Origin of the sequence: Paenibacillus mellifer (assembly GCF_023195895.1) — a bacterium.
GTDB classification, from domain to species: domain Bacteria; phylum Bacillota; class Bacilli; order Paenibacillales; family Paenibacillaceae; genus Fontibacillus; species Fontibacillus mellifer.
In genome coordinates this window covers 1-57671 of the sequence record NZ_JALPRK010000026.1, presented here as the reverse complement: position 1 = coordinate 57671, position 57671 = coordinate 1, and the positions used below count along the sequence as shown (strand labels likewise).

45 protein-coding genes, 1 tRNA gene, 1 pseudogene and 1 riboswitch (1 of these 48 running past the window's edge) are annotated in these 57671 nt (G+C 55.1%); of the genes and pseudogenes, 18 read left to right on the top strand and 29 right to left on the bottom strand.

Going from position 1 to position 57671, the window contains the following annotated elements:
* The 4 genes from M0651_RS20740 to M0651_RS20725 all read left to right on the top strand — a co-directional run.
* Window positions 1-1622, top strand: partial view of an FAD-dependent oxidoreductase gene (locus tag M0651_RS20740; protein WP_248553629.1) — the 3' portion only. It extends 256 nt beyond the left edge of the window; the window shows 1622 of its 1878 coding nt (coding positions 257-1878); the start codon falls outside the window, past its left edge; the stop codon is at window positions 1620-1622.
* 131 nt (window positions 1623-1753) lie between these two features.
* The gene (locus M0651_RS20735; protein WP_248553628.1) at window positions 1754-2206 is read left to right on the top strand and encodes a hypothetical protein; all 453 of its coding nucleotides are present in this window, start codon (window positions 1754-1756) and stop codon (window positions 2204-2206) included.
* A gap of 35 nt (window positions 2207-2241) precedes the next feature.
* Window positions 2242-3222 carry a polyprenyl synthetase family protein gene (locus tag M0651_RS20730; protein WP_248553627.1) on the top strand — a complete coding sequence of 327 codons (981 nt, stop codon included), beginning with the start codon at window positions 2242-2244 and terminating at the stop codon, window positions 3220-3222.
* A 127-nt stretch (window positions 3223-3349) separates the two neighbouring features.
* On the top strand, window positions 3350-4114 hold the full coding sequence (locus tag M0651_RS20725; RefSeq protein ID WP_248553626.1) for a hypothetical protein: 765 nt from the start codon (window positions 3350-3352) through the stop codon (window positions 4112-4114).
* Between the two features lie 47 nt (window positions 4115-4161).
* Here M0651_RS20725 and M0651_RS20720 read toward each other — a convergent pair whose 3' ends face one another.
* From M0651_RS20720 to M0651_RS20685, 8 genes are all read right to left on the bottom strand, one after another.
* Window positions 4162-5037 carry a UbiA-like polyprenyltransferase gene (locus M0651_RS20720; protein WP_248553625.1) on the bottom strand — a complete coding sequence of 292 codons (876 nt, stop codon included), beginning with the start codon at window positions 5035-5037 and terminating at the stop codon, window positions 4162-4164.
* Between the two features lie 296 nt (window positions 5038-5333).
* Window positions 5334-6617: an aspartate aminotransferase family protein gene (locus M0651_RS20715; protein ID WP_248553624.1), complete on the bottom strand. Its 1284-nt coding sequence runs from the start codon at window positions 6615-6617 to the stop codon at window positions 5334-5336.
* A gap of 24 nt (window positions 6618-6641) precedes the next feature.
* Window positions 6642-8696, bottom strand: coding sequence for a peptidase U32 family protein (locus M0651_RS20710; protein WP_248553623.1), 2055 nt, complete (start codon window positions 8694-8696; stop codon window positions 6642-6644).
* Window positions 8697-9176: 480 nt separating this feature from the next.
* Window positions 9177-9977 (bottom strand): energy-coupling factor transporter transmembrane component T family protein, encoded by an 801-nt coding sequence (locus tag M0651_RS20705; RefSeq protein WP_248553622.1) that lies wholly within the window; start codon window positions 9975-9977, stop codon window positions 9177-9179.
* Window positions 9967-10899 (bottom strand): energy-coupling factor transporter ATPase, encoded by a 933-nt coding sequence (locus M0651_RS20700; RefSeq protein ID WP_248553621.1) that lies wholly within the window; start codon window positions 10897-10899, stop codon window positions 9967-9969. Before M0651_RS20700 ends, M0651_RS20705 begins: the two co-directional genes overlap by 11 nt.
* A complete protein-coding gene (locus tag M0651_RS20695; protein ID WP_248553620.1) occupies window positions 10899-11720 on the bottom strand; it encodes an ATP-binding cassette domain-containing protein in 822 nt (273 codons plus the stop codon). Before M0651_RS20695 ends, M0651_RS20700 begins: the two co-directional genes overlap by 1 nt.
* 45 nt (window positions 11721-11765) lie before the next feature.
* Window positions 11766-12320 carry a Gx transporter family protein gene (locus M0651_RS20690; RefSeq protein ID WP_193416659.1) on the bottom strand — a complete coding sequence of 185 codons (555 nt, stop codon included), beginning with the start codon at window positions 12318-12320 and terminating at the stop codon, window positions 11766-11768.
* On the bottom strand, window positions 12304-12693 hold the full coding sequence (locus M0651_RS20685; RefSeq protein ID WP_248553619.1) for a NusG domain II-containing protein: 390 nt from the start codon (window positions 12691-12693) through the stop codon (window positions 12304-12306). Before M0651_RS20685 ends, M0651_RS20690 begins: the two co-directional genes overlap by 17 nt.
* A gap of 534 nt (window positions 12694-13227) precedes the next feature.
* Between M0651_RS20685 and M0651_RS20680 the strand changes: the two genes are divergently transcribed.
* The 4 genes from M0651_RS20680 to M0651_RS20665 all read left to right on the top strand — a co-directional run bounded on the left by M0651_RS20680 (window position 13228) and on the right by M0651_RS20665 (window position 17022).
* Window positions 13228-13386: an asparagine synthase gene (locus M0651_RS20680; protein ID WP_068782850.1), complete on the top strand. Its 159-nt coding sequence runs from the start codon at window positions 13228-13230 to the stop codon at window positions 13384-13386.
* A gap of 132 nt (window positions 13387-13518) precedes the next feature.
* On the top strand, window positions 13519-14865 hold the full coding sequence (locus M0651_RS20675; RefSeq protein WP_248553618.1) for a spore germination protein: 1347 nt from the start codon (window positions 13519-13521) through the stop codon (window positions 14863-14865).
* Window positions 14855-15937: a GerAB/ArcD/ProY family transporter gene (locus M0651_RS20670; protein WP_248553617.1), complete on the top strand. Its 1083-nt coding sequence runs from the start codon at window positions 14855-14857 to the stop codon at window positions 15935-15937. Before M0651_RS20675 ends, M0651_RS20670 begins: the two co-directional genes overlap by 11 nt.
* Window positions 15934-17022: a Ger(x)C family spore germination protein gene (locus M0651_RS20665; protein ID WP_248553616.1), complete on the top strand. Its 1089-nt coding sequence runs from the start codon at window positions 15934-15936 to the stop codon at window positions 17020-17022. Before M0651_RS20670 ends, M0651_RS20665 begins: the two co-directional genes overlap by 4 nt.
* Window positions 17023-17095: 73 nt before the next feature.
* Here M0651_RS20665 and M0651_RS20660 read toward each other — a convergent pair whose 3' ends face one another.
* Complete coding sequence (locus M0651_RS20660; protein WP_248553615.1) at window positions 17096-17515, bottom strand: hypothetical protein; 420 nt, start codon at window positions 17513-17515, stop codon at window positions 17096-17098.
* 107 nt (window positions 17516-17622) lie between these two features.
* Here M0651_RS20660 and M0651_RS20655 point away from each other — a divergent pair.
* Window positions 17623-17736, top strand: a pseudogene (locus tag M0651_RS20655) (cupin domain-containing protein); the annotation flags it as partial.
* A gap of 676 nt (window positions 17737-18412) precedes the next feature.
* Here the strand turns inward: M0651_RS20655 and M0651_RS20650 are convergent.
* Both M0651_RS20650 and M0651_RS20645 read right to left on the bottom strand, forming a co-directional pair.
* A tRNA-Thr gene (locus M0651_RS20650) sits at window positions 18413-18485 on the bottom strand.
* A 71-nt stretch (window positions 18486-18556) separates the two neighbouring features.
* The gene (locus M0651_RS20645; RefSeq protein ID WP_248553614.1) at window positions 18557-18856 is read right to left on the bottom strand and encodes an MTH1187 family thiamine-binding protein; all 300 of its coding nucleotides are present in this window, start codon (window positions 18854-18856) and stop codon (window positions 18557-18559) included.
* 520 nt (window positions 18857-19376) lie between these two features.
* A riboswitch (cobalamin riboswitch) is annotated at window positions 19377-19628 on the top strand.
* Window positions 19629-19807: 179 nt separating this feature from the next.
* Here M0651_RS20645 and M0651_RS20640 point away from each other — a divergent pair.
* From M0651_RS20640 to M0651_RS20620, 5 genes are all read left to right on the top strand, one after another.
* The gene (locus M0651_RS20640; RefSeq protein WP_248553613.1) at window positions 19808-21784 is read left to right on the top strand and encodes an anaerobic ribonucleoside triphosphate reductase; all 1977 of its coding nucleotides are present in this window, start codon (window positions 19808-19810) and stop codon (window positions 21782-21784) included.
* Complete coding sequence (gene nrdG, locus M0651_RS20635; RefSeq protein ID WP_248553612.1) at window positions 21781-22299, top strand: anaerobic ribonucleoside-triphosphate reductase activating protein; 519 nt, start codon at window positions 21781-21783, stop codon at window positions 22297-22299. Before M0651_RS20640 ends, nrdG begins: the two co-directional genes overlap by 4 nt.
* A 224-nt stretch (window positions 22300-22523) precedes the next feature.
* Window positions 22524-24857, top strand: coding sequence for a ribonucleoside-diphosphate reductase subunit alpha (locus M0651_RS20630; protein WP_248553611.1), 2334 nt, complete (start codon window positions 22524-22526; stop codon window positions 24855-24857).
* A 715-nt stretch (window positions 24858-25572) separates the two neighbouring features.
* The gene (locus M0651_RS20625; protein WP_248553610.1) at window positions 25573-26604 is read left to right on the top strand and encodes a ribonucleotide-diphosphate reductase subunit beta; all 1032 of its coding nucleotides are present in this window, start codon (window positions 25573-25575) and stop codon (window positions 26602-26604) included.
* A 164-nt stretch (window positions 26605-26768) separates the two neighbouring features.
* A complete protein-coding gene (locus M0651_RS20620) occupies window positions 26769-28787 on the top strand; it encodes a Na+/H+ antiporter (RefSeq protein WP_248553609.1) in 2019 nt (672 codons plus the stop codon).
* Window positions 28788-29001: 214 nt separating this feature from the next.
* Here the strand turns inward: M0651_RS20620 and M0651_RS20615 are convergent, their stop codons facing one another.
* The 9 genes from M0651_RS20615 to M0651_RS20575 form a co-directional block, all read right to left on the bottom strand.
* A complete protein-coding gene (locus M0651_RS20615) occupies window positions 29002-31638 on the bottom strand; it encodes a beta-mannosidase (protein ID WP_248553608.1) in 2637 nt (878 codons plus the stop codon).
* 42 nt (window positions 31639-31680) lie between these two features.
* The gene (locus M0651_RS20610; RefSeq protein ID WP_248553607.1) at window positions 31681-33273 is read right to left on the bottom strand and encodes a response regulator transcription factor; all 1593 of its coding nucleotides are present in this window, start codon (window positions 33271-33273) and stop codon (window positions 31681-31683) included.
* On the bottom strand, window positions 33270-35153 hold the full coding sequence (locus tag M0651_RS20605; protein WP_248553606.1) for a cache domain-containing sensor histidine kinase: 1884 nt from the start codon (window positions 35151-35153) through the stop codon (window positions 33270-33272). The genes M0651_RS20610 and M0651_RS20605 overlap by 4 nt, the downstream gene beginning before the upstream one ends.
* Before the next feature lie 40 nt (window positions 35154-35193).
* Window positions 35194-36087 carry a carbohydrate ABC transporter permease gene (locus M0651_RS20600; RefSeq protein ID WP_248553605.1) on the bottom strand — a complete coding sequence of 298 codons (894 nt, stop codon included), beginning with the start codon at window positions 36085-36087 and terminating at the stop codon, window positions 35194-35196.
* Window positions 36088-36111: 24 nt separating this feature from the next.
* Entirely contained in the window at window positions 36112-36990 is an 879-nt protein-coding gene (locus tag M0651_RS20595) for a carbohydrate ABC transporter permease (protein ID WP_248553604.1), read from the bottom strand.
* Between the two features lie 65 nt (window positions 36991-37055).
* Window positions 37056-38375 carry an extracellular solute-binding protein gene (locus tag M0651_RS20590; protein ID WP_248553603.1) on the bottom strand — a complete coding sequence of 440 codons (1320 nt, stop codon included), beginning with the start codon at window positions 38373-38375 and terminating at the stop codon, window positions 37056-37058.
* Window positions 38376-38483: 108 nt separating this feature from the next.
* A complete protein-coding gene (locus M0651_RS20585) occupies window positions 38484-38864 on the bottom strand; it encodes a VOC family protein (RefSeq protein ID WP_248553602.1) in 381 nt (126 codons plus the stop codon).
* 2 nt (window positions 38865-38866) lie between these two features.
* Window positions 38867-39628: a class I SAM-dependent methyltransferase gene (locus tag M0651_RS20580; protein ID WP_248553601.1), complete on the bottom strand. Its 762-nt coding sequence runs from the start codon at window positions 39626-39628 to the stop codon at window positions 38867-38869.
* A gap of 20 nt (window positions 39629-39648) precedes the next feature.
* Window positions 39649-40536: a TIGR01777 family oxidoreductase gene (locus M0651_RS20575; protein WP_248553600.1), complete on the bottom strand. Its 888-nt coding sequence runs from the start codon at window positions 40534-40536 to the stop codon at window positions 39649-39651.
* A 158-nt stretch (window positions 40537-40694) separates the two neighbouring features.
* On the opposite strand from M0651_RS20575, the gene M0651_RS20570 reads away from it, so the two are divergent.
* Complete coding sequence (locus tag M0651_RS20570) at window positions 40695-41006, top strand: putative quinol monooxygenase (protein ID WP_282578027.1); 312 nt, start codon at window positions 40695-40697, stop codon at window positions 41004-41006.
* A 531-nt stretch (window positions 41007-41537) separates the two neighbouring features.
* Here M0651_RS20570 and M0651_RS20565 read toward each other — a convergent pair.
* The 9 genes from M0651_RS20565 to M0651_RS20525 all read right to left on the bottom strand — a co-directional run bounded on the left by M0651_RS20565 (window position 41538) and on the right by M0651_RS20525 (window position 52870).
* The gene (locus M0651_RS20565; protein ID WP_248553599.1) at window positions 41538-42404 is read right to left on the bottom strand and encodes an SDR family oxidoreductase; all 867 of its coding nucleotides are present in this window, start codon (window positions 42402-42404) and stop codon (window positions 41538-41540) included.
* Between the two features lie 108 nt (window positions 42405-42512).
* Window positions 42513-43277 (bottom strand): AAA family ATPase, encoded by a 765-nt coding sequence (locus M0651_RS20560; protein WP_248553598.1) that lies wholly within the window; start codon window positions 43275-43277, stop codon window positions 42513-42515.
* Window positions 43277-45208: an ABC transporter ATP-binding protein gene (locus M0651_RS20555; protein WP_248553597.1), complete on the bottom strand. Its 1932-nt coding sequence runs from the start codon at window positions 45206-45208 to the stop codon at window positions 43277-43279. Before M0651_RS20555 ends, M0651_RS20560 begins: the two co-directional genes overlap by 1 nt.
* Window positions 45186-46994 carry an ABC transporter ATP-binding protein gene (locus M0651_RS20550; protein WP_248553596.1) on the bottom strand — a complete coding sequence of 603 codons (1809 nt, stop codon included), beginning with the start codon at window positions 46992-46994 and terminating at the stop codon, window positions 45186-45188. Before M0651_RS20550 ends, M0651_RS20555 begins: the two co-directional genes overlap by 23 nt.
* 88 nt (window positions 46995-47082) lie before the next feature.
* Window positions 47083-48150, bottom strand: a complete 1068-nt coding sequence (locus M0651_RS20545; protein WP_248553595.1) for an ABC transporter substrate-binding protein — start codon at window positions 48148-48150, stop codon at window positions 47083-47085.
* 131 nt (window positions 48151-48281) lie between these two features.
* Window positions 48282-49244, bottom strand: a complete 963-nt coding sequence (gene yjfF / locus M0651_RS20540; RefSeq protein WP_248553594.1) for a galactofuranose ABC transporter, permease protein YjfF — start codon at window positions 49242-49244, stop codon at window positions 48282-48284.
* Window positions 49237-50268, bottom strand: a complete 1032-nt coding sequence (locus tag M0651_RS20535) for an ABC transporter permease (RefSeq protein WP_248553593.1) — start codon at window positions 50266-50268, stop codon at window positions 49237-49239. Before M0651_RS20535 ends, yjfF begins: the two co-directional genes overlap by 8 nt.
* A complete protein-coding gene (locus M0651_RS20530) occupies window positions 50265-51776 on the bottom strand; it encodes a sugar ABC transporter ATP-binding protein (RefSeq protein WP_308195561.1) in 1512 nt (503 codons plus the stop codon). The genes M0651_RS20535 and M0651_RS20530 overlap by 4 nt, the downstream gene beginning before the upstream one ends.
* 23 nt (window positions 51777-51799) lie before the next feature.
* A complete protein-coding gene (locus M0651_RS20525) occupies window positions 51800-52870 on the bottom strand; it encodes an ABC transporter substrate-binding protein (RefSeq protein ID WP_248553591.1) in 1071 nt (356 codons plus the stop codon).
* Window positions 52871-53077: 207 nt separating this feature from the next.
* On the opposite strand from M0651_RS20525, the gene M0651_RS20520 reads away from it, so the two are divergent.
* The 3 genes from M0651_RS20520 to M0651_RS20510 are packed head-to-tail and all read left to right on the top strand — an operon-like array spanning window position 53078 to window position 57644.
* Window positions 53078-54916, top strand: a complete 1839-nt coding sequence (locus M0651_RS20520) for a cache domain-containing sensor histidine kinase (RefSeq protein ID WP_248553590.1) — start codon at window positions 53078-53080, stop codon at window positions 54914-54916.
* Between the two features lie 3 nt (window positions 54917-54919).
* Entirely contained in the window at window positions 54920-56593 is a 1674-nt protein-coding gene (locus M0651_RS20515; protein WP_248553589.1) for a response regulator transcription factor, read from the top strand.
* Window positions 56562-57644, top strand: a complete 1083-nt coding sequence (locus M0651_RS20510) for a substrate-binding domain-containing protein (protein ID WP_248553588.1) — start codon at window positions 56562-56564, stop codon at window positions 57642-57644. Before M0651_RS20515 ends, M0651_RS20510 begins: the two co-directional genes overlap by 32 nt.
* Window positions 57645-57671: the final 27 nt, after the last annotated feature.

Here is a 57671-nt window from a genome sequence, read left to right as displayed (position 1 = left end):
ACGCCAAAGAACTTCGTTCCGAGCAAACGACTTATAAATACGATTACCTCGTTATCGGTACCGGTTGTAAACCAACCTTCTTCGGGATCCCGGGCGCTGAGGAGCATGCGCTGACCCTGTGGTCCTATGAAGACGCCGTACGCCTGAAGGAGCAAGTACGCAACAAGTTTAGTGAAGCAGCCAAGGTTCGCAATGCAGCCAAACGCCGCAAGATGTTGTCCTTCGTTGTCGTAGGCGCGGGCTTCACCGGCGTGGAATTGGTTGGTGAATTAGCCGAGTTCCGCGACGAGCTATGCAAAGAGTTCTTTATCGATCCGAGCGAGGTTCGTCTGGTCGTAGCCGATATGGCTCCGAAAATCCTGCCGATTTTGCCGGACAAATTGATCGAAAAAGCCGCGAAACGGCTGCACAAGATGAACGTAGAAATTATTACGAGCGCCAAGATCACCGGCGTAACGCCTACCAGCGTACAGCTGGGCGAAGGCAAAGAGCTGGAAGCCGATACCATCGTTTGGACGGCCGGGGTCGAAGGCTCCGAGCTCGTTGGCAAGCTTGATGTGAAGCAGGAAGGCCGCAAACGGATCGTGACCAACGATAAGCTGCAAAGCATCGATCACGAGAACGTGTATATCGTCGGCGACAACATCTTCTTCATTCCGGAAGGCGAGACTCGTCCGGTACCGCAGATGGTTGAGAACGCCGAACAAGCCGGTCCGCTCATCGCACACAACATTTATGCAGACGTTCACGGCAAACCGAAGAAGTCCTATAAGCCGGGCTTCCACGGAACGATGGTATGTATCGGCAGCCGCTACGGCGTTGCGAATGTCGGTCTGCCGAATAAAATGTTTATGCTTAGCGGCTTCATGGCCATGTTCAGCAAGCACTTGATCAATATGTACTACCTGTTCACCGTAGCTGGCTTTGCCAAAGTATGGACTTATATGATGCATGAATTCTTCCACGTGAACAATCGCAGAAGCTTCGTTGGCGGTCATTTCGCGAAGCGTTCGCCTAACTTCTGGCTCCTGCCGTTGCGAGTATTCGTAGGCTGGAAATGGCTGGAAGAAGGCATCGACAAGCTTCCAAAAGTGTGGAAGGATCCTTCGAACATCTTCTTGATTCCGGCTTCTCCGCATGCTGACGTCGTATCAGCAGCAAGTGAAGCAGCTGGAGCCGTAACAGAGACCGTGGATGCACAAACCGCAGCTTCGGCGGTAGAGAGCGCCTCGACGGCTGTTACCGCCTTGCCAGTGCCTGGATTTATCAAATCGATCGTCGGCTGGTTTATGGATGTGTTCTTCTACACTTCAGACGGCGGTTACACCGCTCTGGCTACCGTATTCCAATTCTTCATGGTCTTTGCGGAGATCGCGCTTGGCGTCATGATCATCGTGGGTCTCTTCACGGCAATCGCTTCGGCGGCTACGGTCGCACTGGGCGTCATGATCTGGTCCTCCAGCATGGCTTCGACGGAAATGCTGTGGTACATGACCGCAGGCGTCGCTCTGATCGGTGGATCGGGCAGCGCGTTTGGTTTGGACTACTACGTATTGCCTTGGCTCAAGAAACAATGGAAACGAATCCCACTTGTGCGAAGATGGTATCTCTACACGGAGTAATAACCGCTCTTTATGAAACCTTGAACCGGAGTAATGTGCGCCTGGCGCACATTACTCTCCTTTTTCTCTTTTGCCGAAATCGGTGTCAGGGTCCCTGCAAGCCTACCTGCTTTTAAGGAGTGTGAGACTACATGTTTGACGTGCTCATCCAAGACGCTTATCGCTTATTGCAGGGCGAAATCTCGCCCGAGGCCGGCATTAAGTTAGATTTATCTCAAGAAGAAGCAACACCCCTAGCTGTTCTGCTGGAGCAATACGACATGACGCCGGTACGCCAGTGTCATCTGTTATCCATTTACATCGCAATCAAGCTCGCTCTTCAACGCCACAGTGAATGCAGCTCCCTCGCCCCTGGCGAAGCGTTGACCCGCAAGGTGTTGGACGGCGACTACCTATACAGTTTCTACGTTGAGCTTTGCCTGAAATGGGAAGAATACGATCTGCTGTCGCATCTAGCTCCGATTATCAAGCAGCTGCAAATCAAACGCGTCGAGGGACGCCCCGAGGATGAACGTTTACTCAAAGCTTGGGAACTGTTCCTGCAGCTAGAGAACAACCGTAGTACCGCCACCAAGGCAATGTAAGTACGAGCTGCTACCACCAACCAGGAGGGATCGCCATGAAGCTTGAGGAATCGCTGAACATCTCTTTGAAGGCAGTCGATCGGGAAATCGAGAACATGGTGAAATATGACCGTGATCTCCCCCGTTCCTCTCAGCTTGCCAAGAGCATTGTGGAATTGGTTCGTTCGGGCGGCAAGCGGGTTCGCCCTCTGATGGTCATCGTCGGCAGCCGTTTCGGGCCCGATCCTGATCAGAAGAAGGTTTGGCGGCTGGCGGCCGCTGCAGAATTCATTCACGCCGCTTCCCTGATCCACGACGACATCATTGACGATTCGACGATGCGACGCGGCCAGAAAGCGATGCATATCAAGCTGGGCGTCAGCGGCGCGCTGCATGTCGGCAACTATATGTCCGCCCGAGTGATCGAGCTGATCTCCGTCTATTCCGCGGAGCGGGAGAAATTCGTATACGACCTCTCTTCCCTGGCTACGACGAAGTTATGTTTAGGCGAATACCAGCAGCTGTCCCATCTGTATGATTACGACGTGACGATTCCGGAATACTTGGAGAAATCCAAGAACAAAACCGCCCAGCTTATGGCAACCTGCCTGCAGATCGGCGCGAAAGCTGGCGGCGCGGACGCAGAGACCGCTCAGTTGCTGTACTCTTTCGGTGAGAAGTTGGGGATGTCGTTTCAAATTCGCGATGATGTGCTCGACTTCACCCAATCTTCCGAGAAGCTTGGCAAGCCCGCCGGCAGCGACCTGCGCAGCGGCCAGGTAACGCTCCCCGTCTTGTACGCTCTTCAGGACGAGGCGCTGGCGCCATCGATCCGGGCGGTTACTGCGGACATTCCGGCTGCGGAGGTCGACGCCGTTGTAGCAGCGATCCAGGCGAGCGGCGCGCTGGAGCAAACCGAGGAGCTAAGCCGCCGGTACCTCCGCGAAGCGCAGGACATCATTAACCGGCTGAGCCAGTATCCTGCACACCGGGATCTGCAAGCGCTGCTGGTTTACTTTGGCGGACGGGAGAAGTAATCCCTACACAGAAACGCGAACCCCAAGGACAGAGTTCCTTGACGTTCGCGTTTTTTTGCGTTATAAACAATTTCCATGATTTTCCGATATATGAGTTAGAGCTAATTCGGATAGGGGTTATGTTCATATGCAAATAACACCTAGGAGTCAAAACCAGAAGAATTCCCATACCCTGCATCAAGTCGTTTCCATGCTGAATCAACGGGTGCAGCAGAACGATCGCGGAATCGAACAAGAGCTGCTCACCAAGAAACTGGCATGGGCCGAGACGGCGAAAAGCGATCAGCAGCAAAGCAACCCGACAGGGGTAACGGTAAGTGTCGGTGCCTCGAATTTAACCCGGGCGATATCCACCTACGATAACTTATTGGACGGGCTGGAGCCGGTGGAGAAATATATCGCTGTACTGGATAAGCGAGAACAGGCCTTACAAGATGCTCGGAACAACCCGCAAATGAGCGCGGAAGAACTGGAGACGCTGGAGCAAGGTGTAAATCTGGTTAAATCCCGCATCCAGGATCAGGTTAACCTGATGACCGATTTTTATGGCAAATTCTATATTGGCGTAAGTCGGCTAAATCAACAGGCTCCCCTGCTGCCGCCGGGACATGACTCCCTATCGGCCCAAGATTTGGGATGGAGTAATGTAACGGAGAAAAGCGCTGCCGAGATCGGAGATCTGTACCGCCGCACCGTGACGGAACTGTCCGACTATCAAGCGCAGCTCGAACAGAAGGCCGGGATCGTGTCCAACCCCCGCGAGAACGCTGTGGATCGCAACTCGCAAGAATGGCAGGATGAAGTCGAGGAACTGGACCGTTCCCTCCGCCCTTTTAAAATCATCGATAAGATGGAAGTTGACTACTCCCAGCATCTTGATATCCGCTTATAAGTGAACCCCCCGCGCCTGTCGCTAGGCGCGGGGGGTTTTGGGTTTGGCTATTTCAACAGAAAGTAATCGCCAAGCGTAAAGAACAGAATTACCATGCTGATCACCTGGTTCAAATTGTAAGAGGCCACGTTCATTCGTTTTCGATTCGACGGCTTGATGATTTTATGCTCTGTCATCAGCAGCAGGATCGCCAAGATAATTCCTGTGATATACAGCCAACTGAGGTGCCGGATCGGGATTAAGGCGATCAACAGCACGACCATGATGAAATGCAGGCCTGCCGCGATGCGCAGGCCGTTCTTCAGACCAAACGCGCTGGGAATCGACCAAAGGCCTTGACTGCGGTCAAAGTCGATGTCCTGCGAGCCGTAAATGATGTCAAACCCGGCGATCCACAGCATGACGATCGTGCCGAGAATAAACGGCGTAAACGCAAACTGGCCGGTGACCGCGAACCAGGCGCCGATCGGAGCCGAAGCGATCGTAAAGCCCAGGTACAAGTGACTCAGATACGTAAACCGCTTCGTATAGGAGTAAGACGAGATGAGGAAGATGGCGATCGGCGACAGGATCAGACACAACGGGTTCAACATTCCCGCAGCAAAAATAAAGATCGCATAGTTGATCACCACAAATACCAGCACCTCCTTCGACTCCAGCAGCTTCCGCGGCAGGTGGCGATGCGCGGTGCGCGGGTTCTGCGCGTCAAAGACGCGGTCGACCACGCGGTTAAAGGCGTTTGCCCCGTTTCGAGCCCCGATTAGGGCGATCAGCCCCCACAACATCACGCGCCAGGACGGGAACCCCTCCGCTGCCCAAATCATTGAGATGATCGCGAAGGGCAGTGAAAACAATGTATGCGAAAACATCACCAATTCGCTGTACAACCGGATTTTACTCCCGATTTTACGGGCTACTTCCATGGGATGGTCACTCTCCTTCAAAAGCATTCTTCTTCATGAAATTCCAGCAGCCAGTGCCGACGTCCGCCAAAATAGAGGTAAAATATACCGTTATATTTGGATGAACCGCTGGTTTGGTTAAAATAGCGGTATTTTCTACCCTTATTTCGTGCCCGACAGCCGGTTATCCCGGCATCGGAGGCAAATAAGGGTACTTTTTACCGCTAATTAGGCGACCGAAGCTCGGAAGCGGCGAAATAACGGTATTATTTACCGTTATTTCGCCGGCCTGGGCGGGGCAGCGGCTGGGCGGGTGATTACGCCAACTCCGCCAGCACGGCCTCGAGCGCGTCCAGCATGCCGCGCACGTCGTCCTCGGCGATGACCAGCGGCGGCTGGAAGGCTAGAACGTTGCGGTTCACGCCGTTCTTGCCGATGATATAGCCGCGGTCGAGCATCGCCTCCAGCACGTCGTCGACGAGCTTCGCGCCGCGCTCGGGCTCCTCGGCGCAGAGCTCTGCGCCGAGCATCAGCCCCGCGCCGCGCACCTCGGAGACGTGCTGCGGGAACCGCGCAGCGAGGCGCGTCAGGCCGCCGCGCAGCAGATCGCCGAGGCGCTCGGCTCGCTCGGGCAGGCGATGCGCCTCGATGTAGTCCAGGACCGCGAGCGCGGTCACGGACGAGACGGGGTTGCCGCCGAACGTGGAGGCGGATGGCCGGTTCAGGCTGGCTGCGATCTCGTCGGTGGTGGCGAAGCCTGCCACCGGGATGCCGCTGCCGAGCGCTTTGGCCATCGTCAGGATGTCCGGCGTGACGCCGTACCGGTCCATGGCGAACATCCGGCCCGTCCGGCCAAACCCGGTCTGAATTTCATCGGCGATCAGCAGCACGCCGTGCTGCTCCAGCAGCCGCTTCACTTCAGCGAAATACCAATCCGCCGGCGCGACGATGCCGGCGTTGCCCTGGATCGGCTCGGCGATCATTGCGGCGATCGTATCGCCTTTCTCCGCCAGCGCCGCCTCCAGCGCCGCGATGGAGCGGCGTGCCGCCTCATCGGCGCTAAGCCCCCGCTCGTACGGCCGGGGAATAAACGTGACGTCCGTGTCCTGGGCCAGCTGTGGATCGGTCCGCCACATCTGGAGACCGGTCACGCTCATCGTCAGGTACGTCCGGCCGTGCAGCCCCTGCTCCAGCGCTAGGAATCCTCGCCGCCCCGTATGCATGCGGGCCAGCAGCAGGGCGCCTTCATTCGCCTCCGAGCCGCTGTTGACGAAGAACGTCCGGCGCAGCCCGCCCGGCAGCACGCCGGCCAGCCGCTCCGCCAAATCCACGTTGGGCTGCGTCAAATAGATCGTGCACGTATGCTGCAGCGTACGCAGCTGCTCGGCCGTCCGCTCGGCGATTTCCGGGTTGCAGTGGCCGCTGGCCACCACCGACACGCCGGCAAAAAAGTCGGTGTACCGCTTGCCGTCATGCCCGAACAAATACTGCATTTCCCCCTTCACCAGCTGCGGCGGATTCCGATAAAAGTGGCTGGTGCAAGGATAGAAATATTGCTCTCGCTTCTTCAACACTTGTTCCGGTCCGATATAGCTCTGCATAACCCTTCGCTTCCTTTCCCCCGTTTAGGCTCGGCTTGCTGCTACTTCCGCTTGTACGCCGGCAGCGGCATCCACAGCCGCCTCGTTCGCCGAAGCCTCTTCTCCGGCCCCTGCCGCCCCACTGGCACTGCCGCCGTCAAACTGCAGCGCGCCCAGCGTGTACCCGGCATAAACCGGCGTCATACGGTCAAATTGCTCCCTAGCCGCGTCCGGATTGGCCAGCGCCGCCTTGTAAGTGCGGACGACCTCGGCCAACTGCTCCGGCTTATAGGTCGCGCCTTCAATGCGGAAGACCGACAAGCCTGCCTCAAGCAGCTCTTTCACGACCGGCATCAGGCACAGTTCTTTGGCCATCATCAGATGATTGCGGCCATGGACGTCCCGGTAAACCGGGTTTTCGCCCTTATCTGTCTTCAGCACTAAAATACTGTTGTCGACATAGTGGTTATCTTCCTCTGCGATCGCTTGATATACCTCGGCGTTCTCGTACAGGTCATGCTCCATGTACATGATTGCCGGCGAACCGTGCACGATTGCCTCCAGAGGTCCCGGGGCATGGGCCAGCAGCCCGGCCAGATCCTTCAGCGGCAGTTCCATCGATGCCGTCAACCGACCAACGCCAAGCCCACGGTAAAAATCGGCCGACAAACGATTGTACACATTCAGATTGAAATCGCCCACCACCGGGTAACCTTTGCCGGCAAACTTGCGAATGGCACCGAGATTGGTGACTAGTAAGCCGTCGATCGGCAAGCGTTCGCCGAACAGCAGTCCTTCGTAGAGATCGAAATGCTGCTCCGTCATCATCCGCGGCAAGCTGAGGTACAGCTTGGCGTTCCCTTTCAATGCCGCCAATTCCTTCACGTCTTCCTTCGTGAATGGCCGATCCGGTTCGAATACGTCACCGGACAAGTAGAGATGATCGGCTCCGGCCTCCAATGCGGCTTTGGCTTGCGCCATGTTGTTCACATGTACGGACACGCCGGCAACAACCCCATTCTGCCGCGCTGCTCCCTTCTTCTCGTGAGCAACCGCTACGAGCGCTTCACGGATAGCCTCAACGCGCTTCTCGCCAAGCTCCCTCTCCTCAGTCGGCGTGCTGAACACCTTGCCCGTGCTGTAGAACTTGCCCGTCCCTTCATATCGGCGGTTGATATTCGACAACCCCGGTCGGCCAAATGCGTACCCGGTTGAGAAATCGCGCTTGCGGTTTTCATACAGCAGCTTCGTGTCGCGGCTGCGATCGAAGCCCACCGGATCGTTAATATAGCGATCGATCGCGTCCCCGTACGCCTTCACGAGCATAATGACGAACGAGGCGTCACGCATCCGCCCTTCAATCTTGAAGGAGGTAATCCCGCCGTGGATAAGCTCCGGAATATGCTCGTACATGAACATGTCTTTGACGGCCAGCGGGTATTCCGCCGGATAGACGTTGCCGTCTTTTTTCACCCGATAATCCCAGCGGCACGGCTTCAAGCATTTGCCCCGGTTGCTGCTCATGCCGAACACCATCGAGCTAAAATAGCAGTTCGCCCCATGCACGGAACACATATCTCCATGCACGAAGTACTCCAGCTCCATGCCGGTCGCCTGTTGCAGATAGCGGGTGGTCATCAAATCCATCTCGCGCGACGTGACAACACGGGTCACTCCCATCTCCTGCAAGGCGAGTACCATCTCCACGTTGTGCACGTTCATCATGACGGAGGAATGCACCTTGATGTTGAGGCCCATCTCCAGGATCAACGACAAAACGGCGAAGTCCTGTACGATAATCGCATCCGGACCCGCCGATTCCAAAAACCGCAAATACGCCTGCGCTTCCTCCAACTCGCCTTCGTTCAGCAAATTGTTGACGGTGACGTACACTTTTTTGCCGAGACTGTGCGCAATCTTGACCGCCTCTGTGATCTCCTCCAGGCTAAAGTTGAAGCCTTTACGCATCAAACGCATATTCAGGCTAGGTCCCCCGAAATAAACCGCGTCGCAGTTCTCTCCAATCACTTGTTTAAAAATTTCAAATGTTCCCGTGGGCGCAAGCAGCTCGACTTCTTTCCCATTAAAAAAACGTGCCACAGTCGTTTCCCCCTCACATGATTAAATGCCAGTCTATCAACCTATCCATTCAACTCTATCTACCTCTTGCATTTGCAGGAAATGCGAGAATCCTGCAATTTGAGCAACATTCTCACGCTCGTCCCGGTAATTATCCGCCGAATGTTGCAATAACTACAACATTTCGGCCGCTGCCCGAGCATTTTACTTAAAAATGTTGCATAAAAAGCAACATTCTTACGTTCCCCCCTCGCTTCCCCACCCAAAATGTTGCAGAAAATGCAACAATCCACAAAGGGGAGAGCAAAAAGCCGAGGTGCAGCGAAAGGGTGCAAGGTGCAGCGCTGGAAGCAGCGGTGTACCTTGTAAGGTGCCCTCGCTAGGAGCAGCGGTGTACCTTGTAACGTGCCCTCGCTAGGAGCAGCGGTACAACGTGCAACGTGCCCTCGCTAGAAACTATGGCGCAACTTACAGCATCTGCGCTACGCACCAGCCCCCGGTTCAAATCAAGCGGTACACCACGGCCGATGCGGCCAGAATGATGTAGGACGTTACGAACCAGGTGTCCCGGCCCTTCCAGGCCAGCAGGTGGTATTCCGAACGCGGCGCGCCGATCGTATAGCCGCGGGATTCCATAGATAAGACCAGCTCCTCCGCCCGCCGGAAGGCGCTGACCGTGACCGGGACGAGCAGCGATACCAGCATGCGCCCCTTCTCTTTCCAGGGCAGCTCCTTCAGGTCCGCACCGCGGGCGGCCTGCGCTTTGAGAATCTTGTGCGTTTCATCCAGAATCGTCGGAATGAAACGCAATGCGATGCTCATCATTAACGTCAGGCGCTCGGACGAAATGCCAACCCGCCGAAGCGGCTTCAACACGCCGCTGAGCCCCTGGTTCAGTAGCCCCGGCGTCGTTGTGAACGTCAGGATCGCCGTGAAGGACACCAGCAGCCCCATGCGGAAGGCGGCGATCAACCCGCTGCTGATCCCTCCGCTGTATAATGTCCAGGAGCCGATGCGCCAGAGCGCCGACCCGGATTCCACCGTTAAGCATTGAACGACGAAGATGAACACCATCAGTACCCAAAGCGGTTTGGCCGCCTTCAGGTAATATTTCAGCGGGATCTTGGTCGACAGCATGTAGGCGATTGAAAATGCGGCAGCCACAGCCAACGCAGGCCAGGAGCCCACGGCCACAATCGCGACCAGATATAACACCATCCCGGTCAACTTCGCCCGAGGATCAACGCCGTGTACCCAGGAGCCGGTGTCGATGCTGCGTCCAAACAACAGTTTATTGCGCATCCCCAGCGCCTCCTTCCTCGCAAACGCCGACCGGGACCGCTTCTTCCATCCGACCCGCCGCTGTCCGCTCTGCCTGCAGCTGAGCCAGCCGTTCGGCCAACGCCCCAGCCGTTAAACACGGTGGTTCACCCTTCAAGCCGTAATACGCCGTGGCCTTATTCCAGTAACGGATACTCGCTGGGATCGCCAACCCTTCGGCTTCCAGGCGCGGCGCCTCCCGAGCCAGCTCGGCCGCACTGCCTTGAAACGATTTCCGCCCCTCTCTCATCACGATCCACTGCTCCGCGAACGGGAGCATTTCTTCCATCCGGTGTGTGACCACGATCACCGTCTTGCCCGCTTCACGGTGCAGCCGCGACAGCATTTCAGCCAATTCAGACCGACTTTGCGGATCCAGCGTCGCCGTTGGCTCGTCGAGGGCGATCACGTCCGGATCCATTGCCAGCACCGAGGCGATCGCCACTTTGCGCATCTGGCCGCCGCTCAAGTGGAATGGGTTGCGGGGGAGGAACGAATCATCCAGACCGACCAGCGCCAACGCGCGGCTGGCTCGCTCCTTCGCTTCGTCTAAGGAGCAGCCGAAATTGAGCGGCCCGAAGCAAAGATCCTTCTCCACCGTATCCTCAAACAGCTGCTGCTCGGGGAACTGGAAGACAAGTCCGACGCGTCGCCGCAGCTCGCGCATCAGCGGCATCTTATCACCGGCCTGCATCGTCACATCGAGAACGCGAACCGTACCGCCCGTCGGTTTCAAGATGCCATTGAAATGCTGCATCAATGTCGATTTGCCCGATCCGGAGGCCCCGGCAATTCCGGCAAACACCCCGTCCGCCAGGTACAGGTCGACCTCCTCCAGCGCGCTATAACGCCACAAACTGCGTTCGTCATATGCAAAGTGAACTTGCTCAAATTCAATTGCCATCAGAGCTCCGCCTCCTCTTCGCCGTCCAGTCCCCAATCGGCAGGAAACGATACTCCTCGCCGCTTCAACTCCTGCTGTAATCGTATCCAGTACGGGGCTATCAACCGGCAATCGGATATCAGCGCTTCATTGCGGAACAGCTCGCCCGGCGTCAGGTCGGCGGCGACCGTTCCGCCGCCCAGCACAATCGCCCGATCGGAAGCCATGATCTCATCGGCATCATGTGTGATCGAAACCATCGTGTAACGGCCGCTTTGCTTCATCTCCCGCAGGATGGCGAGCAGCTCACCCCGGGCTTTCTCATCCAGCATCGAAGAAGCTTCGTCGAAAATCACGATACCCGGTTCCATCGCCAATATCGAAGCGACGGCCACCCGCTGTTTTTGCCCTCCCGACAGCTCAGCGGGATGTTTGGACAGCAGATGGCCGATTTGCAGTTTATCCGCATATTCCCGCACGCGAGTCACCATTTGCTCCCGCGGCAGGTTGCGTCCCTCCAAGCCGAAGGCGATATCCTCTTCAACTGTGGCGCCGATAAATTGATTATCCGGATTCTGAAACACCATTCCAATCCGCGGACGCAGCCGCTGAACGGTGTCCCGATCCAGCGGAGTTCCCTCCACATAAATGGCGCCGCTATTTACCGCCAGCAGCCCGCCCAGCAGCTTAGCCAGCGTCGATTTGCCGCAGCCGTTTGCCCCCACCAGCGATACCCAACTGCCCGAAGGGATCCTCAATGTAATTTCGTGAAGGACGGGATGTGCGGGGTGATACGCAAAGGAAACCTCCCGAAGTTCGTAAGCCATTCCCGTTTCGCCCATTTCTCTCTCCCCCCTCAGGTATGCTAAGCGCGGGGCCACCCCGGCTTAAGCCGTTTCCGCCAAAAAACCTTCAAATAAAGACAACTTCGACAGCGACGGAATCAAATATCTTACGGCGATGCCAACGGCAATCCCGGTCAGGACCCCCATAATCAACAGCATCGGCAAATAATAGAAGATCTTCGACGTATTGAAGTACAGCGCCGCCGCCGTCAACTGCCCGATATTATGAGCAATCCCCCCGACGATACTAATCCCGATTACGCTCAGCCGTTTGCGGCCGACCAGCAGCAGGAACCACATCGCCGCAAAGCTGAACAACGCCCCCATGATACTAAACAGAAAGCTGGAGAAGGTCCCGAATATAAAGGCGGTGAGCAGCGTCTTCAGCAGCACCATCATCAAGGCGTCACGGGCCCGCAGGAAATAGAGGCAAGTCAGCACCATAATATTGGCTAACCCCAGCTTCGCCCCCGGTACACTCATGTTCACCGGAATCACGGATTCGACCAGACTTAGCACAACCGCTACCGCTGCAAAAATCGCCACAATCACCGTTCTTTTTAACATCAAATTAGATTGTTCATTTAACGAGCGCATCGACATCGTCTCCTTCTCCCGAGGATACCACTTCGACCATTAACTTATGTGGAAGGCATACGATTGTCCCGCCGTTCCGGTCGATAAACCCGAAGGTCAAGCACAATTTGTCCGGGCAGTCGGCGTCGATCATCTCAATGCCGTAATCATGTACCTTCAAAATGTTGTAGCCGTACTCCGTCTGGATGTCCACGGTCTGTTCTTTACCGGTCAACTCAACCGTCTTAAACAGCTTCCCGTCAACCGTAATTCTCGCTACCCGGTTTTCATTGTTGTGATTGTTTTCACTTGAATCGCCAAGCCATCTCGGAACCAAGAACACTAACGCGACGGCAACGATTAACCCGATCAACAGGATATCTCCGCGTTTCATGGCAAACTCCCTTATTTTTTGATTATATAAATCTTAGATGAACACATTATACATGGTGCCCCCCGCGCTCCAGTGTGATAAATGTCTCACCTCTTTGAGTTTTCCCAGAGTTTCACAAAATCATCACTTTAGAAGGGATTTTCTGGATAAGTATTGCATTTTTTAATTATTCAAAGTATAATATTAAATTAGATTGTTATGACCACGTTGCAGTTCCTCAAAAGATTATAACTCTCCTTATACCATTCCGGTATGAAATTCCTATTTGAATGACCCAAGATAAGTAAGAATTTTGACGAATTTCTGATTCACACTGGCGCGGTCATCGGAGCCGCAAGGACAAATGAGAGGTAGGGCTTTTGTTGTTTTAGAAACAGGCAGTATGTTGTAGTCGAAGCAGGGACAATAGGCCAGTCTTCACGTGTACATGAAGGCTTGGATAACAATACGAAGCGGGCATTGGCGCGAATAGCCGATGCCTGTTTTGCTTACACTAACGTTGTCTTTCCAAACAAAACCAAAGGGGTGTGTGAAATGCGCGAAGGTTTGATTCCTACCGTTCTTGGAGCTGTGGTATCCGCTTCGGCCGCATCACTGCTTGGAAGCAAGTATAAGCTTGCCGCTACCGGTGTACTCGGATTCGGTTTGGCCCATATCGTACTGGGCACGATCGACCTGATTGAACATCGATAGTATTCCGTTTGGGAGATAGACGACCCGGAAGCTGCTTTGCTTCCGGGTTATTTTTTGTGCAGCCGCCGAGTGTATATTCCCAGAACTTCCAACAAATAATGGGGTTAATCCATAGGGAAAGAGGATTGAACAATGAGGCTTGCGGACCGCATTTGCAACCGTTTTGAGCATGACGGCGATTTTATTATAGAAGAGCATATTTTGGCCGGAAGGCCTGTTCGGATCATGGGGTTTAAGTCATTGATTAATCTGCCAAAAACATGGGCGAATCTACAATCCCGTGTCCGGGAGGCGAGCCTTGATTTCTCGCGAGATCCCGATTCGGCCTTGATCGTACTCAATAGGCTCGGCCATAGGATCTCCGAACCTGACGAGGCTGCGCTGCTTGCTGTGATGACCGCCGGGGATTTGATCATCTTCTATGAAGATCCCGACACTTACTTGGATGTCGTGCCCATTCCCGTTACTTTAACCCGCAGCATCGAACAACCTTTGAACGAAAATGTACTGCAAGGTTCAGCCAGCGCCTTCAACGATGACCTTGCCACGAACTTCGGCCTTTTGAAGAAGGAGCTGAACAGCGCGTCATTGTGCACCAAGGTTTACCTCTCCGGGAATCACTCGCCCCGAAAGTTGGCGTTGTTGTATTTGGAAGACCAGGTTGAACCAAACCTTCTCCATGAAGTCACGGAGCGACTTGAGGCTAATAAAAACCGGGATCTCTACAACTTACAGCGAATTTGCAAAGCGCTAGGCTTTCAACCCTGGAAGGCGGTACCCAAATTCTACACCACCGAGCTGCCGATGGAAGCCGCCCATGCACTCCGTCAGGGCCGAATCGTCCTCTTTATGGACCGATTTCCGTTTGCCATGATCTTGCCTGCACTGGTTGGCGACATCTTCATGATGGAGAACGATCGAAATTACCCGATCCTGTTTATGTACCTGATTCGAGGGCTGCGCATTGCCGGCATCATGATCAATCTCATTATGCCTGGCCTTTACGTAGCTCTCGTTTCTGTAAATCCGGAAGTGCTCCGCATCGAGCTGGCGCTTTCCATCGCCGAGAGCCGTTCCGGGGTACCCTATCCGGCATTCGTGGAGACTCTATTGCTACTAGTCGTACTTGAGCTCATCATCGTCGCCAGCGTCCGGCTGCCGAAAAGTATTGGTCCGACGCTAACCGTGGTCGGGGGGATTATATTAGGACAAGCCGTCGTCGAAGCCAAGCTCGTCAGCAGCCTGCTTATCATTATTCTCGCGGCGACTACGATTGCCAATTCGGCTGTGGTCGGATTTCAAAATTCGCTGCCTATCCGCCTGTTTAAATATCTCACGCTGATTTTGGCTTCTTTATTTGGTGTCCTCGGAATCCTATCCGGCCTGGTCATTATATGCGCCTATTTGGCTAGCGCAACAACCTACGGCATCCCCTACTTATATTTCATCAAACCAAAGGATGATTCGCATGATGGATAAAAGCCTGCAGGTCGTGCTCGTACATATCCTGATCCACATCGGTCTGATCTTCTTTATCTTTCCGACGAACATCATCGACACCACAACCGCAGCCCATTGGATACCCATTCTATTGGGCTTCCTGTTCCATTGGATCCTAATCTCCCTATATACCAAAGGATTAAGCCTATTTGAGAGTCAGAATCTGCTGGATATTTATATCCAATTTAGCAAACCCGTCGCTGTAATATTCTTATTGCCGTTGTTCATTTACACGTTTATGGTGACATCCGTGACAATCCGGGCGTATGCGGAGACAATCTCCCTCGTATTTCTGTCCGACACGCCGTTATGGGCGATTATGCTGCTAACTTTGTTGATTTCGGGCTACATCACCTCTTTGGGAGTGCAAGCCCTTTTTCGTACCGGCATGCTGATGGCCCTGATCTTCTTCCCGCTGATCGCCTTCGTCTTATGCATGTCTTTCCAAAATGTCGATTGGCATTACATCTTCCCCCTATGGAACCGTCACTTTTCGTTTCTCACCAATCCGGATTACCTGGAAAGCTCATTTGCGTTTTTTGGGGGGTTTATGTATCTCGGATTCATTCAGCCGAAAGTACTGTTTAAGCGAAAGAAAATCATTTGGGGAAGCCTGTTGCTGCTCCCGTTCTTTCTTATGGCCGTCTATATTCCACTCCTCACTTTTGGGGAGGAAACGGCTTCCCAGTATCATTTCCCGTTTATCGTCGCGGTGGACACGATTGACATTACCTGGCTGATGTTTGACCGGATCACCATGTTCTTCCTGCTCTGCACCGTAACCTTTGTGATGTTGTTTACGGCTTTGACGGCTTGGATCAATGTAGAAATCTTGAGGCGCTGCATACCGAAATCGATCCGGACCTCTTACATCGTTATCGGTCTGTCCCTGCTTACGTTTATCATGGGCATCAACATCCCGGATTGGCGGGACGTCGAACTCCTATTTGGGTTGAACGCTTGGATGCGATTATATGTATACCTCACGATCCCCTCTTCGATCTTTATCCTGGGATGGATCTCCCGTCGAAAGGAAGCGGCTGCTGCATGATGTCCCGTCGTCTTCTTCTGAAACTCGCAATGCTTGCCTGCTGTACCTTAACCCTTAGCGGCTGCTGGGATAACCGGGATATCAATCATCGCTCTCTACCTGTCGTCATGGGGATCTCCCGGGAAGATTCCAAATACAAGGTTTTCCTTGATATCCCGCAAACGAGTGACGACGGGACCCGTTCCATGCTCGTTACGCGTACGGGACAAACGATTACGGAAGTGGTCGACGAAATCAGCTCGAATATGGAGACCCGCGTCGACCTGCTGCATTTGAAGGTCATTATTTTTGAACGGAAATATGCCGAGGAAGGGCTAATTGACAGCATCTCCAGCTTCATGCGGTCTCGCGAGATTTCCGCCAAAGCGATGGTTGCCATATGCGATGAGGATCTAGGAACTTTCTTTTCCAAACTCCAGAAGAATTCATCATCGGATCAGACGGTGCTTTACAATTTTTTCGAGAAAAACGCCGGTTGGAGCCCTTCCGTCGCAGTAACGCGAACCTGGGAAATCTTCCGAAGCATTCATTCTTACACTCGGGACATCGCCATCCCGCTTATTAAATCGGGAAAAAGCACGGTCATCGAAAACGTCGGAGCCGCTATTATCCGGGAAGGTCGGATGGTCGGGCAAATTACCGCGGACGAAACCCTGCTGATGAATGCCTTTGACGAAGAAAGCGCGCACGGTAAAATTGAAGTCATGAACCACGCCAGCGTGCTGATCGTCAGCAACTCCATGAAACATCATGTTGCGCTGAAAGACGGAGACCCATATATGCGCAGTCAAATCAACTTAAAGGTGTCCGTTCTGGAAACTCGGGGGGAGCCTAGCGTGGATATGATCAAAGATGAACTGGAGACTCTGTTGACCCAGCGCTTCAACAAGATGTTTAAGAATATCCAGAGACACGAAGCGGACATCCTTGGGGTGGGCCAATATTTTCGAACGAGAATCCCCCGGAACAAGTTGGCCCATTGGCGTACGGAATATTTGCCTCGTCTGAAGATCGATTTGGATGTGAAAACAACGATTCAAAACGAAGGTAATCTGAAAACGGTCAGAGATGCCTCCATTAAATAAGGCTGAGCTCTTAGCTAACGCAAAAGAAATCCCCTCCGGTCAACCGTGAGGGGATGATACAGGGTAAGGCAGCTTATCCGCCGATCGCCATAGCCGAGAAAACAATCGGCCCTACTACTCTGGCCGTGCTGTTGTTATCTTGATTTTCGACGATCAACTGATAGTTTTGTACGCCAAGCGGGGCATGTTCTACAAAATGCACACTGATGAGGCCCCAGTCATTGAAGGCATCTTCCAGTTCTACCAGACCGTAGAAGATTTCAGTGCCCGCTCTCCAGATGCGCACCAGAACATTCGGCGTGTCGGACAGCGCCTCAACCCCGATGGTCGCCTTCAGTTCGACACGGTTGGTCGCGGATGCTGGATTGGCTGGATCAATATACACAGAGACCGCCGCAATTTGCACGCCGCCGACGACCGGAATCGGAATGTTGACGCCATTCGTCACCGGGGTCACGACAGTAGAGTTGTAATCCAAAATCGTCTTTGCCATATCTTGTTCTCTCCTTTACTAGGGTATGCTCTATTCTATGTAAGGGAGATTTCAGATTCTTAGATGATTGCATCAGTAGATTTGCCTCATTTTTGCAAACAAGCACGAACATCAACCGGGCCGCCAAGCAAAACGATACATTCCGCACAGCGTTGTGGACCGGCAAGCATTTTCAGGTGACCTTGATGAGCATTCCGGTCGGAGAGGATATCGGACTCGAGGCCCTATGCACTCTCCCTGAAATGAATAAGACAAGAAGGTAAAATCCTGTTTTGCTTTCCAGAAACCACTTTACTTCAAATGTCTCATCATAATGCGAAAAATAACCTTCTTGAGTCTGATCCAATGGAAATCCAATCATTACCTCAACAAATTTACTTAAAGTGTAGTTTGTCCAACCAAACTGAGCACTGTGTTCCACTCCATGTACATAAAAAGTTGTTTGTTTATGACACCCCTGGTCAGGTCTAGGGTCCTTAGTAATAATATTAAATTCCAAGGCGACTCTATCGTTTCTGTCTTATAATATAGCCATTAAGCAATCTCCTTGTATAGGTTTACTTAAATTTGCATGGGGATAGTTAGTAAAATAATTTTAATATTACGCATTATAAATCTCCTTTTTTATATATTGGAGATTTATGGATCATAACCATTGGACGTCACGTTCTATTGTATCAAAAGTCCTTCCGAACAAATGCACTATTTACAGATTATTACTTCTGGAATGTATTATAATGAAGATATATATAGACGAGAGGACAATAGTCGGTCAATTATTAATTCACGCTTCACTAAACGAAAAGGTAGAAAAATGGTAGAAAACCAGCTATTCCAAACAAAAAAACGCGGCTCCCGAAAACCTCGGAAACCGCGTCCTGCTTGAACCTTTTAGTATGCTGGTGAAGGGATTCGAACCCCCGACCTACGCATTACGAATGCGTTGCTCTACCAGCTGAGCTACACCAGCAAGTTCGTTTTTAGCGAACAAAAATTATTATAACTCGTTTTCAAAATAATGCAAGCGTCAAAGGCTGGTAATTACAATTTCTCGCGAACGGAGCGCAACTTCTGCTCTGAAGAGCTTGCTTTGTCGCGGCGGTCGTCGATCTTGATCGACGTCGACACGCGGCCGGCGCCTGACTGGAACGGCGCTTCATGGATGGCGCGAATGGCGGAGAACACATCGTCCAACGGCCCTTCAATAATCGTGCTCATTGAGGTTAGAGTAAAGCTAATTCCCGTCTGCTTCTCCAGCACCCGATGCAACTCGGCAACATAAGCGCTTAGGCTGGTGCTTCCCGTTCCGATCGGAATGACGGTTACTTCGGCAATAGCCATATGGGGTCCCTTCTTTCCTGGTATTGGTTTGGGTATCAATCACGAGCTTGTTTTTCAACCTACCTCCATTCTACCCATCCTTGCTCTTGAAGATCAACTGGGTTATAGAGTTTGTTACAGACGGCAAACTTCTAACGGAACGTAGTACCCTTATTTACTCATTTCCCGGCTATTTCCCGCTGTAACGGAACTCGGAGACCTTATTTGCCTCATCTGACGGAGATTCGATTGTTTTTGCCTAGAATAAGATCACCTGGTTCCGTTAGAAATCGAGACAGCTGCAAAGCAGATAAATAGCGGCTTTAGATTCCGTTAGCCAACACCGTTCGTACCGGCGTAACCCCCACAACTATCCTCCTAGTTCCCCAGTCCCATTCATAAATGTTCACAATTCCCCCTCGTCCCCCACTCTCCGCATCGTTATAAGGACTGGAGATTTTCACGTCATTTTCAGGTCGTTTACATGGTAAAAATTCGGTTTACAAACACAATATCTTGGGCTATTCTTAGAACAACGCAACAAAATATAGTGTGAACGGGTGATCCGGCGGACAAGCAGCCGGACCTTAAAAGGGAAGTGCGGTGCAAATCCGCTGCGGTCCCGCCACTGTAATCGGTAGCTAGGCGCTGGAGACGAATCGGTCCATCGAATTGTCTTAAAGGCCCAGCCGTTCGACTGACATTTATGCCACTGCGGTTTGATTCTACGGCTGCGGGAAGGCGTCAGCAACGACCCGAAAGCCAGGAGACCTGCCCGTTTGGAAGACACCGACGGAAAACCTGCGAGGAACAGGGATGGTGTCCGCTTGCCGCTGAACTTTAGGGCTTAGGTTTCTATGCCCATTGCAGACGTTATGATGCAGCGCATTCGGGCATGTTCACCCTCGTCGGGTTGGACATGCTCTTTTATTATGAAGCAAAATCATAGTTTATCGGGAGGAGAACATTGTTATGGCATTGCTAAACCAGATGTATACCGGCCGGGACACCTTGCTGGATGAAGTCATTCAATTAGGCGAGGAAATCGTGCACAGCCGCAATCTCGAGGTGCTGCGCGAGAACGCCAATTTGAACGGAGAAAGCTTCTCCGGCAAGATGAGTAAGTTCGGAAGCGAGTATGCCAAATGGTACGCAAACCATTTCGTGATGCCAGCCCGCTTGGTGCAAGCCATCCAGGACAATATCGTCTACGTCCACGACCTGGACCAATACGCCATCGGCACAACCAATTGCATCTTTATCCCTTTCGATAAGCTGTTGCGCGAAGGCTTCAATACCGGGAACGGCAGCGTACGCCCGCCAACTTCCATCATGACGGCGATGGCGCTGGTGGCGATTATTTTCCAATCCCAGCAAAACTCCCAATACGGCGGCGTATCTGCGAACAAGCTGGACTTCGATCTCGCCCCGTACGTGGCCAAATCGTTCGCCAAGTATTTCCGTAAAGGGTTGGATTACTTTGAGGAAGGCGAGGCTAGCGCCGATTTGGGCGATATCACCATGAGCCGCAGCGACCTCCGGGACGAATATCCGCGAGCCTTTAAATACGCGCTAAAGGAAACCGAAAGCGAAACATTGCAGGCGGCCGAGAGCCTCGTCCATAACCTGAACACGATGTCGAGCCGGGCGGGCGGACAGATTCCGTTCACCAGTATTAACTACGGCACGTGCACCTCACCGGAAGGGCAACTGGTGATCAGTTCCCTGCTCACTGCGACCATGCGCGGGCTGGGCAGCGGGGAAACGCCGATTTTCCCGATCCAAATTTTCAAATGCAAGCAAGGTGTCAACCAGAATCCCGGGGAACCGAACTACTCCCTGTTCCTGAAAGCGGCGGAATGCTCGGCCAAACGGCTGTATCCGAATTTCGCCAACCTCGACGCCCCGCTCAACCTGATGTATTACGATCCATCAAATCCGGATACGGAATTCGCTACGATGGGCTGCCGCACCCGGGTGCTGGCCGACCGGTTTGGACGCAATCATTTGTCCGGCAAAGGTAATCTTTCCTTTAATACGCTAAACCTGGTCAAGCTAGGCTTGGAGCACGGAATCGTGCTGGGCGATCGCAAGGAGGCCGACGAGCGCGGCTTCTACCGCGAACTAACGCACTATATGGATATCGCGCTGGAAGGACTGTTGCACCGCTTCAACATCCAGGCCTCACAGAAAGCGAAGGCTTCGGACTTCATGATGCGCGAAGGTGTCTGGGAAGGCGGTGAGGCGCTGGCACCGGACGACATGGTCGGCGACCTGCTCAAGCACGGCAGCTTGTCCATCGGGTTTATCGGCTTGGCCGAGTGTATGAAGGCGATGTACGGGAAGCACCATGGTGAAGACGAAGCCGTGTATCAGAAAGCGTACGATTTGATCGCCTACATGCGCGACTATTGCGATCGCCAAAGCGAAATTCATAATCTGAACATTACCTTGTTTGCCACCCCGGCAGAGGGATTGTCCGGCAAGTTCACCAAACGCGATCGTGCGGCATACGGTCCGGTTCCTGGCGTCGTGGATCGCGAATATTACACCAATTCGTTCCATATTCCGGTCTACTATAACCTTAGCGCCGCGCGAAAAATCGAACTGGAAGCCAAATTCCACGGACTGTGCAACGCGGGAGCGATCTCCTACATCGAACTGAACGGCAATGCCCGCAGTAACCCGGCGGCGTTCCTGAAAATCGTGCAATTCGCCCTGCAGCAGCAGGTCAGCTATTTCAGCATCAACCACCCGATCGACCGCTGCTCGGCTTGCGGCTTTGAAGGGATCATTGGGGCAACCTGCCCTTCCTGCGGCAGCCATGAGAACGATGTGCATATCCGCCGCTTGCGCCGGGTGACGGGCTACCTGACCGGCGATTTCCAAACGCGATTTAATGCCGCCAAGCAAGCGGAAGTGCGCGACCGGGTCAAACACGACGTATGAATCTTTGCGGCTACTATCCCGAATCTATTAATGAAGGCGAAGGATTGCGGGCGGCGATTTTTATCAGCGGCTGCCGTCATTATTGCAAAGGCTGCTTCAGCCCGAAGACCTGGAACTTCGATTACGGCGAACCGTTTACGATGGGGCGCGAAGCTGAAATCATTCACGACGTTAAAAATAACCCTCTGCTAAGCGGTTTATCCATCCTTGGCGGGGACCCTTTCTTCTCTGCCGCTGAGGTCAGCGGGTTTATCGACCGGTTGGTTGCGGAAACGGGGCCCGTATCGATTTGGATTTACAGCGGTTATACCTACGAAGAAATCATAGAACGCTCGGGCTCCCCTGAATACGAGCTGCTGCGGCGGTGCGAGGTGCTGGTTGACGGAAGGTTCGTAGAAGAACTTCGCGACCCTTCCCTCCTCTATCGCGGGAGCTCCAACCAACGATTAATCGATATTCCGCAAAGTCTGCGGCAGGGACAGGCCGTATTATGGGAGTCAATGTTCTCTTTCTAGCACATCTAAAAGGCTAACTTTTTGAACACGAACGATAGAAGTTTCTGGTATAATTAAAAGCCTGTGACCTTCGTCACAGTTTGACAATATTCATCATGGAGCGCAAGCAGGTTGGCGCCCCCTTTTTTCACCCGTTATCTGCAATTTAAACATTCAAGATTTGCGGTAACGCCGGCATTTGCAGCAATCATCCTACTTATTTCACGAAAGCGAGGATTCATCCCATGCCCACTCTAGTGACGAAACCCAATAACCGACAACTTGCGTTTGACGGCGAGCGCCTTGGCGTCTATGCCGATCGTATTTTGCAAGGCTTACATAACCTCGATAAAGAGCGCCTGTTACGCGGCGTAAATGCCAAACTCCGTCGCGACGAAGTGAACGGAGAAGAGATCAGCAATGCCTTTACGATGTCCGCCCTGGAGCTCGTCAGCAAAGACGAGCCGGATTGGAAATTTGCGGCCGCCCGCTCCCTGCTCACTTCTCTATATAAAAAAGCGGCGGTCAACCGCCGTTACAAAGCTTACCCTGAGGAGCCGTACGGCTCGTTCCACCACCTCATCTCCGAGCTGTGCAAGCTAGGCATCTACCGCGAAGAGCTGCTCGAATGCTACACGAAAGAGCAAATCGAAGAGCTGGGCCGCACGATCGACCCTTCCTGCGATTTGCTGTTCGACTACATTGGCCTGCTGACGCTCACCGAACGTTACCTCGCCACCGACTTCGACGGACGGACGATGGAGCTGCCGCAGGAGCGCTATATGGTCATCGCGATGTACCTGATGCACAAGGAGCCGGAAGAGAAACGCCTGGAACTGGTGAAGGAAGCGTATTGGGCGATGAGCAACCTTTATATGACTGCCGCAACTCCAACCATGTCCAATGCCGGTAAGAAAGTAGCCGGTCAGCTCTCCAGTTGCTTCATCGATACGGTAGACGACTCTCTCGAGGGCATCTTCGACTCCAACACCGACGTAGCTCGTCTGAGCAAAATGGGCGGCGGTATCGGCGTCTACCTCGGCAAAGTCCGCGCCCGCGGCTCCGATATCCGCGGCCACAAGAACACCAGCTCCGGCGTCATCCCTTGGATCCGCCAGCTGAACAACACCGCCGTCAGCGTCGATCAACTCGGAACACGGAAAGGCGCAATCGCGGTTTATCTGGACGTTTTTCACAAGGATATTCTCGCCTTCCTCGACCTGAAGCTGAACAACGGCGACGAGCGGATGCGTGCGCATGACGTCTTCCACGGCGTTTGTCTGCCCGACCTGTTCATGGAGGCGGTGGAAACCCGCGGCGAATGGAATCTGTTCTGCCCGCATGAAGTGAAGAAAACGATGGGCTGGAAGGATGAGAATGGACGTCCGCTAGGCCTGGAAGACTTCTATGATGAGGAATTCGGGAAAGGCAGCTTCCGTGAAAAATATGCCGAAGCCGTCGCCCACCCTACGCTTTCGCGTATCACGATGCCGGCGATCGATATCATGAAGCGAATTTTGAAATCGCAGTTGGAGACCGGTACGCCTTACATGTTCTATCGCGATACGGTAAACCGCGCCAACCCGAACCGCGCGCACGGGATGGTTTACTCGTCCAACCTGTGCACGGAAATCATGCAAAACCAATCACCGACAGTTGTCGAACAAGAGGAACTGGTAACGAAAGACGGACAAACCCGCATCGTTGTCTCCAAAATCCCAGGCGACTTCGTCGTTTGCAACTTGAACTCGATTCACTTGGCCCGCGCAGTACCGGCTGGCGTGCTAGAGCGACTGGTGCCGATCCAGACGCGGATGCTGGACAACGTGATCGACATCAACAATATCGAAGTGCTGCAGGCCCAATACACAAATAGCCAATATCGCGCGATCGGGCTGGGCACGTTTGGCTTGCACCATCTGCTTGCGCTCGAAGGCATCCGTTGGGAATCCAAGGAGGCCGTGGAATACAACGACGCGCTCTATGAGAAAATCAACTACCTGCTGGTCAAGTCCAGCATGGAGCTCGCCATCGAAAAAGGGAAATATCCGAAGTTTGCCGGTTCCGACTGGGAAACGGGGCATTACTTCGAAGCCCGAAACTACACGGACGGCACACGCGAAGGCAAATACGTGACGACCGAACAATGGCGTGAGCTGCAGAAGGAAGTCCGCGAGAACGGCGTCCGTAACGCCTGGATGTTCGCGATCGCGCCAAACGGATCGACTTCGATCATCGCCGGCTCCACCGCCAGCATCGATCCATTGTACGAGTTGCTCTCCTATGAGGAGAAGACGACCTACAAGATCGCCAACCCGGCACCGGATCTGTCCGAAAAAACGATCTGGTACTACAAGACGGCGTTCCTCATCGATCAACACTGGTCGATCGACATGGCCGGCGCTCGCCAGCGCCACGTCGACCAAGGGCAAAGCTTCAACCTGTACGTGCGGCCGGACATCAAAGCCACCGAATTCCTGGAACTGCACCTGCACGCCTGGAAGGCCGGGCTGAAGTCGACGTATTATGTGCGCAGCCGGGCGTTGACGATTGAGGAGTGCGAATCGTGCGCATCATGATCTCAACCCTCCCCACCCCTCCCTTACCGTAAGGGAGGGCGCCCGAGGGCCCGCTGCCCTCTGGTCTCCCGCAAACTGGGGGAACGTGGGAGGAACTGAGGCGCTCCTGCACGCTCTCCCCTGCGGGGACACGCTTGGGTTGGCTCGTGGAACGCTTTTCCCCCTTCGGGTACGTCTTACTTTTGGTGCCCCCGGGTCACCTGGTAAACCGTGCTGCTCATGACTGCTGCTTTCGGCGCACCCGAAGGAGGTGGGCGGGATGAGCCGCTTCTCGCCCTTCGGGCCCGCTCTACTTCAGGCGCTCCTGCGGGGCGGGGATTGCGACTTTGGCGGTAAACGGTGCTGCAGCGTGCGTAACCCTCGTTGTCCCCTTCGGGGATGCACTTACTTTAAAGAATTATGAGTGGCAGGGGCGTCCAAAATGCCACTGCGTGTGGAGAGGCGCCATCCCCTGCGGGGATGCGCTCGCGTTTGAACATATATCCATGCGGGGAATGGGCCAGAGGGTTCAATGAGCTAAAGACACAGATCTTTAGCTCATTGAACCGAGGTGAAATGATTCTAAAGAAGCGGAGCGTTCGCCTTGGCGAGTGGATTTCTACAACTTCTGAATCTAGTTCAATCCGAGAAATCCGCGAGCAACAGCGATCGTAAGAACATTTCAGCCGACGGCCCCCTCCCACATGACCCACTACAAATCAAGGAGCGAAACCCCATGCAACTTCAAACGATATTCAACACCGAAGCCCCCAACAAATCGACGCGGATTATCGGCGGCGAATGCTCGGGCATCCTGAACTGGAACGACATCCGCATGCCGCATATGTACAAGCTTTACAAGGTGCTGCTGCTCAACCACTGGATCGCGGACGAGATCCCAATGGCCAAAGACGCGCAGCAATTCGCCCTGCTCAACTCGGAAGAGCAGCGCACCTTCAAGATCAACATCTCCCTGCTAGCGGTGCTCGATTCGATGCAAACGATGTTCGTCGGCGACGTGAAACGTTACTTCACCGACTCGTCGCTGGAGGCGATTTCGGCGATCATCGGGCAGCAGGAAGTAGTTCATAACCAGTCCTACTCCTATGTGCTGTCTTCGATCGTATCGGAGCAGGAACAGAAAGAGATTTTTGAATACTGGAAGCACGACCCGGTGCTGCTGGACCGCAACAAGTTCATCTCTGACATTTATCAGAACTTCCGTAATAACGCGACGCCGCAGACCTTTTTTGAAGCGCTGGTTGCCGACCTTATTCTTGAGGGGATTTTCTTCTATAGTACATTCGCCTTCTTCTACAACCTGGCGCGCGATCAGAAAATGATGGGCACAAGCCAAATGATTTCGTATATCCAGCGGGACGAGAATCAACATTGCTACTTCTTCGCCGAAGTTTTTAAGCAGCTACTGGTCGACTATCCGGAGCTGAACACGAAGGAGAATATCGACTACACGTACCGCACGATCAATCGGGCGGTGGAGCTGGAAACGAATTGGGCGCACTATACGCTGAAGGATGTGCAAGGCATCGACTTGAACGAATTGTCCGATTACATCAAATATATCGCCAACAAACGATTGACGTTGATGGGACTGGACAAAGCGTACCAAGGCGTTGATATCAACTGCATGCCATGGATCAAGCCGTTCTCCGACGAGGCGCTGAACGCGACGAAAACGGACTTTTTCGAGGCGAAATCTCGTAACTACGGCAAGGTTGGCGACGACAACGGGTTTGACGACCTGTAAGGACGACGCTATAAAATAAGGCGGCTCTTCCGCATGTTGCGGAAGGGCATTTTTTTCGTAATAAAAGTTTGTCCCCTTTAACTTCAGTTTAAAAAAACGGGATATGCTAAGATCAACTACCAAATTGGCCCAGCGCCTGAACTTTCGGAAGGACGTTTGTATTTATGGACTTACTGATTACCGTAATTATGCTTCTCATCTGCCTTGTGGCCTCCAACATCATTAGCCACTATATCCCGTTAATTCCTACTGCGCTGACGCAAATCGCTCTTGGGATCCTTATCGCCCTGGCCTTTAACGGGTTCTCACTGGAACTCGAAACGGAATGGTTTTTGCTGCTGTTCGTTGCGCCTTTGTTGTACAACGATGGCAGGTATTTCCCCCGCGACCAACTCTGGAATATGCGCGGGGCGATTCTGGGGAACGCGATCATTCTGGTGGTGTTAACTACATTGGGTGGTGGTTACCTGATTCATGCGGTGATTCCCGACATCCCGCTCGTCGCGGCATTCGCACTGGCTGCGATCCTGTCCCCTACCGATCCGGTGGCTGTCAACGGGATTGCCAAGCGAATTCATCTCCCCGAGAAGGTGCTCAATCTCGTCCGGGGGGAATCGCTGATCAACGACGCATCGGGCTTGGTTGCCTTTAACTACGCGGTTGCTGCGGTTGTTACGGGTTATTTTTCACTGCGGGAAGCCGTGTTTGACTTCTCTTATATGTTCGTAACCGGAGCATTATTGGGACTGGTGCTCAGCTTAATCATGACTTGGATCCGGTTCTCCTTGCTCAAACAAGGGATCAAGGATGCCACGTTGCATTCCCTGCTGCAAATTCTGACGCCATTCCTGATCTTTATCATTACGGAGGATATCCTGCATGCATCCGGGGTTATTGCCGTTGTTGTGGGCGGTATTGTGCATTCCTTGCTGCGGGAGCGGACGGAAACGATGTTGGCGGAGGAACAGGTTTTAACAGAAAATATCTGGTCTACGGTGCTGTTCATCCTAAACGGGATTGTCTTCCTGTTGCTGGGGTTGAACATCCCATCGTCGATGCAAGCTACCGTCGATAATCCGAACATTAACAATGTGCTGGCGATCGGATACGTGCTGGTCGTTGGGGTCGGCATATTGGGGATTCGCTTTATTTGGTCGCATCTCTTTGCCATGTATGAACACCGGAAGGCCAAAGGGGATAACATTGAAAAACCTACGTTGAAATCCAGCCTGCTGCTGACCCTGACCGGGGTCCGCGGGGCCGTCACCATGGCCGGGGTATTGTCGATTCCTTATGTGGTCGCCAGCGGCGGTCCTTTTCCAGAGCGGTCGTTGATTTTGTTCTTGGCGGCAGGCGTTATCTTGTTTACGTTGATTGTGGCCACGATTTTCTTGCCGATGCTGAGCAAGGGGGGCGTGCCCGGCGAGGAGGACGACGTGTTCCTCGACATGAATGAGGCCCGAACTCGCGTACTGCGGGTTGCGCTGAACAAGATCAAGGAGGAAATGAACGACGACAACAAAACAGCGTCCTACCAGCTCATGGACGAATATAGCCGGCTGCTTCAGCCGGCCTTGGATCAGTGGGGAGCTCAGCGTCCCGATCGACCGGCCATGTTGGGCAAAATCACCGAGCTGCACCGGATCGCACTGAAAGTGGAACGCGGCTATATCCAACAGGTGATGGCAGACGGAGGCATGGACAAAGAGATGTTCGAGGCCTTCGAGAAGGCGCTGGAGCTTCGGGAAGAGAAGCTGTCGCAAAGCGGCCGTGCCCGTTTCTTCTTCCTGGTCGGCAGTACGGTGCGGGACTTCCGTCGTGCGAAACGCAAATACAAAGAGTTCGCTATGAAAACCGAAGGAAGGACCATCCAAATCCACGCGCTGCAAGCCGCACTTGAGTATTTGCAAGGGCTGAAGAAAGGGAACGAGACGGATAACCTTGTCCAATTCGTCATCCTGGATTACAAGCGTGCGATTGCTCGGTTGAAAGGCGCCGCGGATCCATTCAGCGAGAAGACGGAAGCGCAGAAGGAAGAGCTGCGGCTGCTGGTCATGGACGCCGAACGTGCGGAAATCAGCCGCATGTTCGAGAATGGCGACATTAGCCGGGAACAAGCCCGGGAGTTGCGGCGAACGATCAACCAAATCGAAAGCCTCACCCTCTACGAGCACGAGGAATAGCGACGATAATAGAGACGGCGGTGCCGCGCGAGCGTAACGGAACGTAGAGCGCTTATTTGGCGAGAAACGGGCAGCACAGAAATCTAACGGAACCAGAAGACGCTATTGGGACAATTCGGCCTGAGATCAGGCAAGAAACATCCAAATAGCGTCTTTCCGTTCCGTTAGATTGGGAATCTGGCGTTTTTCGCCGAAATAAGGTCTGCTCGTTCCGTTACGCGAGCGTTCCAGCGTTGAGCGCGCCAACGCGCAGCTCCGCCCACGGGAGCGCCAAGCCGCCGGGATGCCGCAGGCGGACCGTCCGGCTCTCGCCGGGCAGCAGGTCAAAGTAGTTGTCGCTGAAGCGGACCCCGCCCAGCGGCAGCTCCAGCTTGACCAGCCGGGCAACACCCCGGCCGGAGGCCGTGACCGTGACGGTCTGCGCCGCTTCATCAACCCGCACGTCCAGCTCAGCGACAGGCAAGCGGATCTCCTTCGAGTCGCGCAGATAGTACCGATTCGCGGGCGCAGCGAATCCGGTGGCGCTCAGCTCTACCACCACCTCCTCCGGTGCTAAACCCGCCAGCGCCTCCGCCTCTTCTAGGCTTCCGAGCGACAGCGCCGTTTGCGGCGGCACTTTCACCGCAAATGTAGTCCGCCGCCCCGCGCCTGCTCCAGCCCCCGACCCCCCCGCCAGATCGCCGCCCTGGACCAAGGGATGAACCGTTAACGTCACGGTTCCCTCCAACTCCTCCAACGTGTCGTTCACAACCCACACGCGCAGCGGCTCTCCCGACTCATGCTCCAGTGACAGGAGCACGGGGTGAAAGAAGGTCTTGCCATAATAATACGAAGCCTTCGGCAGCAACTCGTAATCGATCATCGACCAGCTCGTCCCCGGCCAGCTGTCGTTCAACTGCCACACCAGCGCACCGCTGTTGCGATGACGGTGGCGACGGAAATGCTCGATTCCGTACTTCAGCCCTTCAGCCTGGGTCAGCATGGAGAAGTTCATATATTCCTCAACGTCCTGTGGAATCCCCGTGAAGCCTTCCATCAACAAAATCCCTTTGCGGTGGTTCGTATCCTTGTTCCGGTATGCCATCTCGGCACTCCCCCAGGTAAACTTCCCTTCGGGAATGTTCTTCTCCAACGTATATCGATTCGCCGAAGCATGCATGCCGAACTCGCTGCTAAGCAGGGCGAGGTCCTGCTTATAATTCTTGAACGTCACCCCTTCGATACTATAATCGAGCCGCGGCTTCTCACCCTGCATACGCGGGTATACCGACCCGTGCCACACTTGCCAATTATGGCGGTCCCCCTGATTCGGATCATTGACGTCATACCCGTCCTGTGCGCCATATGGCGACGAAGGCCAATATGGACGGTGCGGATCGAGTTCGGCCAGCAGTCCGGGGATCAGCTCATGATAGATCGTCTCTCCGAAAAAAGCTCCAGTAATGTCACCCGCCGCCGACTTCATGTCAACCAGCCAGTCGATCTCATTGTTGCCGCACCAAAGCGCAAGCGAGGCGCGGTTCCGCAGCCGCTTGACGTTATCGATGATTTCCTGCTGCACATTGTCCATGAAGTCGCGGTTGAAGTCCGGAAATAGCGCATTGGCAAAAGCGAAGTCTTGCCACACCAGCACTCCGCGGCGGTCGCATTCCTCGTAAAAAATCTCTTTCTCATAAATGCCGCCCGCCCATACGCGCAGCATGTTCATCTGCCCTTCCACGGCCAGTTCGACTAGTCCGTGGTACGTGGAATCCGGAATCGATCCAATCAGATGATCCGCCGGGATCCAGTTGGCACCTTTGGCATAAACCTTAATGCCATTAAGGATAAAGGCAAACGATGGGCTGCCGTCGGGATTTTGCCGCGATAATTCCAGTGTCCGAATCCCAAAAGACTGCTCATATCGGTCTACCTCTTCCCCACCGACGAGCAGCGTCACCTCTAGCGTGTACAGGTAAGGATCGCCCAAATCATGCGTCCACCAACGCCGCGGTAGGGCGATCCGCAGTTCGGCCGACGCCGCTCCCTTCGTGCGAATAGCACTCGGAAAGGCTTGCCTCCGCGCTGCCTGCCCACCTAGAGACCCCGCATCCCCGTTCAGGACGGGAAGCGTCGCGGACGCCACCTCGACTCCATCCGCAGCAAGCAGCCTCGCGACGGCCACTGCCGCTGTCCCAGCACGGTACGCCTCCGCTTCGACGTTCACCCGGATGACCGCCTCCTCCACTGACGCGGATAACGTTGCGGCATATACGCCGGTCAGCTTCGATAGCTTGCGACGCTCCAATCGAACCGGGCCCCAAATGCCGGTCGTCACGATTCGCGGCCCCCAGTCCCAACCAAAGTTCATCGCCGCCTTGCGGATCCAGGGACGCTCCTTCGTATAGGAGGACCATTCGAACTGCTCTTTGTCTCGGTGATGCAAATATAGTGGATCGAATCGAACCGCCAGCGTATTTCGGCCTTCTCGGACGATCCGCGTGATGTCGAACATATAGCAACGGAACATGTTGGATGCCAAGCCGATCTCATGTCCGTTGACATAAACGGCCGCAAACGTGTCCAGCCCTTCGAACGTGAGTTCAATCCGCTCTTCTTCCCCCGGCACATCATCCAGCTCAAATGTCGTGCGGTACCACCATTCCTTCCGCTCGATCCACCGGCACTTCGCATCGTTATGCCCGAAATACGGGGGTTCGATGATCCCGCGTTCCAGCAGCGCCGAATGCACGTCGCCCGGCACGACCGCTTCGATCCAGAAGCGGTCGTCCAGTCCGGGCGCGGCCAGCTCCAGGGGTGGTTTCTCCCCGACCTCAACATGCTGCAGCTTCCATGGTCCCGATAAAATCATGAATCGTCCCTCTTTCCCCGATGGTGGTATAAGGTAGCTGATTTATCTCTCGCCCGCGGTTACGCCTGCTGGATCGTAACCGAGCGCCTCTTCGCGAAATTCGCTGGGCGTCTTCCCCGTATGCTTCTTAAACAGCCGGCTAAAGTATTTCACGTCTTCATACCCCGTCATTCCGGCGATTTCGCTCACCTTGGCCGGGGATACGACTAGCAGCTCCATCGCCCGGCGCATCCGCAGAGCGGTGACATAATCGCCGAAGGTGCTGCCGGTCTCTTTCTTGAACAGCTCGCTAAGATGCCCGGGATGCAGGTGCACATAAGCCGCGATCTGCTGCAGGCTTAGCTCCCCCGCGGGGCAGGACTCCATAAATGCCTTGGCCCGCTGCACATGGGAAGCCTGCCCTTCGCCGAGCTGACTGTGATACAAGGTCATCACGGCATGGAGATGCCGGAACAGCTCCTCTTTCAGCTTGCCCCCTTCGACCTGCTGCTGCAGCCACGGCTCGAAGCGCGCTTCTCCTTCTTTCCCTAAAGCCCGGAGCGTTCGCTCCAGCCAGCGATGTGCGGCGACCGCCGCCGACTGCAGACAGGCCTGATACGATTCCGGCGTACATTCCGAGTCCGCGACCAGCTCGTCGGCCAACCGATGGGTCCAAGCCCGCAGGGCCATAGGATCCTGCTCCAACAGGATCGCGCCAAGCCCATTCTCCTCCTCTTGCGACAACACCGTTCTCCCGCCTTTGCGATCGGCGATTTCCCGGTAATCCAACAGTTTCGAACCGTTCAGCAGATCATGGTAAGCAAAGGCGGCGGTCGCCGTCACATAACTTTGATAGACCTGATTCGGATCGTCCACGGCAATGCCAGCCGCCAGGCGCAGCCGGCAGTTCAGCAGGTTTTCGATCCGTTCAAGCACTCCCTTATACCGCCCGCCCCACGTATACGCCTCTTCCTTGTCAGGGCCGGTCACGCAGACGATTTGACCCTGGTGGATCAATACCGCCGCTCCCGGCAGCAAGTCCTCCAGCATATTTTGCACAGCAAATCGCAGCAGCGAATCAGCATCGTCCTCTTGGCCCCAGCCATCCGCGGATAAGATCAAAACCTGCCGGACCCGTGGTCCGCCGGATGCTTCCGCACCCTGATTCTCGTGAGTGGCATTTACCGAAACTGCTCCCGCATCGCCTTCAATCACCCACTTAACCAGGTGCCGCCGCCGTTCTTCCCGAGCCTGCCGCTGTGCGCGGGAGTCCTCGGCCCGGCGCTCCAGCAGCCGCTGCTTGGCCTGAAGCACGGTTCGGATGATTTCCTCCGGTTTGCTTGTTTTCAGCAGATAGTCGCCAACCCCCTGGCGAATCGCCTGCTGGGTATAGGCAAAATCCCCGTAGCCCGACAAAATGATGACCTCCAGCCCCGGCAGCAGTGCGGCCGCTTCCTCCGCCAGCTCCAAGCCGGTCTTCCCGTTCATTCGGATATCGGTGATCAAGATATCCGGCCGCTCCGCCCCCAGCCGCTGAAGCGCCTCTTCCGCGGATGCGGCCGGCGGAAGCAGATTCAGCCCGAGCTCGCTCCAGGAAATGACACTGGCTAGACCGGTCCGGATGATGACCTCATCATCCACAATTAATACGTTCATGGCGATCCCTCCATGATCGGAATAGAGAATGAAACCTGCGTACCTTCGCCTTCGCGGCTATCTACGGAAAGGACGGCTTCACGTCCGTAATGCAAGAGCAGCCGTTCGTTTACGTTACGAAGCCCGTATCCGGCATCGAACTTCGCTGCGGCAGCTGCCGTGGCTGCCGTCTCCGCCAACACTATTCCCGGCATTACCGTCTGTATGTGCGTATTCTCTGCCCGTTCAGCTGCCGGCAGCGACAGCGCCTGACGGACTTCTTCCAAACGTGCGGCGCTCATCCCCAACCCGTCATCCATGACCATCACATTCATGCGTTTCCCCTCCGCCTGGATCAGGATGGTGATCGTTCCGATGCCTTCGCGTTTTTGAACCCCATGGATTAGAGCATTCTCCACCAAAGGCTGCAGCAGCAGCTTCAGCATCCACTTGTCCGCCAGCCCCTCATCCACGATGTACTCCACGGCGAATTTATCGGGAAAACGAATCGATTGGACGCGCACATAGTTACGGATATGTGCTACCTCCTGCTCAACCGGGCAGTAATCCCGGCCTTGATTAAGGCTAATCCGCAAGAAGTCGCTTAACCCCTCAACCATATCGGCGATTCTCCGCTCCCCCGACATCAGAGCGATCCAATGGATCGAAGATAAGGTATTGTACAGAAAGTGCGGGTTGATCTGAGCCTGCAATGCCCGCAGATCGGCCTCCTTCTTGCGCGCCTCCCCGCGGATGACCTCCCGCTTCAATCGTTCGATATGAGCACCGAGCATATTGTAGCTCTGTCCCAGGCGGCCGATCTCATCGTCCGTGGTCACCGGAAAACGCGGCAAAGGCCGCTCCGGATCGATCCGCGACAAATGGCGGGTCAATACGCGCAGCGGCCGGGTGATCCGGCGCACTGTAAACCAAATGAGCAGCGTGCACGCCAGCACGGACACACCAACCACCATAACGGTTAACGTCAAGATGTAGCGGTTCTCTGCTTGGTATTGGTCGTAGGGGACGCTGCCCACCAGCATCCAGCCGGTCAACGGCTCGCGGCGGTACAGCACTGTCGATTTGGCGTCCTCCTCGCCATAGATGACGCTCCCGCTCTCGTACACGCGGCTGCTGCGCGGTTCGACCCCGTCGTCCGCCGCCGCGACTCCGCCCGGGATCAACGCGAACAGACCGGGCGCAAAAACATCCAACGGCTGGCCCAGCCTGGACTTATCAGCGGAGGAGAGAATCGTACCGTCCGCCCCAACTAATTCGACCTTGCCCATCCCTTGGCCGAACTCCGGCGATTCCAGGTTATGGGCCAGCTCCCGTTCATCCAAGCTGATCGCTAGCCAACCCAATCGGCGAAAATCATAGATGCTGCGAATCGGCCGGAACAAGGTCATGACCTGCTCCATCCCGGCATAATCGCGAATGGCGTACACGCCGGACCATGTTTTCACCCCCCCGGCAATCGCCTCCGCCGCCGCAGATGGGAGCTCATTTTCATACCATGTGGCCGTGGATAAGCGTCCGTCAAACCGTTCGGGATAGATGGCGATATTGGCGATATAAGGCTTGGAGGCTGCCAGATTCGTCATTCTCCCTACTAACTCGGTCCGCTTAGTCTCATTGTCCTCCGGGCCAGTCAGATAGGTCTGCAAATCTCGTTCCCCAATCAGGAAGATCGACAACGTTTCGATATCCTCCAGCATAAAGCGCAGGTTGGCATCCATTTGCTTCAGCATATCGCTGCCGGTCAGCTTCGTTTTCTCCTCGGTAATGTTGGATGAGATCATAAAGGCGAATAACCCCAAAGCCAACATCGGCACGATCATGGATGCTGCGACCACCACCGACAACCTGCGCTGAAGCGAAGTAGCCAGCCATTTATGCATGTTGCGCTCCCCCTTTGCTCCGGTGTAGGATATTCCTCCCTTATCCTTTCACCGCGCCGGCCGTCATCCCCTTCATCATTTGTTCCTGAAACAGCAAATAGAGGACGATCGTCGGAATCACCGACAACGTCATGCCCGCCAGCGACAAGCCGTAGTCCGTCTGGTAACCGTCGGCGAAGTTAGCGATGGCCAGCGGCAGCGTCTTGAGCGCCGTCTTGTTGATAAACACGAGGGCGAAGGAGAAGTCATTCCAGGAATGCAGGAAGCTCAGAATGGTCACCGTGGCTAAGGCCGGAACCGACATTGGCAACATGATGCGGAAGAATAACCCCCACAAGCCGGTGCCATCGATAAAAGCCGCTTCCTCCAGCTCGCGGGGCACACTCGTCAGGTACGCCGTCAGCACGAATACCGCCGTAGGCAGCGCAAATGCGGTGTAAGGCAGAATCAGCGCCCAATACGTGTTCAGCAGCGACATCTGCTTCATGAGAATAAACAGCGGAACCAGGGTGCTATGAATCGGGATCAGCATCCCGATCACGAAGAAGGTCAAGACGCCGCCTTTCCAGCGGAACTGGAAGCGGGCCAGGATAAACGAAGTCAGCGAGGCAATGAACAAGGTTAGCACAAGCGAGCCGAGAGCCACAATAAGCGAATTCCCGAATGCGGTGCCAAGCCGCGAGCTCTCCCAAGCCCGTGTGAAGTTGTCGCCCTGCCACACCTGCGGCAGCCCAAAGGGACGGGCGTAGAAATCTGCGTTCGTCTTAAACGCGCTGATCACCAGCCAGAAGAACGGGTACAGGGTCACCACCCCATAGAGCGTCAGCAGGCCCCAAAACAAAAGCCGGCCCGTTTTGCCCAGCACCCGCCCGCCGCCGCCAGTCCCCGCGTTTCTCGCCGATAGAGGGGTTGTTGGATTCATGTTCATGTTCATGTTCAATGGGTACCTCCTTTCATCTTAAGCGGCGTCCTTCTTCCGATTGGTCAGCCACTGGCTGGTGCCAATTAACAGCAGACTGATGATCATGATGCTGGTGGAAATCGCGCTCCCGAACCCATAACGATAGGTCGAGAAGGTCGAATTGTACATATACGTCGCCAGCAGCTCGGTCGCATGCGCCGGGCCGCCCTTCGTCATGATGTAGACCAGGTCGAAGGACTTGAGACTTCCCGATATGCACAGGACAACCGCCACTTGTACCGTATTCTTAATCATCGGCAGCGAGATCGTCAGCAGCTTGCGAACGCCGGAGACGCCGTCGATCTTAGCCGCGTCATGGATTTCACCTGGGATGTTCTGGAGCGCAGACATGAAGATGATTAGGTAAAGTCCGACATAACTCCAAATCAGCGGCGGGAGAAGCGAATAAATGGCGATATTGCCGTCCGACAACCACTCCAGCTTCCAGCTGGATAGACCCAGCGCGTCCAGCAGAAAGTTCAGGATACCGATCTGCGGATGATAAATGTACTGCCAGATCATCCCGATCACCACCGTGGACAAGACCATCGGAAGAAAAACCGCCGAGCGAAGGAAGCGCTGCAGCAGGTTGCTTTTGTGCAACAACACCGCCAAGGCGAGGGCCAGCGGAATTTGCCCGAACACCGAAGCCAGCACGAACACGACGTTATTTTTCAGCGCCCGCCAAAACACCGGATCACATAAAATTTCCGCATAGTTGCTTAGGCCGGTATATTTCGCTTCGCCGATGCCCGACCAGTTGAAGAAACCGTAATACGCCGACCAGATCACCGGTACGAAAACAAACAACGAGTAAATCACCAGCGCGGGCAGCAGACCGGTGATGATAAAGCTCTTGCTGCGTAAGGCGTTCATGCTCTCTCACATCCTTTAAAGGGAAAAATAATCCCCCTCCCCTGAGGGGAAGGGGAAACACTCTACTAATTCGAAGCCACAGCCGCGGCTTGTGCGTCCTGAATCTTGCGAGCGATATCCTCCGGTTTGCCGCCCATGAGCAACTCCTGCAGCCCGTTGTTCACCACTTCTACGGTCGCCGAGCCCAGCTTGGAGTCGTAAACGGGTACGATTTTGACACGTTGGATCAGATCATACAGTTCCACGAACAGCGGATGCGCTTTGCTCTTGTCGAGCTCGATGTTGTAGCTGACCAGGGTACTGCTGTCCAAAGTGGCCTTCTGCCCATCGGGGCCTGCCATCGCGTAGAACAACTTCATCGCCGCTTCCTTCCGGGCACCGGTCAGCTTCTTGCTGACGCCCAGGCCCGTACCGACGACACCTGCGGTCGTATCTGCGACTCCTTTGCCGCCATCAATCGCAGGGACGATCGTGATATGCGTGTTGTCCAGCACTTCCGGCGGTGCATTGTTGACCAGGTTAGCCAGCGCCCAGCCGCCGTTAACGACCATCGCGGCATTCCCCTGGAAGTACAACTGCATCATCTGCGTTTCGTCGAGGCTATTGAAGCCATCCTGAAACGCCTTGATGTCGCCAAGCTTCTGGAACTTGGTCAACGCCTCGACAAATTCAGGATCTGTAAACTTGGCCCCATCTTGCTCAACGGCCTTCAGGAACCACTCCGTGCCGGTCACCCGGTCGCCCACGGTGCTAAAAAACGTCGATTGTGCCACCCAGTTTGCTTTATTGCCCAGCGCGATCGGGATCACACCGTTGTCATTAAATGTTTTTATCGCAGCCTCTAGTTCTTCCCAGGTTTCCGGTACCTTCACGTTATGTTTCTTGAACAAGGCATCGTTGTAGTAAATAAAAGAGCTCGGCGCCAGGTTCATCGGCACGGAGTAGATTTTACCGTCTACCGTGTAACCGTCCAGCGCATTCGGAATGAAGTTGTTCTTCCAATCCGGATTGGCATCCAATTCATCGTTGATCGGCTGCAGCAGATCGCCTTTGACGAATTCCTTCGTCATCGCGTCCGGCCACATCACGAACAAATCGGGCATTTCATCTGCCGCGGCCACCGTCCGCAGCCGGGTCTTCAGCCCGTCCGTTGGCAACCCCTCATCAACAACTTCGATCTCGGGATGAGCCGTCCGGAAATCCTCGATCATTTTCCGCATCGCCACCGCTTTGGCATCTTGGCCTGTCCAGTTATGCCAGATCGAGATACTCACTTTCTCTCCGCCGTTATCCCCGCTGCCAGAAGCTTCATTCCTTCCGCCGCAGCCGGCGAGCAATAACGCCAACATGGCGGCGCTGCACAATAGTGATATCCATTTTTTCATCGTGTTTGATTCCCCCCTTGCTTTGATTAAACTCATTGTAATGTTAGCGCTCTCAAAACATAAGGAGACGAATCGCGGCACCAGGGGTGAAAAATATCGGTTTGGAACTTAGACAACAGGTTCTATTCTGCTTCTAAAGCACACAATATTGCCGTCCGGATCGCGAAAATGCATTGACCTGGCTCCCCAGGGATACGTAGTAGGAGGCGCCACGAATTCAACGTCCAATGCTTTCAACCTCTCATATTCCGCATCGACGTCCTCAACATTAAAACCTAGAGTGAAGTTCCCCGATCCCCAGTAGGTGGAGAAATCAAATCCCATATCCGTTTCCGCCGCCCGCCGCGAGTAAATCGCAAGTCCGGTGCCCTCGGTCTTCACTTCCACATGAATCTCGTCCCCCACTGCTGTCGCTTGCAGGACTGTTTCATAGAAACGGGTCATCGCCACCACCTGTTCCGTCAAAATCGCGACATCTACAAATTTCATCCTCATCTCTCCTTGCGCGCCAGAATCATAAACCGATGCTCCCGACTGGATACATATCCAGTTTGTTCTACCCTGTTCTGCAATTCGCATAATTTCTCAAAGCAAAGTTCCACGGAGAAACCGGCAAACTCCCATTCAATGATTTTTGCGTAATAGACCCGTGCGCCGACATCTCGAAACTTCAACTTGGGAAAAACCTCCTGCTGCACCTCGACGTTAAACCCCGCTTCGAGGATGTCTCGAACCGTGTGGGCCAGATCGAACCCAATCGGCGTCTCCATCGCTCCGTCACCAAGGAGATCACGTGACAATCCCCGATTGTTCTGCCCTCCGACCTGTTGTGTGATAAACACCCCGCCCGGCTTCAAGATTCGATAGACCTTCTTAGCCGAAAACGATTCATGTCGATTGATCACCAAGCTGAATAATCCATCCTCATACGGCAGTTGGTCATCCTCCTCCACCTTAGACACTTCAATCCCATAAGCCGGCAGCTTGGCCAGGCACAACTCGTAGTTAGATGGGTACGCTTCCGTCGCATAGGTGCGGCCGGGCGGCGGCGACAAGGACAGCAGAAACTCGCCTCCGCCGGTTCCCATATCCAGCATCACCGTCTCTGGATTCATTTGTTGCTGGATCAGGGCCCGATAGTCCCAAGGCAGCCCCTCTTCCTCCAACCTACCGTTCAGCTCGGAGAAGTCCCAGCCCTGAAAAACCTTGGTCTCCTCCGCTTCCCACCGCTTTTTTAGTTCGCTTCGATCCACGACCTTCGCTCCCCCTTGTCCTAGTTACGTGCGACAATTTCTTGCAGCGCCTTCTCCAGCGTATCGTAACGGAAGGGGAATCCCGCCCGTTGCAGCCGCTCCGGCAACACCCAGCGACTCTTCAGCACCAACTCGGTCTCCGTCCGAATCAGGCGAGCGCCCAGCTCCAGCAGCCAACGCGGCGCGGGCAGTCCGATGGGAACGCCCATTGCCCGGCGCAGACCAGCCATCAGCTCCCGGTTCGTGACCGGATGTGGGGCGGAGGCGTTAAACACGCCGTCGAGCTCGGGATGCTCCTGCAAGAACCTAACGATTCGGAACAGGTCCTCCATGTGAATCCAGCTGAACTGCTGACGGCCGGACCCTTGGGCTCCGCCCAGTCCGAAGCGAACCAGATTGCGCAAGGGGCCCATCACCCCGCCGTCGTCCAACACGATCGCAATACGCAGCGCGACCCGCCTTGTCGCCGGGAGATCAAAGGCGAAGAATGCCTCCTCCCATGCTTTGGCGACATCAACCGAAAAACCCGAGCCCACTTCTCCGCTTTTCTCCGTCATTGGACGATCCTCCGCATGCCGGTAAATCGTCGCCGTGCTGGAGTTGATCCATAACGCCGGCGGACGCTGGCAGGCCAGGATGCTCTCCCCAAGCTGACGCGTTGTTTCCGTCCGGGACTCCAGAATAAGCCGCCGGTTCTCAGGGGTGTAGCGGCAATTCACCGATCTACCGGCCAAGTTAATCAGCAAATCGGCGCCTTCCAAAGCCTGTACGATGGAACTTTGGTCCTCCCAAGGGATATGGGGAGCTTGTCTGGAAATGACCTTAACCTCGGCTCCCAATTCTCCGAACCTCTGCGCAAACGCCTGTCCCACAAACCCTGTGCCCCCAGCCAATACCACTTTCGGCATGCGATCCGCTCCTTTACCCTGACTTTTTGTTTCATTATACCATGCCGATACGGGGGATTTTTCCAATGAAGTTGTTGCTTGCCAGGCGTGGTTAGGCGATAATTCTCCTAAGCAAATTTAAAGTTAATGTTGAGTTTATAGACATTGAAGTGAGGAGGATGACAGTGGACAAGTTCGGCATGTACGCCAAATTCACAGCCAAACCCGGGGTACGCGACCAGCTGGTCGGCATCTTGCTGGAAGCCGCCGCCGGGGCCGAGTCGGATCCGGGATGCGAGCTTTATGTGGTGAACGTTTCGGAGACTGAGCCCGATACCGTATGGGTTACGGAGGTTTGGAGCAACGCAGAAGCTCATGAAGCTTCGCTGCAAGATGACACCACGCGAGCGATGATTCAGCGCGCGATGCCGCTGAACGCCGGTGTGGAATCCATCCCAATCCGTCCGGTTGGCGGGAAGGGAATCAAGTAGCCGCGCGCATACGAGTGAGATGCAAAAGTGCAGTTCTTTTTCGCCAATTCAGTTCGATTCGGGCGATCAGATGCAAAAGTGCAGGCTAAATTCGACAAATCGCCTCTTCATCTGGATTCGTCCCCGAATCAAATGCACTTTTGCAGTTCAGTCGTGAAATACGAGGGTTTAGCGAAATATCACCTGCACTTTTACAGTTGGCTGGCTAGGAAGCGAAGGCCGCTGAACGCAAAAAAGGGGTCGTCCCCAAAGGTAGTAGATCAGTTCGCGGAAATGTTGCATTTCGTGCAGGATTTGGATGTGAAACGGGCCTGTGGAGGTGAAATGTTGCATTTCCTGCAACATTTCCACCCCCAAATTGTCCTGCAGGGCCGGAATGTAGCATTTTGTGCAGCATTTTAGGGAGTATGCGAACGAATCGGCTGAAATTGTTGCACAAAATGCAACATTCTTGCCGGTATCCTGGCCGATTCCCTTTTGGGACAGCCCCATAAAGGCCCTGTTTCGATATGGAACAGGGCCTTTCGTTGTTTAAGCTTGCAGTTCTTTCACGATGCCGCGTACCGCGTCAACCAGCGAAGTTGCCGGCCGGCCCAGCAATGCTTCCAGGTCGCCGCTCGGAACGTCCAGCGCCCCTTCGCGGATTGAGCGCTGGATGGAAACGATGAACGGAACCACCGGTTCCGGCACGCCCGCACCGCGCATGACCTCTGCGTAAGCAGCATCGTCGACGTGCTGAACAGGAACCTCGCGGCCCAGGGCCTCGCCAATGATCCGAGCCAGCTCGGCATGCGTGATCGGCGTGCCCGACAGCTCATAGATCTTGTTTTCATGTCCGTTGCCGGTCAGCACAGCGGCCGCCGCTTGCGCATAGTCCTCACGTGTAGCCCAGCCGACTTTGCCTTCTCCGGCGGAGGTCACGAGCGGCGCTTCGGCTAGAATGCCCTGGATCGTACCGGTTTCGTTCTCAATATACCAGTTGTTGCGCAGGAACACATAAGGAATTCCCGTCTTCGCGATCGCTTCCTCTGTCGCTTTGTGAACAGGCGCCAGCTCCAGTGAATTATGGGCAGCATTTACCACGCTCGTATAAGCGATGAGCTGAACCCCCGCCCGTTGCGCCGCCGCAACGGCCGCCAAGTGCTGGCGGATGCGCGTGTCGTTATCGCCTTGCGTCGATACGATCAAGAGTCGCTCCACGCCGGCAAATGCCGGTTCCAGTGAAGCGGGATCCTCGAAATCCCCTTGGCGTACGTCTACGCCCCGCGCGCCAAGCGCGCGGGCCTTCTCCGGTTCGCGTACGCTCACTGCCAACTGCTCTGCCGGCACCTTAGCCAGCAGCGCCTCAACCACCTTGGCGCCGAGCTGACCCGTTGCCCCTGTCACCAATATCTTCATCCTAGAATCCTCCTTATCGATTGAGTTGCCGTGAAGTCATCGTTGTTATCGTTGTTATCGTTGTTATTGTTCTGCCTGTAACCATTATAGTTACACTAATTCCGGAAGTCAATTCTCATCTCGCAACAACTCCCTTAGCATACCCTCCCGATGATTGACGAACTCTTTCATGATGATATAATGATCGGTCTCTTCCAGCGTGGTCTTCTCGATCCCGTCCGGCGTAAGTTGATACATGAGGCTGTCGGGATACGCCATCAGGATCGGCGAATGCGTGGAAATGATGAACTGGGAGTGGCGTCCGACCAGTTCATGAATCCGCGCCAGCATCGCCATCTGCCGATATGGAGACAACGCCGCCTCCGGTTCGTCCAAGATATACAGGCCGCGCCCGCTGAAGCGGTTCATAAACGCGGCGAAAAACGATTCCCCATGCGACATCGTATGCAGTGATTTCCCGCCGTAGGAGTCGACGATCCGTGGCGGACTAACCCACGCATGATTTTCCTGATCCAGTTTATCGATTTCCGTCGCCAGGTTATAATAGCTCTCCGCCCGGAAAAAGAACCCGTCCCGCGGCCGCATCGGCCCCCTTACGGTACGAAGATAGCGATGCAGCTCGGAGTGGGTCTCGGCCGTCGCGAAGCTGAAGTTCATCGTGCCGCCTTCCGGGTTAAACCCCAATGCGACGGCGATGCCCTCCAGCAGCGTGGATTTGCCCATGCCGTTTTCGCCGACGATGTACGTGACCTTCGGATGGAACTCCAGCTGACCGAGCGACGAGACTGCAGGTAAGTGGAAAGGATAGTCATCAAACGTTGGCACCTCGTCCCGCTGCAGCGTGATCCTCCGCAGATAGGCGTTCAACTCCATCAGACTTCACCGCTTTCCGCATCCAAGCCGCCATGGTACAAGCTATGATAGAACCCGTGTCGCCGCAAGAGTTCCTCGTGCGAGCCCTGCTCAATCAAGCGGCCTTCCTTCAAGACCAGAATCTTGTCGGCCTGGCGGATGGTGTTCAGACGATGAGCGATCACGAAGCTCGTTCTGCCTTGCATCAATCGCTGCAAGCCTTCCTGGATTTTGATCTCCGTCACGGTATCGATGCTGCTGGTCGCCTCGTCCAGCACGAGGATCGACGGATCCGCCAGAATTGCCCGCGCGATGGCCAGCAGCTGTCGTTGCCCTTGGCTGATGCCACCGCCGTCCGCGCCCAGCACCTTATCATAGCCGCCCGGCATCCGCACGATAAAGGAATGCGCATTCGCCAGCTTGGCGGCCTCCTCCACCTCCACATCGGTCGCATCTAGTCGGCCGAAGCGGATATTGTCGCGGATCGTGCCCTGGAAGAGGAACGAATCCTGCAGCACAAACGCCATCTGCGAACGCAGGCTGTCACGCCGAATCGTCCGGATATCGCGGCCGTCGACCGTGATCCTCCCCCGGGAAGGCTCGTAGAAACGCGACAGCAGTTGAATCAGCGTCGTTTTGCCGGCCCCCGTCGGTCCGACCAAAGCGATCGTCTCGCCCAGGTTCGCCGTAAAGCTGATTTCCTCTAACGTATCGCCGTCCTCGTTTCCATTTTCCTCATAAGAGAAGTAAACTCCCGAGAAAACCACCTCGCCCCGCACGGACGACAGCTCCAGCGCCGCTTCTTCGTCGCGGGCTTCCACTTCCTCGTCCAGCACCTCGAACACCCGCTCCGCGCCGGCAATCGCCGACAACAGCGTGTTCCACTGGTTCGCCAGGTCGTTCAGCGGGCGGGTAAACTGCCGCGCGTATTCGACGAACACAACGATTACCCCGACAGTAACTCCGGCGCTCCCGCGTACCGCCAACACCCCGCCGATCCCGGCCACGATCGCGAAACTCAGGTTATTAAGGCCGTTCATCAGCTTCGGAATGAAGCCGGAAATCGTCTGCGCCCAGAAGCTGGAGCTGCGGATCGCCTCATTCCGCTCACGGAAGTCTTGCAGCACTCGCTGCTCTTGAGAGAACGCCTTAATAATCCGCTGCCCCGACAACGTCTCCTCAATGTAGCCGTTCAGGTTGCCAAGATCCTGTTGGCGCCGTTTGTACAGCGGTCCCGTCCGCTTCGTGATCCAGCGCATCCCGGCCATCATTAACGGCACGACGAGGAACGTCAGCAGGGTCAACAGCGGGCTAAGGTACAACATCACGGCGACCGTGCCAACCAGCGTTAATACGCTGGAGAAAATCTGGATTGCCGAGCTGTTCAGCGTCGAGCTGACATTGTCCATATCATTGGTCAGTCGGCTCATGATTTCGCCTTGCTGACGTTTGCCGTAATACGGAATCGGCAGCCGATGCAGTTGGGCGAACAGCTCGGAGCGCATCCGGTACACCGTCTCCTGAGCGATTCCGATCATCCAGATGTTTTGCAGCCAGGACGTGAGCGACGAGCCGGCAAATACCAACGTCAATCCGATCAGGAACATCACCCAAGGTCGGCCCCCGCCTGCCTCCAGATAATCGTCCACCGCCATCCCGACCAGGTAGGGTCCTAGCAGCGCTAATCCCGAGCTGAAGACAACCATCAGCAGGACGGTTGCCAGCCGGGCTTTATGGGCAGATAGGTAACTCCAGATCCGCCCTAGCGTACCTGACCAATTCTTAGCCCGTACCTTGGGCCTTACACCGCCGGGTCCGCCGCCATGGCCGGGTCGGCGCGGCGCAGCCGCCACTGCAGCCGGCGCGTCATTACGGGCCCCGCCGCCCTGTGAGGATGACCCCAACTTCGGGTACGGATGGCGAAACGGTTCAGTGAAGGTCTTGAACGGCATGAGGTTCCGCCTCCTTTCCTTGCTGGGATTCGCAAATCCGCCGGTACAATTCCGAACGCTGCAGCAGTTCCTCATGCTTGCCGCTGGCGATCAGCTGCCCGTCATCCATAAGAAGAATTAAATCCGCCGTAGCGGTCGAGCTGATCTTCTGCGTAATGAGCAGCGTTGTGCAAGAAAGGCGCGAGACTTCCTCCAGCAGAGCCGCCTCCGTACGGACGTCCAGGGCGCTTGTGCTGTCGTCCAGAATCAGGATGGCCGGCTGGCGCACCAGTGCCCGGGCGATCGACAGGCGTTGCTTCTGTCCGCCGGACAGATTCACGCCGCGCTGACCCAGGCGCGTCTCGTAGCCGTGCGGTTGCCGCTCGATCGTCTCGTGGATCTGCGCCTGCCGAGCGGCAGCCTGAATTTGCTCCAGCGTTGATCCCTCACGGCCCCAGGCGATATTCTCCCGGATCGTTCCGGAGAATAACATGACCTCTTGTGGCACATAACCGATGGCGCGGCGCAGCCGTTTCCGATCGAGCTCGCGGATATCGATCCCATCGATGCGAATCATCCCCTCCGTGGGCTCGTACATACCGGGGATCAGCTGCACCAGCGACGATTTCCCCGAACCGGTCGCGCCCATGACGGCGATTCGCTGCCCCGGCTCCGCCGTAAACGATACTCTCTCCAGCACCATCTCCTCGCGTCCTGGATAGCGGAAGGAAACCTCGCTAAACTCGATGCGGCCTTGGATCGGTGATGCTCCCGCTGCTGCCGCCATCCCCGCCGTCCCCCCCATCTCTACTTCCGCCTCGGCATCAACCGACTCCGCCAAAAAAACTTCCCGCTCGCCGACCGGATCTTCCTCCTCAAGCACTTCACGTACCCGTCCGCCCGATGCGGCCCCCCTCGAGAGGGAGCTCATAATCCAGGATAATGCAGACAACGCGCCAATGGTCCGCAGCGAATAGTTGATGACAGCGACCACTTCACCAACGCTGGCACCCCCGTCCGCGATTTCGATCCGGCCGAACCACAGCACCGCAATGATTCCGGCGTTCATGATGAACAACAGGAACGGCATCGTGGTCTCCGTCAGCTTTAACGCGGCGACCGTGCCCTGGCGCAAATCCCGGTTGCGCTGTTCAAAACGCCCGATCTCATGCGACATCCGCACGAACACGCGGATCAGCCGCATGCCGGTCAGATTCTCCTGAATCAGGCCGTTGACGCTGTCCGTGCGCCGCTGCACCGCACGAAATAAAGCGGACGCTTTACGGATCATCCACAACACAAACCCCAACAGCACAGGGACGGTTACCGTCAACAACAGCCCCAGCTTCACATGCACGACCAGAGCCATCACGACGCTCCCGATCACTACCAGCGGCACCCGGGAAGCAAAGCGCAGGCACATAAAGATGACGTCCTGCAGCACCGTGATATCCCCGGTCAGCCGGGTGATCAATGACGAAGCCGCGAAGCGATTAAACACTTCATACGAGAAGGACTGCACCTTCTCGTACAGCTTGTCGCGCAGGTCATAACCAAAACCTTGGCTCACATGCGAGGCGAAGAAGGAACTGGTAATCCCGGCGAGAAACGCCACCAAAGCGCTTGCCATCAGCACCCCGCCCCAAATCCAGGCGACAGACACCTCGTGCTGCCGAATCCCGTGATCGATGATCCGCGAGATGATCAGCGGCTGAATCAACTCCACCGCCAGCTCGATTAGCAGCATGACGATCGCCGAAATGGCGGCGATGCGGTATTTTCTAAAAATAGCGGTCATAACGGACATCCTGATTCCTCCAGTCCGGGTGATTCCGTAAGAATCGCCAAGTTGGTAAACTACACGGTCTTATTATAAAACAGATGGAGGTCTCGCTCTAATACTTTCTGTTATCCGCCTCCAATTCAGCGGTCACTTCGGTAAAGACGGTTTCGGGGGTGACAATCCTTTTGGGCAGCGTGCGCCCTTCCGTCAGTTCCCTCACCGCCTGCATCAAATTCGGCCCGAGGAGGGGATTGCATTCCACCACTGCGTTGATCTTGCCTTCGGCCATGCTCTTCAGCGCCCTGCGCGTCCCGTCGACGGAGATGATCACGATATCCTTCCCCGGCCGGAGCCCGTAAGCCTCAATGGCTTCGATTGCGCCCAGCGCCATATCGTCATTATGAGCGTACAGCACATCCATCTCTCCACCGTGTTCCTGCAAAAAGGAGCGCATGACCTTCTCTCCCTGCTCCAGCGTAAAATCGGCATGCTCACTTTCCAGCACCTTGAATCTCTTATCCCCGAGAACGGTATCCGCAAATCCCCGGCCGCGATCAATGGATGGTGTCGAGCCCTCCGTCCCTTTGAGTTCCACAATTCCGATCGGCCCGGGGCGACCGACCATTTTGTCCAGCAGAAATTTGCCCGCCTTCTTCCCTTCCTCATACAAATCGGATCCGATCAGAGTCACGTAATTGGACGCATCGACCGCTCTGTCGACGATAATGACCGGGATTCCGGCCTCCTCGGCCTCGTTCAGAATCGGTACCCATCCGGTTTGAATGACCGGAGCGATCGCGATCACATCGACCTTCCGCGAGATAAAGCTGCGGACCGCCTCAAACTGCTTCTCCTGCGATTGCTCGGCATTTTCAAACAGCAGCTCGATGCCTGCCTCTTTAGCCGCTGTCTTGATCGATTGGCTATTCGCGTTCCGCCAGTCGCTCTCCGAACCGAGCTGGGAGAACCCCAGTACAATATGGTGTTTCGTTGCAGCCGGCTCTCCAGACGACAGCTCCGGGCCGGAGGTCACATAGGTCGTGGTTGTTGGATCCGCTTCGACGGGGACCGAAGTCTCCTCTGCGGTTCCAGCCCGGCAGCCGGAGAAGATGAACAGCAGAGCAAGCAGGACCAGAAGAGGCATCGATTTCAATAATGTGGAACGATGGCGCCTAAGCATAACTCGTCTTCCCCCTATTTCGTGATCTCCCATTAACCGGAAGCTTATCACAAGCGATTTCATCGGAAAAGAGCAAAAAAACCTGAGCGTTTCGTCTCAGGTTTTTTCCGTAATCCTCCCCGTTCATTTCCTTACCCTCGTTCGGCTAACCGCCGCTCGCCCAGCAGCCTCTGCAGCAAGATAAACAGCAGGAGCAGTACGCCGATCACGATCCGCGTCCACCAAGAGCTGAGGGTCCCTTCAAAGCTAATAATCGTCTGAATCACGCCCTGGATCATGACCCCAAAGAAAGTGCCCACAACATACCCGACGCCGCCGGTAAGCAGCGTTCCGCCGATTACCACCGCGGCGATCACGTCCAGCTCCATCCCGTTCGCGTGGAGCCCGTAGCCGGACAGCATATAGAACGTGAACACAACGCCGGCCAACGCGGAGCAAAGTCCGCTGAAGCCGTAGACCATCAATTTCGTGCGGGCTACCGGCAACCCCATCAGCAAGGAGGACGCCTCGCTCCCCCCGATGGCGTACGTGTTACGGCCGAATTTCGTGTAATGGGCCAGATAAATCCCAAGGGCGACCACCACCAAAGCGATGATGACGCTAATAGAGACGAATTGATCGCCCGGCAGCTTGATCTTCGTCTGGGCCGCCGCCGTGTAGAAGGCATTATCGATCGTAATCGTATTAATGCTGATGACGTAGCATAAGCCCCGAGCCAGGAACATCCCTGCCAACGTCACGATAAACGGTTGGATGTTGAAATAATGGATCGCCGCCCCCATCGCCGTTCCGAATATCGTCCCCATGATCAGAACGAGCAAAATCACAAGCGCGGGCGGCCAACCCTGCTGCAGCAAGCTCGCGGAAACCATCGTCGTCAGGGCGATCACCGAGCCGACGGACAAATCGATCCCGCCGGATACGATCACGAAGGTCATGCCGACCGCGGTAATGAGCAGAAAGGCGTTATCGATCAGCAGGTTGAGCAACACTTGCCCGGAGAAAAATCCCGTATACCGGAACGAGCCGGCGACGAACATCAACAGAAACAAACCGATCGTTACCCCTAACGGAATGTAATTACGTTTAAGCATGCGGCTTCACCCCCGATTTCGCCGCAGCCGGCGTTCCTGGTTTCCGTTTCCCGCCCAGGGCGGCCCGGAATTGATCGGATTGGATCAAACAAACCGCAAGAACGACAACCGCCTTGACGACCAGCGTGATCTCTGGCGGTACGCCCACCATGTAAATCGTTGTCGTCAGCGTCTGAATAATGAGCGCCCCCACCAGCGTCCCCGCTAAATGGAATCGGCCCCCATTTAAAGAGGTCCCGCCGACGACCACAGCTAAAATCGCGTCCAGCTCGTACCATTGCCCGGCATTGTTGCCGTCCGCGCTCGAAACGTTGGAGCTGAGCAGCAAACCCGCCATCCCCGCGCATAAGCCGCAGAATGAATACACAGCCAAGGTCACCGTCCGTGACCGGACACCCGCTAACCGGCTGGCTGTGGGCTTACACCCGACCGCCTCGATAAACAGCCCCAGCGCGGTTTTGCGGGTCAACAAGGAGGCAATCGCAAATACGGCTGCAACCACAAAGATCGAAAACGGCAGAGATAACCAAAATCCTGCCCCCAGATACTGATACTTCGAGCTCTGTACCGTGATGATTTGCCCGTTCGTAATCAACTGCGCAATCCCTCGCCCAGCCACCATCAGGACCAAGGTGGCAATGATCGGCTGGATGCCGATCCGGGAGACCAGAAATCCGTTCCAGAGGCCCAGCGCGGCGGACAGAACCAGCGCGAGGCCGACGGCGGACAGTACGGAAATCAAGCTATTCGGGTCAGATGCCCGGCTAATCTGCAAGCAGGCCATCGCTCCCGCAATGGCTACGACCGAGCCGACCGACAGGTCGATGCCTCCGGTTGCGATCACCAGCGTCATACCAATCGCCACGAGAATCAGCGGAGAGCCAAAATTCAGGATGTCGATTACACTGCCGTACAGATGACCGTCCCGCACTTTGATCGAGAAGAAGTCCGGCGAATAGATCAAGTTGAACAAGAGCAACAAGGCGAGCACGAGCAAAGGCCATACCAAACGATGTTTTCTCATCCCTTCTCCCCTCCGGCGATCGCCTGCATCACCTGTTGCTGATTCATTTCGGCACCGCTCATTTCCTTCACCTTGCGGCGATCGCGGAGCACGGCAATCCGATCGCTCACGCGCAGCACCTCCTCCAGCTCAGAGGAGATGAACAATACGCTCATCCCCTTCTCCGCCAGCGTCAATACCAGCTTCTGAATTTCCGTCTTGGCGCCGATGTCGATCCCGCGGGTTGGCTCATCCAGAATGAGCAGCTTGGGCTCGGTCACCAGCCACCGGGCCAGCAGAACCTTCTGCTGGTTGCCGCCGCTCAGGTTACGGATCAATTGCTCCGAATCAGATGGATGAATATTCAAGAGGCGGATATACTCCTCCGCGATTTCCTCCTGGCATTTGCGCGGAATCGCGCGGAACCAGCCCTTCGCCGCCTGAAGCGCCAATACGATATTTTCCCGGACTGTCAAATCGTCAATTATGCCTTCCTTCTTCCGATTCTCGGAGCAAAAGGCGATACCTTCGTCAATGGCCTGACGGGGGGAGTGAATACTCCCTCCACTGCCGGCCATTTGGAGGCTTCCCTGATCGTGCCGGTCGGCCCCGAAGAGGAGACGGGCCAGTTCAGTCCGGCCGGAACCAAGCAAGCCGGCCAATCCGACAATCTCCCCCTGGTGAATTTGCAAATCAAAGGGCTCGATCGACCCTTGCTTACCCAATCCCGCCGCGTTCAGCAGTAATTGACCCGCCGGCCTGCCGCTGGCCTCCGCCGAACTAGGGAATTCCTCCAGCATCTCCAGTTCTTTGCCGATCATCTTCGACACCAGCTCAATCCGCGGAAGCTCATTCACGAGGTATTCTCCCATGAACTCCCCGCCGCGAAGGATCGTAATGCGATCGGAGATTTCGTAAACCTGATCCAGAAAATGCGTGACGAACAAGATCGCCAGCCCTTGCTCCTTCAGCTTCCGCATAATCGCAAATAATTGTCGGACCTCGCTCTGATCCAGGCTGGAGGTTGGTTCATCCAGGATCAGCACTTTGGCGGAAATGCTAAGCGCCCGCGCTATGGCAATCAACTGCTGAACCGCGACCGAATAAGATTCGAGCGGACGGGTCACGTCAATGTCCAGATGCAGCCTCTCCTTCAGCAGACGCTCCGCGTTCCGGTTCATCTCCTTCCAACGAACCCGGCCGAACCGGTAAGGCTCGTGGCCGATATAAATATTTTCCGCGACAGACAAGTTCGGGCATAAATTGATCTCCTGATAAACCGTGCTGATGCCGGCAAGCTGCGCCTCCTGCGGACTATGCACCCTGATCGGCGCCCCTGCCATCTCCACAAGGCCTTGATCCGCGGCGTAAACCCCGGTCAACACCTTGATCAAGGTCGATTTGCCGGCGCCGTTCTCGCCCATCAACGCATGCACCTCACCGGGAAACAGCCGAAAATTCACATTTTTCAGTGCTTTTACGCCGGGAAACGTTTTATGGATCCCCGACATGTGCAGAATCGGTTCCATAGATTCCATATCCTTCATCTCGCTTAATATTTCCGGTTAGGCAGCTCACGCTTGGCATCTTCGGACGTAAACACGCCTTCTTCGGTCACGATCCGCTTTTCGATCTCCTTACCGTCAACGACATCCTGAACGGCTTGCATCAGCTGAGGTCCGAGCAGAGGATTACATTCCACGATAAAATTGATCTTACCTTCACTGGCCGCAACGAACCCGTCCTTAACCCCGTCCACCGTGATAATGAGGATATCTTCGCCCGGCTTCAATCCGGCCGCTTCAATCGCTTGGATGGCTCCTAGTCCCATGTCGTCGTTGTGGGCGTAGAGCACATCGATCTTCTTATTCGCCTTCAGGAAGGACTGCATGACCTCTTTCCCCTTCGCCCGGGTAAAGTCCCCCGTCTGCGAGGCGATCACCTTCAGATTGGGATTCGATGCAATCACTTCTGCAAAACCCTTCTGGCGGTCAATCGCCGGCGCGGAACCGGTCGTTCCCTGCAGTTCCACGATGTTGATTTCCTCGGTCGAATCTTTGAATTGATCCACCAGCCATTGTCCGGCCCGGCGTCCCTCCTCCACGAAGTCGGAACCGATGAACGTCTTGTACAGCGAATCATCCGGAGAATCGACGGCTCGGTCCGTCAAAATGACCGGAATCCCGGCGTCCTTCGCTTCCTTCAGCACAGTATCCCAACCCGACTCCACCACCGGCGAAAAAGCGATGACATCCACTTTCTGCTGGATGAAGGTACGAATGGCTTTAATCTGGTTTTCTTGCTTCTGCTGGGCGTCGGAGAACTTCAGTTCGAAGCCTGCCTCTTTGGCCGAATCCTGGATCGATTTCGTGTTCGCCGTTCTCCAGCCGCTCTCCGCGCCAACCTGTGAAAATCCAAGCACGATCTGTTTGCTCTCCGCCGTTGTGTCCTTCGCGTTTTCCGTCGTTGTGTTGCTTGCCGAATTGGATTGCTCCGCTTGTTTGCCGCCGTTATTCGCCGGCTCCTGGGCATTCCCGCCCGACCCGCTGCCGCCGCATGCAGATGCAAAGAGCAGCAACAAGGATGTCGCAACAATCAGTCCGGATTTTTTGAAAGAAACCATTTCAAATTCCTCCCCTTTTTGGTCACCATCGTCTGGCGTGATCCGATTATAAAACGCTTACATAACTCTGTGATACGGAGATTCATCGCCGACGTTTGCGTTTTCTTTCGCTTCTATTCCACACGGCGGCCTGTCCAGTTTGTTTTTTTGCGGTGCTCCTTTGTTTTCTTATGAATGATTGCGTTTTCAAGGGGGTTGCTTCATAATATGGGATCAAAAGAGCCCTTCTTGAAAGGCAGGCCACTCATGAAGCTGATCAATTGGATCTCCTCCAGCCTGCGCGCGAAGCTCCTCCTGATGTTCCTGTTCCTGACGGTCATTCCGCTCATCACCATCGGGTTGGTCGCTTATCAGAAGTCTTACAACACGGTCTACGAGAACAGCAAAGCCAGCGCAGTGCTCACGGCAGATCAACTGGCGCGAAGCCTGGGAACGTTGTTCACCGACAGCAGCAAATTGCTTGAACTCGGCAACCACTCGCAGGTGCTGCATTTTCTCTACTCGCAAAACGACACCTATGAGGATGCCAAAGAGATCCTGCGGACGATCGACTCCTACCGTCAAACCTACAAATATGAAAGTGTCCTGAATATCACCATGATCAACCTGTACGGGAGGGGTATCAGCGAGCGGCGTGGTGTATTTGTGCTGGATAAAAACCCGCTGCGGAATCCCCATTTCGCCTATTTAATCGACAATCCCGATGTCGTGCTCACCGTCCCTCCGCTTGACGCCCTGATGTTGGACCATCCCGACGGACTTCAGGAGAAGCCCGCCATTTCGATCATGGCCGCCGTCAAACAGCGAATTACGCATGAAACGATCGGCTTCATTGTCATCGATGTGGATGCTTCGGCGGTCAGCCGGTTCTGCGACGAGGTCAAGGTGGGCGAAACCGGGTTCTTCTATATCGTCGACGCCAGCGGACGTCCGATCTTCATGCCCACCGGGCTCGTCCCGGATCAAGTCCTGCCGGAACGGGACATTCTGGCCCGAATGGCCACCGGCGCTTTGAGCAGCTATGTCGATAAATCGGGCGGAGGGCCGAAGTTTATTTTCGCCTCCTCCCCGCAAGCGGCAGGCTGGAAAATCATCGGCCAGGTCCAATTACGCGAAATCGTCAAAGAGGCCGATTCGATTCGGCAGTTAATCATTGTCAGCGTAGCGCTGAGTCTCTTCTTTGCCGTGTCATTGCACTTCTTCATCTCCTCCCGGCTCACGCGTCCGCTCAAGCTGTTGAAGAACAAGATGAAGCTGGCAGCCTCCGGCTTTCTGGAGTCGAAGGTCACGCCTGCAGGCAACGATGAAGTCGCTGAGTTGGGGCGCAGCTATAACATTATGCTGGGGAAAATCAAGGCTCTGCTCGAGCAAAGCATCCGGGAACAGGAAGAAATCAAAAAGGCGGAATTGCGTGCCTTACAAGCCCAAATCAACCCTCACTTCCTGTACAATACGCTCGATTCGATCTTGTGGATGGCGGAGGCGGGCAAGAACGACCGGGTCATCACGTTGGTGCAATCGCTCTCCCGGCTGTTTCGCATCAGCTTAAATCGCGGACGCGACTGGATCCCCCTGGAGAAGGAGATCGAGCACGTCCACAGCTACCTGATCATCCAGCAGATGAGGTATCGCGATATTTTGGAGTACCGGATCGAGGTGGAGCCGCATCTTCTCCCCTGTTCTGTTCTCAAAATGACGCTTCAACCGATCGTCGAAAACGCGCTGTATCACGGCATCAAAAATAAGCGGGGCAAAGGAATGATCACGGTATCTGCTCAGGAATCCGGGGAGCGCGAACTTCAGTTAACCGTACGGGACAACGGATGCGGAATGCCTCCCGATAAACTCGAACGGCTGCGCCGCGATTTGCTGAACGGACGCCTGCCCGTGGAAACCGGCGAAGAAGTATCGGGCGGCTTTGGCCTGCATAACGTTCACCAGCGGATCAAGTTATTTTACGGAGAATCCTATGGGGTCCAGATTGACAGTGCGGCCGGAGAAGGTACTACGGTAACGATATCCATTCCAAGGGGAAAAGAGGAATGACCGATGATGAAGAAAGTGCTGCTCGTCGATGATGAGATTCTCGTCAGGGAGAACATACGGGATTGCATTCCGTGGGAACGGGAAGGGTTCGATTATCTCGGCGACGCTTCCGACGGAGAGATGGCTTTGCCGATGATCGAGCAGTTGCAGCCCGATATCTTGATCACCGATATCAAAATGCCGTTCATGAACGGCCTGGAGTTATGCCATGTGGTGCGCGCCAAATTTCCTCAGATCAAGATCATTATCTTGAGCGGTCACGGGGAATTCGATTATGCGAGAAAAGCGCTTAGCCTTGGCGTTGAGGAGTATTGTCTGAAGCCGATCAGCGCCTCGGATCTGGTGGAGCTGCTTCACGGGGTAAGCCACAAGATCGATAGGGAGCGAAGCGAGAAGGAGCAGCTCGAGGGCTTGATGCGGCGTGAGCTGGAGAAAGCCGGGAATTCACGGCATAAGCTGTTAAGCGATTTATGCGGAGGTCTGTTATCGGCGCCTGAAGCGATTCAAACGGCCGAAACCTTGTCGGTTTCGCTGGTCGCCCGCTGGTATGCCGCAGCGATCGTCGATCTGCGTCCGGCGGAGCCTTCGAACGTAGAATTCGAGGCCGCGGGCTGTCCGGAATGGAACACTGTACTAGAGTACATTCAGAAGGCCTGTGACCACGGCCAAATGCTGCAGTACCCGGCCAGCCGAACAAAGCAGGTCTATATCGTCAAAGGGGATACGGAGGGGGCGCTCAAGCAGACACTGGAGCCCTTCCGGCGCATACTGGCCCTCTTCGAAGAGCCGACCTGTCGCTTCCCGCTATTCCTTGGACTCGGTTCGGGGCATGAGCGCATCCAGGGCATCCACCTTTCTTTCCTTGAAGCCGAGGAATCGCTATATTGGCAGCGCCTTACGCGGCAAAACCGGCAAAACCTGCTGGAGGTGACGCGCAGCTCCATTCAGCATAGTATTTTGCTGGACCGGCAGGCCTTCGTTCGCTTTCTCAAGATCGGAACCTCCCGGCACCTGTCGTCCTTTATCCCTGAATTCGCTGCCGTCCTTCAGTCCGTGGATTGGAATGCCTCTTTGACCGGCTACTACATCTTGAACGACCTGACGCTGGAGGTGGTCAAGATTGCCGAGGAGTCCATCCGGGGACCCGGGGATTCGGGTCAAAGCCTTCGTTCGTTTCAGGGGCGGATTGAAGCGGTAGGCTGCTGGGATGAGGCTTGCGCTTATTTGACCCACCTGGTGGAACAATTCTGGCTGTGGCGCGCCAGGTCCGCCGATCGTTACGCTGATTTACTTCATCGGGTGAAGGATTATATCGCCGCCAATTATGACAAGGGCTACATTTCCCTGCAGCATGCCGCCGAGCATATCAGCATGAGTCCAAGCCACCTTAGCAAAATCTTCAGTCAGGAAACCGGTCAAACGTTTATTGAGTTTCTGACGGAAACACGGATTCGCAGAGCGATGGAGCTGCTGCAGTCGACGCAATGCAAAACGTATGAAATCGCTTGTCAGGTCGGCTATAGCGATGCGCATTATTTCTCGAACCTATTCAAACGGGTGACCGGGATGACGACAACCGAATTCCGTAAACACGGCACGATGTCCCCCGCCCGGACCAACGTTCGCGTCGCAAGGGGGGAACCGCATGATCATGCCGTTTCAGGGTCGTTGGAATAAACGCTCGATCGAGATCGCTTGGTTGGGAAGGCTGGTGAGCGGACGCACCTTGGGGCTGGCGTTGGGTTTGGTATTGGCGCTGGTGCTCACGGGATGCCAGGGGGCTCCGGTGTCCGAAACGGAAGGCGGAGATGCAAGCCAAGTGGGCTCGACTGCCGCCCCCGCAGCCGTCCTTCCCTCTTCCACTTCGACTAAACTTCAAGCGCCAAAGTACATTTTCGGCATCATCTATCCGATGGCGCATCCTTTTTACGAGGAGGTCACCCGTCTTGCAGAAGAGGCGGGCTCCCCCGAGAACGTGAGGCTTGTCGTCAGAGCCCCCGATGCGGTGAGCGTGGAGCAACAAATCCATATGATGGAGACGATGATTCAACAGCAAGTTGACGGCATCGCGATTTCGCCAATTGATTCTGGCGCGTTGACCCCGGTGATCAACAAGGCGGAGGACGCTGGAATTCCCGTCATTTGCTTCGAATCGGACGCTCCGGACAGCCGGCGTTCGGCTTATATCGGCACGAACAATGTGGAGGCCGGAGCGGAAATGGGCCGCGTGATCCAGAAACGGATGAAAGATAAAGGCATGGTGCTCGTCGCGTCCGGCGTTTCGTCCATGAGTCAGAACCAGGATCGGCTGCAAGGGCTGCTGGACTTCTTACATGATAAAACGAATATTCAAGTGCTGGAAGTACGCCATAACGAAGGCGACGACGGCAAAGCGTTGATCGACCTGGAGGCGATGATTGACGCCCATCCCCACTTCGATGCCTTCATCTCCGTTGATCTCACCTCCAGCTCTGCCTCGGTGCTTGTCTGGAAAGCGATGGGGCTAAGCCGTTATGCCGTTGCTTTTCATATGACGCCGGAAATGAAGGAAGGCTTGCGCAACGGACAGATCACCTCCGTGCTTTCGCAGAATGAAGAGGGCTGGGGCGGGTTGCTGGTCGGTCAATTGCTTCGGTTAGCCCGCGGCGAGCCGGTTCCGGCCTTTACCGATACTGGCCGGACGGTGATCGACGGCTCATCGGAGGCGTTGACGTCCAAACCGAAGTAAATCGAGTAGCAGGGGGTGACTACCCCT

Coding starts and splice junctions, on each gene's coding strand:
- M0651_RS20605 (WP_248553606.1), bottom strand. CDS start 35,153: ATGCATAAATGGCTGGCTACTTCGCTTCAGCGCAGGTTGTCGGTGGTG.
- M0651_RS20520 (WP_248553590.1), top strand. CDS start 53,078: ATGGGATCAAAAGAGCCCTTCTTGAAAGGCAGGCCACTCATGAAGCTG.
- M0651_RS20690 (WP_193416659.1), bottom strand. CDS start 12,320: ATGCGCTCGTTAAATGAACAATCTAATTTGATGTTAAAAAGAACGGTG.
- M0651_RS20660 (WP_248553615.1), bottom strand. CDS start 17,515: ATGGCAAAGACGATTTTGGATTACAACTCTACTGTCGTGACCCCGGTG.
- M0651_RS20715 (WP_248553624.1), bottom strand. CDS start 6,617: ATGCAGAGCTATATCGGACCGGAACAAGTGTTGAAGAAGCGAGAGCAA.
- M0651_RS20700 (WP_248553621.1), bottom strand. CDS start 10,899: ATGGCAATTGAATTTGAGCAAGTTCACTTTGCATATGACGAACGCAGT.
- M0651_RS20670 (WP_248553617.1), top strand. CDS start 14,855: ATGATGGATAAAAGCCTGCAGGTCGTGCTCGTACATATCCTGATCCAC.
- M0651_RS20680 (WP_068782850.1), top strand. CDS start 13,228: ATGCGCGAAGGTTTGATTCCTACCGTTCTTGGAGCTGTGGTATCCGCT.
- M0651_RS20600 (WP_248553605.1), bottom strand. CDS start 36,087: ATGAACATGAACATGAATCCAACAACCCCTCTATCGGCGAGAAACGCG.
- M0651_RS20610 (WP_248553607.1), bottom strand. CDS start 33,273: ATGAACGTATTAATTGTGGATGATGAGGTCATCATCCGGACCGGTCTA.
- yjfF (WP_248553594.1), bottom strand. CDS start 49,244: ATGCTTAAACGTAATTACATTCCGTTAGGGGTAACGATCGGTTTGTTT.
- M0651_RS20550 (WP_248553596.1), bottom strand. CDS start 46,994: ATGTCCGTTATGACCGCTATTTTTAGAAAATACCGCATCGCCGCCATT.
- M0651_RS20640 (WP_248553613.1), top strand. CDS start 19,808: ATGGCATTGCTAAACCAGATGTATACCGGCCGGGACACCTTGCTGGAT.
- M0651_RS20585 (WP_248553602.1), bottom strand. CDS start 38,864: ATGAAATTTGTAGATGTCGCGATTTTGACGGAACAGGTGGTGGCGATG.
- M0651_RS20615 (WP_248553608.1), bottom strand. CDS start 31,638: ATGATTTTATCGGGACCATGGAAGCTGCAGCATGTTGAGGTCGGGGAG.
- M0651_RS20645 (WP_248553614.1), bottom strand. CDS start 18,856: ATGGCTATTGCCGAAGTAACCGTCATTCCGATCGGAACGGGAAGCACC.
- M0651_RS20525 (WP_248553591.1), bottom strand. CDS start 52,870: ATGGTTTCTTTCAAAAAATCCGGACTGATTGTTGCGACATCCTTGTTG.
- M0651_RS20565 (WP_248553599.1), bottom strand. CDS start 42,404: ATGAAGATATTGGTGACAGGGGCAACGGGTCAGCTCGGCGCCAAGGTG.
- M0651_RS20625 (WP_248553610.1), top strand. CDS start 25,573: ATGCAACTTCAAACGATATTCAACACCGAAGCCCCCAACAAATCGACG.
- M0651_RS20620 (WP_248553609.1), top strand. CDS start 26,769: ATGGACTTACTGATTACCGTAATTATGCTTCTCATCTGCCTTGTGGCC.
- M0651_RS20675 (WP_248553618.1), top strand. CDS start 13,519: ATGAGGCTTGCGGACCGCATTTGCAACCGTTTTGAGCATGACGGCGAT.
- M0651_RS20630 (WP_248553611.1), top strand. CDS start 22,524: ATGCCCACTCTAGTGACGAAACCCAATAACCGACAACTTGCGTTTGAC.
- M0651_RS20510 (WP_248553588.1), top strand. CDS start 56,562: ATGATCATGCCGTTTCAGGGTCGTTGGAATAAACGCTCGATCGAGATC.
- M0651_RS20720 (WP_248553625.1), bottom strand. CDS start 5,037: ATGGAAGTAGCCCGTAAAATCGGGAGTAAAATCCGGTTGTACAGCGAA.
- M0651_RS20545 (WP_248553595.1), bottom strand. CDS start 48,150: ATGCTTAGGCGCCATCGTTCCACATTATTGAAATCGATGCCTCTTCTG.
- M0651_RS20575 (WP_248553600.1), bottom strand. CDS start 40,536: ATGCCGAAAGTGGTATTGGCTGGGGGCACAGGGTTTGTGGGACAGGCG.
- M0651_RS20735 (WP_248553628.1), top strand. CDS start 1,754: ATGTTTGACGTGCTCATCCAAGACGCTTATCGCTTATTGCAGGGCGAA.
- M0651_RS20730 (WP_248553627.1), top strand. CDS start 2,242: ATGAAGCTTGAGGAATCGCTGAACATCTCTTTGAAGGCAGTCGATCGG.
- M0651_RS20535 (WP_248553593.1), bottom strand. CDS start 50,268: ATGAGAAAACATCGTTTGGTATGGCCTTTGCTCGTGCTCGCCTTGTTG.
- M0651_RS20530 (WP_308195561.1), bottom strand. CDS start 51,776: ATGGAACCGATTCTGCACATGTCGGGGATCCATAAAACGTTTCCCGGC.
- M0651_RS20685 (WP_248553619.1), bottom strand. CDS start 12,693: ATGAAACGCGGAGATATCCTGTTGATCGGGTTAATCGTTGCCGTCGCG.
- nrdG (WP_248553612.1), top strand. CDS start 21,781: ATGAATCTTTGCGGCTACTATCCCGAATCTATTAATGAAGGCGAAGGA.
- M0651_RS20665 (WP_248553616.1), top strand. CDS start 15,934: ATGATGTCCCGTCGTCTTCTTCTGAAACTCGCAATGCTTGCCTGCTGT.
- M0651_RS20705 (WP_248553622.1), bottom strand. CDS start 9,977: ATGCGCAATAAACTGTTGTTTGGACGCAGCATCGACACCGGCTCCTGG.
- M0651_RS20595 (WP_248553604.1), bottom strand. CDS start 36,990: ATGAACGCCTTACGCAGCAAGAGCTTTATCATCACCGGTCTGCTGCCC.
- M0651_RS20560 (WP_248553598.1), bottom strand. CDS start 43,277: ATGGAGTTGAACGCCTATCTGCGGAGGATCACGCTGCAGCGGGACGAG.
- M0651_RS20695 (WP_248553620.1), bottom strand. CDS start 11,720: ATGGGCGAAACGGGAATGGCTTACGAACTTCGGGAGGTTTCCTTTGCG.
- M0651_RS20590 (WP_248553603.1), bottom strand. CDS start 38,375: ATGAAAAAATGGATATCACTATTGTGCAGCGCCGCCATGTTGGCGTTA.
- M0651_RS20515 (WP_248553589.1), top strand. CDS start 54,920: ATGATGAAGAAAGTGCTGCTCGTCGATGATGAGATTCTCGTCAGGGAG.
- M0651_RS20725 (WP_248553626.1), top strand. CDS start 3,350: ATGCAAATAACACCTAGGAGTCAAAACCAGAAGAATTCCCATACCCTG.
- M0651_RS20570 (WP_282578027.1), top strand. CDS start 40,695: ATGACAGTGGACAAGTTCGGCATGTACGCCAAATTCACAGCCAAACCC.
- M0651_RS20555 (WP_248553597.1), bottom strand. CDS start 45,208: ATGCCGTTCAAGACCTTCACTGAACCGTTTCGCCATCCGTACCCGAAG.